Raw genomic sequence first — 57,671 nt, 5'->3', positions numbered from 1 at the left:
ACGCCGCGTCCGTCCGGGTGACGCTCGCGCGCGTGGGCGGCGAGGTCGAGGTGGCCGTCCGGGACGACGGGCGGGGACGCGGGCGGCGCCTGCCGTCCGGCGGGTTCGGGCTGACCGGGCTCGCCGAGCGGATCGGCGCGCTCGGCGGGCGGCTGCACGCCGGTCCGCGGCCCGAAGGGGGCTGGGAGGTCGTCGCCGTCCTGCCCGCCGGGGACCGGTGACCTGACAGAATCGGCGCCGTGGCCATCCGCGTACTGATCGCCGACGACCAGCAGATGGTCCGGACCGGGTTCCGGATGATCGTCGACTCGCAGCCCGACATGGAGGTGGTCGGGGAGGCCGCGGACGGCGCGGAGGCCGTCGCGCTGGCCCGCCGCCTCCGCCCCGACGTGTGCCTGTTCGACATCCGGATGCCCGCGATGGACGGCCTGGAGGCGACCCGCGTGCTGGCCGGTCCCGGCGTCGAGGACCCGCTCCGCATCGTCATCGTCACGACGTTCGACATGGACGAGTACGTCTACGGGGCGCTGCGCGGCGGCGCGGTCGGGTTCCTGCTGAAGGACAGCGGCCCCGCACTGCTGCTGGAGGCCGTCCGGGCGGCGGCGAACGGCGAGTCGCTGGTGTCGCCGTCGATCACGGTGCGGCTGCTGGAGCGGCTGGCGAAGCCGCCCACCGCGCCGCCCCCGCCGCGCGAGCCGCTCACCGACCGGGAGCTGGAGGTCGTCCGGCTCGTCGCGCGCGGCCGGACGAACGAGGAGATCGCGGCGGAGCTGTACGTGTCGCTGTCCACGGTCAAGACGCATCTCGGCAGCGTCCACCGCAAGCTCACCACCCGGAACCGGGTCGAGACGGCGGCGTGGGCGTGGGAGTCGGGCCTCATGACCTGACCCCGGGCACGGGGACCGGAGGGCTCGAAGGACACGGGGGAAGGACAGTGCGCTGGCACCGGAGTCGCTGAACGGGCTGCCCACGGCGGCCGTCGCCGTCTGGGTGCTGTGCGCCGCGGGATGGGGCGTCGTCCTCGCCCGCCTGCGCGCCGGGGTCCACGGACCGGCGCGCGGCCCCTGCCTCTTCGCGCACACGATCACGCCCGCGGGCATCGTCCTGACGTGCGCGCTGATCGGCTTCGGGTCGCTGTACGCGACGATCGCGCTGGCCGCCGAATGGTGGGCGCTGCTCCTGGTCACCGGGTTCCGTCCCGAACGGCTCCTCAGCACCGGCGGGCTCGGCCGTCTCGCCGCCTGGGCCGCGGTCACCGCCGCCGTCGTATATCTCATGACACGGCTCGTGTTCCCGGCGTGAGAATCCGCCCCCGGATGTGAAGATCCACACGTGGGCGGCCCGAACCGGCGGCGGGACGCATAAGTCAAACGTACGTAGTATCCAAAGCAGCGAATCGCAAAGGCCGTCGGAGGTGAACCCATGCCGTGTGCGCTGTGCGGCGACATCATCCCGTCCGAGGTCACCCGGTGCCCGGCATGCGGAGCATGGGCGCGCCGCCGCGACTTCCGCGCCGTCGGCGTCGCCGTGTTCATGCTGCTCGGCTTCAACGCGTTCGTCGCCCTCGGCTCCGGCATCAGCCTGCTTCGCCTTTCGCATCCGCTGCGCGGGGCCACCCACGACAACTATGACTCCGTCGCCACCGGGAAGATCCTCGCCCCCTACGTGGACGTGTTCAGCATCAGCGCGATCATGGCCGTCGTCACCGGGGTGCTGTACCTGATCTGGCTGTGGCGCGCCTACCGGCAGTCGCCGGGCCCGCACCGGCACCACCGGGCCTGGGTCCTGCTCGGCTGGCTGTGCCCCGTCGTCAACCTGTGGCTGCCGCCGCGCATGGTCTACGAGGTCTGGGTCAACAGTGGCCGGTACCGGACGGCCGAACGCCAGGCCGCGGGCCTCGTCGTCGCGGCCTGGTGGGTGTGCGCCCTCCTCGGCCTGGTCCTCGGGCGCGCGTTCACCCACGGCAGCGTCGACACGCTCGCCGACGCGCGCTTCGACGTCCACGTCGGCGTCGCCGCGGCCGCGTTCCAGGCGCTCGCCGCCTGCCTGTGCATGGCCACGGTCTTCCAGATCACGCGGCTGCAGTGCCTGACGGTGACGCCGTCGACCTCGGCCCCCGGCGGCTGAGCGGCTAAGGGCCAGAGCTGCCCCGGCTGCTGTGCCACAGGCGCGCGGCGGGCGGCCGTTTGATCGCCGGCCCCGCATGCCCGACGTCGGAGTACGGGGACATCGCGAACCCGGTCGGCTGGACGATCCGGCGGCCGACGGGCCGCGCGGGCGGGGACGGGGCGTCCATGGCGGCGCGGGCGGCGTCCGGGCCGCCGCGGCGCCACGCGTCATCGAGGGCGTTCAGATCCCAGCAGCCGTCCGCGGTGATCGAGACGGCGCGGCCGCCCCCGGCGCGGCGGACGCGCCCGCGCGCGACCAGCAGCCAGCACCCGAAGACCGTCGCGGCGCAGCGGTCCTGCACGGACTCGAAGAACGTGAGGTCGACGGGGCCGGTCGCGTCGTCCAGCGTCGCGAAGATCACCCGCTGGCCGGACCGGACCGCCGGGGTCTGCGTGGCGACCTTGACCCCGGCGACCAGCACCTCGCTCCCGGCGGGACGCCCCGGCAGGTCGGCGGCCCGGACGACGCCGAGCCCGGCGAGCAGCCCCTCGTAGAAGGTGATGACGTGGCGGCTGACGTCCATGCCGAGGATGTCCAGCTCCGCCTCGACCACCTCGGCCGGGGTCATCGGCGGCAGCTCGCCCGCGGGGATCTCCTCCAGCAGGGCGGGCGGCGTGCCGTCCTCCTGAGCCAGGGAGAGCTGGCCTTCCATGACGTGGGCCGGACGGGTGTTCACACGCTCCAGGGCGCCGACGCGGCAGAGGAGATCGCGGCGCGGGACGTCGTGCACGGTGTCGAACCCGCCCGCCAGGACCAGCCGCTCGGTCGTCGGGCGGGACACGCGGGCCCGGCGCCAGAAGTCGCCCAGCGACGCGTACGGCCGGGCCGTGACGATCTTGGTGACCTCGCCGTCGGAGATGCCCTTGACCTCGCTCAACGCCACCCGGATTCCGGCCGGGCCGCCCTCGGAGACGGGCTCGGCATGCCACGCCGCCGCCGACCGGTTGACGTCCAGGGGCAGGATCGGGACGCCGAAGTGCCGCGCGTCGTCCAGGATGACGCGCTTGGGGTACAGGCCGGGGTCGTGGGTGAGGACGCCCGCGTAGAACGCAGCCGTGTGGTGCCGTTTCAGCCAGGCCGACTGGTAGGTGGGCAGCGCGAACGACGCGGCGTGCGCCTTGCAGAACCCGAACGCGCCGAACGCGGTCAGCATCCGCCAGACCCGCTCGACGGACGCCTCGTCGTAACCGCGCGCCAGCGCCGTCTTGCGGAACCACGCGCCCACCACGGCCTGGCCGCGCTCGTGGTTGAGGTTCCGGCGCGCGGCCTCGGCCCGGGAGAGGCCGCATCCGGTCATCACGTCGAGGACGCGGAGCACCTGCTCGTGGAAGACGATCACGCCGAGGCTCTCCCGCAGCACCGGTTCGAGGTCGGGATGGGGGTAGGCGGGCTCGCGGGTCCCGGCACGGGCCTCCAGGAACGGCGTCACCATGTCGGAGTTGACCGGGCCCGGGCGGAACAGCGAGATGTCGAGGACGAGGTCGTCCAGGTCGCGCGGCTGGAGCCGGCCGATCAGCTCGCGCTGTCCCGGCGACTCGATCTGGAAGCAGCCGAGCGTCCGGGACGTGCGGACCAGCGCGTACGTGGCGGGGTCGTCGCGCGGGACGTCCTCCAGCGCGATCGTCTCACCTGTCAGCCGGGCGACCTCCGCGACCGCGTGCGCCATCGCCGACTGCATCCGCACGCCGATGACGTCGAGTTTCAGCAGGCCCATCGCCTCGACGTCGTCCTTGTCGAACTGGCTCATCGGGAACCCGACGGCGGCCTGCTCGACGGGCGTCCGGTCGCGCAGGGACGGGTTCGACAGCAGGACGCCGCACGGGTGCATCGCGATGTGGCGGGGCAGGCCGTCCAGGCGCTCCGCGATGCGGAACATGACCTCCAGGCGCCCGCTCGCCAGGTTGCTCTGCCGCAGCTCGGGCAGATCGTCCAGCGCGGCCCGGATCTGGCTCGCCCTGATCTGCGGGAACGCCTTCGCGATCGCGTCGATCTCCATCGGCGGGAGCCCGATGGCGTTGCCGACGTCGCGGAGCGCGCTGCGCGCCCGGTAGGTCTCCATCATCGACACGCAGGCCGTGCTCTCGGCGCCGAACCGGTCGAACAGCGCCTCGTAGGCCTCAAGGCGCCGGGCGGACTCGACGTCCAGGTCGATGTCGGGGAGGCCGTCGCGGCTGTCGGCGAGGAACCGCTCCATGACCAGGTCGTGCCGCAGCGGGTCGAGGTCGCCGATGCCGAGCAGGTAGTTGACCAGGCTGCCCGCGCCGGAGCCGCGGATCGCGCACCGGATGCCGCGCGACCTGATCAGCGCGGCGGCGTCGGCGACCGTGAGGAAGTAGGACGCCAGCCCCTTCCGGGCGATCACGCCGAGCTCGTCGTCGAGCCGCGCCGCGGCCCTCCGTGACCCTTCCAGGCCGCGCCGGGACAGCCCGTCCGAGCAGCGGGCGACGAGGCGGGCGTACGGGTCGCCTTCGCTGATCGGGAGGTGGACGTCGTCCATGCCGAGATCGCGCCCCGCGTCCAGGACGCAGCGTTCGGAGAGCCGCCGGGTCGCGGCGAGGAGCGCGTCCGCCTCGTCCGCGCCGCAGCTCAGCTCCGCGACGCGGCGCATCTCAGGGACGGACTTCAGGTAGGCCTGCCCGGTGCGGTCGTCCAGGTGCCGCCGGTCGAGCGGGACGAGGCGGCGCGTCACGTCCAGCACCTGCGCGACCGGATGATCGGACGGCTCCAGATAGCGGACGGCGTTGCCGAGCACGGCGGGCACCCCGGCCTCGCGGGCGAGCGCGAGCATCCGCGCCGCGCGCGGCCCGTCGCCCCGGTCATGGTGGTCGACGATCTCGATCGCGGTCTCGGCCGTGGCGCGCCATTCCGCCAGCCGCGCCGCCGCCACGTCCGGACGGCGGCCGGTGACGGCGCGTCCCACGTCCGACGCCGGGCCCAGCAGGACGACGAGGCCCTCCGCGTGCGCACCGACCATCTGCCGCGTGACCACCGGTTTCCCGCGCTCCCCCGCCGAATGCGCCGCCGTCACCAGCCGGCACAGCGACCGCCATCCGGCCCGGCCCTCGGCGAGCACCACGATCCGCTCCTCGCCCGTGGACGCGACCCTGAGGTCGGCGCCGACGACGGCCCCGATCCCCGCGTCCGCACATGACCGAACGTGACGGACCGCGCCGTACAGCCCGTCCCGGTCGGTCAGCGCGAGCGTCTCCATGCCGAGGCCCGCCGCACGCTCGGCCAGCGCCGCGGGCGGTGCGACGCCGTACCGCAGCGAATAGCACGAGGCGACGTGAACGTGCACGTCAGTCCCATACCCGGGATAGCAGCCAGCTGTCGGCGGCCACCTCATGCCGCAGCTCGTAGACGCCGATCTCGCGGTCCGGAGTCGCCTCGATCCGCCAGAACTCCCGCTCTCCGGTGGCCTCGCCGTCGGGCTGCTGCTCCCGCCACCAGTCACGGGTCGTGACCCAGTGCTCCAGCACCCGCCGCACGGTGTAGAGCCGGCCACGCCAGACGAACCGGACAGGACGTCCATCGCTCACCCAGACGTCCACCGGGTCGCCGAACACGCGTGTCATCTGCCTCCCCCTCGCGCTCACCGCACGGGGGAAGAACATGCGGGAATTCGAACAAACGTTCGCGTCCGAGTCTAGGGAAGCCGCCCGCACGGGAGCAAGGTGGAGAGAACCTCAACCGAGACCACGGGTCGTGCGGCCGGAGGCGCTCCAGCGCCGGAGGTCGCACGACCCGAGCACGGCGGGTGCGTTTCGCGAGACGCGCCAGCGGATCGGGAAGCGTGCCCGCCGTGCCAACAGGGGTTCCAGGGGGTCGCCCCCCTGGGCAAACACAGCGCCCAGCGCCCGGAGGTCGCAGGACCCGAGCACGGTGGGTGCGTTTCACGGGACGCGCCAGCGGCCCGGGAAGCGTGCCCGTCGTGCCTGACGGGGGTTCCAGGGGGTCGCCCCCCTGGGAGAATCAGCACAATCTGCTGAGGCGGTCGGCCACCGTTGCGGCCTCGGTGACGCCGGCCATGCCGCCGCCCGGCCACAGGTAGTACCAGCCGTCGCCGCACGGGGTCGCGACGACCATGATCTGGCGGCGCGTCCGCGTGCCGGACACGCTCAGCAGGGACTCCCCGGGCCCGGCGAACCTCCAGGAGAGCCCGCGGACCTCGACTTCGTGCGCTAGTGCCGCGAGATGACGCCGGCGCACCTCGGCGATCTCCCGTCCACCGACTACTGACACATCAGCCTGCCTCAGCATGGTCCGAGCCGCCGGGCGATGACCTTCGGCGACCGTCCGGCAACAGTTGGTGACCGACCCTCAGCATGACCCGAATCCGCGGCCTGTGCAGGGGATTCCCAGAGAGTGGGACGCCTGATTCCAGAGCGGGCGGGGATGGACCGCGGAGGGCGGCGCGACGCGCCGAGCGGGTGTGCGCCAATCGCACGCGGCCCGTTCCGGACGTTGGAACCCCGTCGCCCATGCGGAGGACCCGTCCGTGATAGAAGCCTTTGAGGGTGGGGCGTCCATCCCGCCCGGCCAAGCGCATAGGCATAGGTACAGGCATAGAAGGAGCGAGCCGATGAGCGCCGTCCCCGCCGGCGACCCGTCAGGCACCACCGGCCCCAGCTCCACCGACCCGAACTCCACCGACCTTGGCCCCGCGGAGCCGGAGCCCGCAGAGCCGGAGCCCGCGCCCGCCCGTGCGCTCGCGGGGCTTCGCGAGCGCAAGAAGCAGCGGACCCGGCTCGCGCTCGTCGACGCGGCCTTAGAGCTGTTCGTCTCGAAGGGGTACGAGGCGACGACGATCGACGAGATCGTCGCGGCCGTGGAGGTGTCGCAGCGGACGTTCTTCCGCTATTTCGCCACCAAGGAGGACGTCGTCACGAGCTTCCTCGGCGAGCACGACCGGCTCCTCGCGGAGGCCCTCGCCGCGCGTCCGCCCGAGGAGCGGCCGTTCGCCGCGCTGTACGAGTCGCTGCGCGTGGTGCTGCGGACGATCGCGGAGGGCGACCCGGCCGACAGCGCCCGGTTCCGCCGCGTCCGGCAGGTGATCGAGGCGACGCCGTCGCTGATGGCGGCGCAGATGGCGCGGTACGGGGCGGCGACGGAGGCGCTGGCCGCCGAGATCGCCCGGCGCGAGGACGTGGACCCCGGCGCGGACCTGCGTCCCAGGGTCGTCGTCGCGTTCTTCATGGCGGCGACCAAGATCGCGTTCGAGGACTGCGCCCGGCTGGACATCTGGGAGCCCGCGACCGTCGCGGCCCGCGTGGAGGAGTCCGTCGCGACGGTCGGCCGCACCATGCGCGACTGGGTTTGACCTTCTCCGCGGTGGAATAGCCCGCGGGAACGACCGGTTGCCGAGATCAAGTTCACCGTCCAGGCAGGCAGGAGAGCACGGCATGCGCGCGATCGTGATCACCGAGAACGGCGGCCCCGAGGTACTGACGGCCACGCAACGGCCGGACCCGGAGCCGGGCCCCGGCGAGGTGCTGATCGACGTGGCGGCGGCGGGCGTCAACTTCATCGACGTCTACTACCGGACGGGCGCCTACGCGAAGGACCTCCCCTACACGCCGGGCATCGAGGCGGCCGGGACGGTCGCGGCGGTCGGCGACGGCGTCCAGGGGTTCTCCGTCGGTGACCGCGTCGCCTCCAGCGATGTGCTGGGCGGCTACGCGGCGAAGGCGCTGGTGGCGGCGGACCGGCTCGTCCCCGTCCCGGACGGGGTGGGCCTGGAGGACGCGGCGGCCTCGATGCTGCAGGGCATGACCGCGCACTACCTGACCCGGTCGACGTATCCGATCAAGGAGGGCGACACCGTCCTCGTGCACGCGGCCGCGGGCGGGATGGGGCTGCTGCTCACCCAGGCGGCCAAGGCGCTCGGCGCCCGGGTGATCGGGACGGCGTCCACGCCGGAGAAGGAGAAGCTCGCGAAGGACGCGGGCGCGGACGTCACGATGGGGTACGACGGCTTCGCCGGCCGGGTCAGGGAGCTGACCGGCGGTGAGGGCGTCGCGGCCGTGTACGACGGCGTCGGCGCGCCGACGTTCGAGGGGAGCCTCGCGAGCCTGCGGCTGCGCGGCACGCTGGCGCTGTACGGGGCGGCGGGCGGGAAGGTGCCGCCGTTCGACCCGCAGCGGCTCAACCCGGCCGGTTCGCTGTTCCTCACCCGGCCGATGCTCGCCCACCACGTCGTCACCCGCGACGAGCTGCTGGAGCGGGCGACCGACGTGCTCCGGTGGGTGGAGACGGGAGATGTCCGGATCCGGGTCGGGCATCGCTACGATCTTGCGGAGGCCGGCGCCGCGCACGCCGATCTGGAGGCGCGGCGGACGACGGGCAAGCTCCTGCTGATCCCTTGATCGCCGGTTCCGGGCACGGCGGCTCCTTTAGGCTGAGTCCGGAATATACGATCTTCGAGGAGTCCCGTCCGCCATGACCACATACGCCGCCGAACCGCTGGAGCAGGACGAACCGCGCGTCCTCGGGCCCTACCGCCTGCTCGGACGGCTCGGCCGCGGCGGCATGGGCACCGTCTACCTGGGGGCGGAGCCGGACGGCCGCCGCGTCGCGGTGAAGGTCGTCAACCGGGAGCTGGCCGGGGAGCCGGCGTTCCTCGCCCGGTTCCGCCGCGAGGTGACGGCGGCGCGGCGCGTGCACCGGTTCTGCACCGCGCCCGTCCTGGACGCCGGGCTCGACCAGGACCCGCCCTACATCGTCACCGAGTACATCGACGGGCCGAGCCTGGAGAAGGCGGTCGGCGGCAAGGGCCCGCTGCCCGGCTCCGACCTGGAGGGCGTCGCGGTCGGCGTCGCGACGGCGCTGGCCGCGATCCACGGGGCCGGGATCGTCCACCGCGATCTGAAGCCCGCGAACGTGCTGCTGTCGTCCACCGGGCCCCGAGTGATCGACTTCGGGATCGCGCGTGCGCTGGACGCCGCCGACGGCCCAACCCGCACCGGCCAGTTCGTCGGGACGCCCGCCTACATCGCGCCGGAGGTGCTGCGCGGCGAGCCGGTCGCGCAGGCGTCGGACGTGTTCTCGTGGGGCTGCGTCGTCGCCTACGCCGGGACGGGACGTCCCCCGTTCCAGGGCAAGACGGTCGCGGAGACGTTCCACCGCATCGGCAACGACGAACCCGACCTCGACGGCCTCGACCCGCGGCTGCGCGAGGTCGTCGCCGCCGCGCTCGGCAAGGACCCGCACGGCCGTCCGACCGCGCGGCAGCTCCTCACCCGGCTCGTCGGCCAGGACAGCCCGGAGCACGCGGCGGAAACGATCTCGACCACCTGGACGGGACCGGTCCCGGCACAGGGCGCCTCGAACGGTTCCGGCGCTTCGGACGCGAGGGTGCCGCGGGCGCGGCCCGTCCCCGACCTGGAGGAGCCGGCGGCCGAACCGGCCCGAGCGGCCTCCTCCCCTTCCCCCGCTCCCCGCGAGCCCGCCGCGGACGGGACGACGGTCATCGTCGACCTGCCGTTCCCGGCGGAGTGGCAGGGCCCCAGGCGCTGGTTCACGTTACTGAGGGGCCTGCTGGTGCTCCCGCATCTGATCGTGATGATGGCCATGTTCGTCCTGCTGGTGGTCGTGCTGGCGCTGAGCTGGCTGGTCATCCCGTTCACCGGCCGCTACCCGCGCCGCCTGTACGGGCTGGTCGTGGGCTGGCAGCGCTGGTCCGCCCGGGTCGTGGCGTACGCGTTCGGCCTCACCGGCGAGAAGTTCCCCCCGTTCCGGACTCTCCCGCGCGCACGCCGAACGCGCTAGCGACTATGCGCGTCTGAATTGGCACAGCCCGCTAGGGTTCTACGCAAACGACTCCCTATTTCCAGTTCAGGATCAGAATGACCACGCACGCAGGAGAGAACGGCGAGGCCCTGCGCCCGGAGGACCCCGCGGAACTCGGCCCCTACCGGCTGGTCGGCAGGCTCGGCCGCGGCGGCATGGGGACGGTCTATCTCGGCGAGGACCACGGCGGCCGCCGCGTCGCCGTCAAGGTGATCAACCGGGAGCTGGCCGGGGAGGGCGCGTTCCGGGACCGGTTCCGGCGCGAGGTGACGGCCGCCCGGCAGGTCCGCCGGTTCTGCACCGCGCCGGTCGTCGACGCCGAGCTGGACCAGGATCCGCTGTACGTCGTCACCGAGTACATCGAGGGCCCGAGCCTGGAGCGCGCCGTCGCCGACCGGGGCCCGCTGCCCGGTTCCGACCTGGAGGGCGTCGCGGTCGGCGTCGCCACGGCGCTGGCCGCGATCCACGGGGCGGGGATCGTCCACCGCGATCTGAAGCCCGCGAACGTGCTGCTGTCGTCCACCGGGCCCCGCGTGATCGACTTCGGCATCGCCCGCGCGCTGGACGCCGCCGACGGCCCCACCCGCACCGGCCAGTTCGTCGGGACGCCGAACTACCTGCCGCCCGAGCTGCTGCGCGGCGAGCCGGTCACGCCCGCCTCGGACGTGTTCTCGTGGGGCTGCGTCGTCGCCTACGCCGGGACGGGCAGCGCCCCGTTCGCGGGCAACACCGTCCCGGAGATCTTCTACCGCGTCGCGCACGACGCGCCGAAGCTGGACGGCCTCGACGCGGACCTCCGGGACGTCGTCGCCGCCGCGCTCGACAAGGACCCGCGGAACCGCCCGGCCGTCCAGGAGCTGCTGGGCCGGCTCGTCGGCAACGGCACCACCGACCCGGCGACGCTCGCCCAGACCGTCCAGGCGGGCTGGCACGGCGCCCTGGCCGACCCGACCGTCCACGCGCGCACCGGCCCGCCCGGCGAGACGACGCACGCCCAGGTCCCCGGTCAGACACCCGCTCAGGCGCATGGTCAGGCGCACGGTCAGGCCGGGTTCCAGCAGCCGACGGCGATGCTCGGGGCCGACGCGACGCGCAGCGACGCCCGGCCGTCCGGCCGCGGCTCCGGCGGGCTCCGCCGCCGCCCGCTGATCATCGCCGGGGCGGCCGCCGCCGCGCTGGCCCTGCTCGCCGTCGTCGGGTTCACCGTCCTGAACGCGGGCGGGCCGCCCGACAACCTCGCCACGACGTTCAGCGACGACTTCTCCAACGACGACTCCGGCTGGGAGAGCTTCGGCGACGACTACCGCTACCGCGACGGCAAGTACTGGATGCAGACCAGCGAGTCGACCGGGTCCGTCGCCCGGTGGGTTCCGCAGGACGACGTGAAGACCATCCCCGACAAGGTCCTCGCGACCGTGACGGTCGAAGTCGCGCAGGGCCCGCCCGACGCCATGTTCGGGATGCTGTGCCGCGCGAACAACAACAACAGCACGCTCACCCAGTACATGTTCCTGATCCGCAACGACGGCAAGGGCGCGGTGCTCCGCAAGGTCAACGGGAGCCAGGGCAACAAGGAGCTCGCCGCCCCCGACTCGGTGCCCGGCTACTCCCCCAAGGACACGAACAAGATCCAGATCGCCTGCGAGGGACGGAACGGCGGCAAGGAGGTCCGGCTGCGGCTCTGGGTCAACGGCGACCAGGTCATCGACGAGACGGACGCCGACCAGCCGCTCGGCAACGGCTGGATCGGGCTGGAGCTCCAGCGGGGCGGGAACCCGGCCCAGCCGGTGAGCGCCCGGTTCGACGACTTCGACATGTCGAAGATCCGCGGTTAGCGCCCACGGCGGCTCGGGCCCGCCGCCCCGCCGCCCCGGTGGCCTAGGCGTCCCGGGAGGGCAGGTAGGCGTGCGTCCAGCGGGTCAGCTCGGCGAACACCTGCGTGCGGGCGGGCTCGGCCGACAGCACCAGGTCGTGCAGGCCGCCGTCGATCCGGACGAGCGTGACGTGCCGCCCGATCCTGGGCGCCCACCGCGCCATGTGCTCGACGTCCAGGACGGCGTCGGCCCCGGTCACGTCCAGCACCTTGCGGGTCGGGCGGACGCTCCGCGTCGACGCCATGACCAGCACGGGCACGTCCACGTCCAGGCCCCTGTGCAGGTGGAGCTGCCCGCGGCGGACGGCCGCCAGCCACCCGGCCCGCACCGGGAACCCGAGGATCGGCTTCCAGGCGAGGTCGAAGTCCCATTCGCCCTCGTGGTCGCGGTGGATGCTCCGCGGATACCGGTCGGACACGCCCGCCGGCAGCTTCGCCTTCGGGAACCGCGGCCGCAGCGCCCGCGCCAGGCCCGCGCCGAGCTTGCGCATCACCAGCGGCTCCGCGATGTCGAGGAAAGGGCTGTTGAGGAACACGCCGTCGACCAGGCCTTCGCCCTTGGCCTTGTCGGCCCACAGGGCGGCGATGAGGCCGCCGGTCGAGTGGCCGTTCAGCAGGAGCGTGCCGTGGCCGTCCACGTCCCGGACGATCCGGACCGCCTCGTCGATCTCCGGGAAGTAGTCCGACAGGCTCTCGATGTAGTTCGGCGTCTGGTGCGGGCGCAGCGACCGCCCGTACTTCCGCAGGTCGAGCGCATAGAAGTCGAAGCCGAGTTCCAGGTAGAAATCGGCCAGATGCTTCTGGAAGAAGTAGTCGACGAACCCGTGCAGGTACAGGACGGCTCCCCGGCCGGACGGCTCGTCCCCGCGCCGCCGGACGAGCGTCGCGACGACCTCGCCTTCGGCGTCCCGGCCCATCGGCAGCTCGATCGCCTCGTACCCCGGGCCGAGCACATCCGGCGTCACGTCCACGCTTCCTCCCAGGCCATGCGAACTCATTCCCCTTGATGGAACGTCATAGAGACTGAACAGTAAGACCGTCCGAACCACAACACAGCCCTCCGGCCCCCGGGAGTCGAGCCATGCAGGCCCCACTTCGTGACCGTGACCCGCAGCGGCTCGGCCCGTACCGTCTCACCGGCAGGCTGGGCCGCGGCGGCATGGGCACCGTCTACCTCGCCGAGGACGGCTCCGGCCGGCAGGTCGCGGTCAAGGTCATCAACACCGAACTCGCCGACGACGAGGCGTTCAACGAGCGGTTCCGCCGGGAGGTGACCGCGGCGCGGCAGGTCCGGCGGTTCTGCACGGCCGCGGTGCTGGACGCCCGGCTGGACGGCGAGCCGCTGTACATCGTCACCGAGTACGTCGCCGGCCCGTCCCTGGACGACGCCGTCAAGGAGGGCGGCCCGCTGCGCGGCGGCGACCTGGAGTCCCTCGCGGTGAACATCGCGACGGCGCTCAGCGCGATCCACGGCGCCGGGATCGTGCACCGCGATCTCAAGCCGTCCAACGTGCTGCTGTCCCCGACCGGCCCGCGCGTGATCGACTTCGGCATCGCCCGCGCGCTGGACTCCTCCGACGGCCCGACCCGCACCGGCCAGTTCGTCGGCACCCCGGCCTACATCGCGCCGGAGCTGATGCACGGCGCGGAGATCACGCCCGCGGCCGACGTGTTCTCCTGGGGCTGCGTCGTCGCCTACGCCGGCACCGGCCGCGTCCCGTTCGGCGGCGGGACGCTCCCCGAGGTCATCAACCGGGTGACGAGCGGCGAGCCCGACCTCGACGGCCTCGAACCGTCCGTCCGCGCCATCGTCGCCCGGTCGCTGGCGAAGGCCCCGGCCGAGCGCCCGACGGTCAAGCAGCTCATCAGGGCCCTGACCGGCGAGGACGAGCCACCCGCGGCCCCGCCCACGTTCGTCCTGCCGCACGCGGACGCCCCGGCTCCCCCGCCCCCGAAATCCGCCGTTTCGACCCGCCTGGAGGAATCGGGCGATTCGACGGAGCCGCCCGCGCCGGGCGGACCGGCTCCGTCGTTGCCGCAGGGCACCGCCGAGCAGCCCGTCGCGGTGACGAGTCCGGTGAACGCGCCGCCGCCCCCTCCCCGTGCGCGTCCCGCCGCGCCGCGTCCGGCTGCGCGGGGTCTGCTCCAGCATCGGCGGCCGCTTATCGCGGCGTTCGCCGTGGCGGCCATCACCGTCCCGATCCTGGCCGGCGTGCTCGCTCCGGGGCCTGACGGTGTGCGCAACGGCAGCGAGGCCGCCACGACCTCTGGCTCTGGCTCTGGCTCCGGCTCTGGCTCCGGCTCCGGTTTCGGCGAGGAGCCGCCGGAGGTCAAGGAGAAGGTCTTCGAGGACGACTTCAAGGACGACGGCTCGGGCTGGAAGAAGGCGTCGACGCCGAGCTGGGACGCGTCCTACCGCGACCGCAAGTACGAGCTGCACGTCCTCCCCACGACGACCGGGACCGTCGTGGACGCGCCCGTGAACGACGTCCCCGAGTCGCAGCTCGTGGACGTGAAGGTCGAGTCGGCCGAGGGCGACGGCGGTGAGGCGGGGGTCTACTGCCACGGCCAAAGCCGGGGTTTCGCGTTCCTGCTCCGCAAGGACGGCCGGGCCCGCATCGCCAAGATGGACGGCCTCAAGCTGACGGACCTGGCGACCGGCACCGCCACCCAGCTCCGCAACAACGAGAACCGCGTCCAGGCCGCGTGCGTGCAGGACGGTTCGCAGGTGAACCTCGGCCTCTGGGTGAACGGCAAGGCCATCACGACCACCACCGCCCCCGCACCGGACGAGGACGCCGGGCCGAGCGGCCTGATCGCGTTCCGTCCGGAAGGAACCACGGGCTGGCCCGAGGCGACGTTCGACGACTTCGCACTCTGCGAGGTCTAACACCCCGGGACGGCCGCCCTGGGACGGCCGCCCAGGACCGAGGCGCCGGAGAGCCCGGGCGGCCGGAGCCGAGGGGCGTCAGGGCCGAGGTCGCCGGAGTGCCGGACGGCCGGAGCTCGGGGCCCGGGGGGCGCTAGTCTTTGCGGCCGGTCGTCGCGACGGTGACGCCGAGGCCGATCATCATCAGCCCGCCGGCGCCGCCGATCGCGGCGAGGCGGCGGGGCGAGCGGGCGAACCAGTCGCGGGCCGTCCCGGCGGCGATGCCCCAGACGCTGTCGCTCAGCAGCGCGATCACCGCGAAGAGGAGCCCGAACACCATCATCTGCAGGGCCACGTGCCCATGCTCCCGCACGACGAACTGTGGGAGGACGGCCGCGAAGAACACGGTCGTCTTCGGGTTCGTCACGCCGACCACGAAGCCCTGCACGAGGGCCCGCAGGTCACCGCCGCCTTGCCGCTCCTCGTCCGCGCCGATCGTCTCCTGCAGCGAGCGGCGGTGCCGGATGGCCTGCACTCCGAGGTAGATGATGTAGACGGCGCCCACGATCTTCAGGGCGGTGAACACGACGGCGGAGCGTTCCACGATCGAGCCGACGCCGAACGCGACGGCGACGGTCAGCACGAGCGCGGCGAGCACGCCGCCGACGACCCCGGCGAGCGCGGTGCGGCGCCCGTGCGCGAGCGCCCGCCCGACGACGAAGAGCACGCTGGGCCCCGGAATGATGATGATCGCGAAGGCCATAGCGGAAAAGGCCAGTATCTGATCTGTCGACACCATGACCGCGACATTACGCAGCCCGTCCGACATGTCCCACCGAATATTGCGGCCGCTGCGCCGCCGTCGGAACGATCCCACCTGGATGGACGCTGTCCAGGGGTGGCCGTTTCAAGATCGTGACGGGAACGCCGACCCGGGCTAGGTTCGTCGCATGTCCGCCCCTGCCTCCGCGGCGTCCGGCCGTCCGGTCGAGATCCCGCGCCCCGCCCCGTCCGCCGCGTTCGCCTGGCGGCCGGTGCTGCTGATCGCCGGCGTGCTCGGCATCCTGCTGCTGGCGCTCAGCGCACGGTACGGCTATCACCGCGACGAGCTGTACTTCCGGGTCGCCGGACGGCACCTGGACTGGGGCTATCCGGACCAGCCGCCGCTGATGCCGCTGCTCGCCCGCGCGATCACGGCCGTGTTCGGCGACTCGCTCGTCGCGCTGCGCGTCCCGTCCGCGCTGTTCGCCGCCGCGGGCGTGCTGGTCGCGGGGCTGACGGCGCGGGAGATGGACGGCGGACGGCGCGCGCAGCTGCTGACCGCCGCCGCGTACGCGGTGTGCCCGTTCGCCGTCGCGGCCGGTCACCTGTTCTCCACGGCGACGCTCGACCTGCTGCTGTCGACGACGATCGTGTGGCTGGCGGTCAGGTGGGTCCGGACCCGCGACCAGCGGCTGCTGCTCGCCATCGGCGTCGTCGCGGCGATCGCCCTGAACGTCAAGTACCTGGCCGGGTTCCTGCTGGTCGCGATCGTCGCGGGGCTCCTGATTTCGGGACCGCGCGAGTTCCTGCGGCGCCCGATGCTCGCCGCCGGAGTCCTGATCGCAACAGCCGCAGCCATCCCCGGGCTGCTGTGGCAGGCCGACCACGGCTGGCCGCAGCTCGACATGGCCGACGCCATCGCCGGCAACGCCGACTTCGGCGGGCGGCCCGGATTCATCCCGTTCCAGATACTGCTGACCGGGATCTTCCCGTCCTGGCTGTGGATCTACGGGCTGTGGCGGACGTACCGGTCCGACGATCTGCGGCCGTTCCGGTTCGTCGGGTACGCGTACGTGCTGCTGACCGTCCTGTTCCTGATCACGGCGGGCAAGCCGTACTACGTCGCCGGGCTCTGGGCGGCGCTGTGGGCGGCCGGCGCGGTGGAGATCGAGCGGAACGGCGCACCGCGCGGCTTCGGCTGGCTCGCGTCCGTCCCGGTGTTCGCGATCACCGCGGTCACGACCATCCTGCTCACGCTGCCCGTGTACCCGGTGAAGCAGCTGGCCGCCACGCCACAGCCCGCCGTCAACGGGGACTCGGCGGAGACGGTCGGCTGGCCCCGCTTCGCCGCCCAGATCGCGCAGGTCTACCGGACGCTGCCGCCGGACGAGCGGTCGAAGGCGACGATCGTCGTGAGCAACTACGGGGAGGCGGGCGCGCTCGACAGGTACGGGCCCGACCTCGGGCTTCCCCGCGCCTACAGCGGTCACAACGGCTACTGGTACTTCGGCCGCCCGGCCGACACCGGCGGGCCGACCATCGTCGTCGGCCCGGAATCGCTCGCGGGCGCGTCCTACCTGGGGCAGTTCTGGACGGACGTGCGCCCGGTCGGCGAGATCGACAACGGCGTCGACCTGGACAACCAGGAGCAGGGCAAGCCCATCTGGATCTGCCGCGGGCAGCGTGCCCCGTGGCCGGAGCTGTGGCCGCGCCTCAAGACACTTTCGTGATCAGCCCTGGAAGGCGTCCCAGGCGGCGGAGCCGCCGGTGCCGCCGCGCCGGACCAGCAGGTCGTGGGAGAGCAGGCTCCCGGCGGGCACGTCCCACTGCGGGTCGCCGCCGGTGTCGCCGCGGTCACCGGCCCACACCTGCGCGACGGTCCAGCGGAGCTTGTCGACGCCGTCCGGATGGCCGGATCCGGACGCGACGAACACGTCCCGCGCCGGGACGGCCACGACGAGGTCTCCGTCGACGTCCTGGGCGAGCTTGTCAAGGAACCCCTCATCGAGCAGGAGGCTCGCCTCCAGGGCCCCGCGCCCGGCCGCCGCCGTCCCGCCTCCGCTGAGGGAGACCGTCACGGCGCGGACGTCCGGATACCAGTTCAGGCTCAGCTCGGGACGCCGATCACGCAGGTTCAGCACGGCCCGCCGGCGCAGCTCCTCGGGCCGCACCCCGAGCTCGGCGCAGTGCCGCCGCGCCACATGCTCGTGCCGCCGCCCGGACGGGACGGCCTCGTCGGCGATCTCCAGCGCGTAGGTGACGTACAGATCGGCGGTGAACGGGTCGCGGATCGGCTCCTCCTCCGGCGGCAGCGGGAACTCCAGCTGGACCTCGGCCGGGACCCGCGCCTTCATCAGCGGGACGATCAGACTGGACCGCGGCTCGGTCACGGGACGCTCTCCTCTGGCTGCGGCCGGTGCTTTCGAATGGATCACCCTACCGCCGCGGGAGGCGCCCCGCCCGGCGGGAGGACGGGAAGCCCGCGCGGCGCACCGCCCTCAATGATCCGCCACACGGCATCGGTGTCCAGGTGCTCTTCGACGAGGTCGCCGAGCGCGTCCAAGGTCGTCTCCCGCAACGCCTGGAACGACACATCGGGCGCGGGCGTGAAGTCGCGGCCGCTCTCCCGCGCGACGTCCTTGAGAAAGGCCCGCCTGAACCCGTCGTTCTCCATTGCGCCGTGCCAGGTCGTCCCCCAGACGGCACCCTTCCGGCACCCATCCAAAAACGGCTCGCCCTCGGCGGTCACCACACCATGGTGGATCTCATAAGCGAGAACGTCCTCCCCGTAAGCCCGCCCCTCCGGCCGCCCGAGGACCTTCTCCGCACCGAACTCAACTCTCGCGGGCAGCAGGCCGAGCCCGTCAACCCGCCCCGCACCCGACTCCACGAGATCGACGATTTCCTCGGCGAGCATCTGATAGCCACCGCAGATACCGAGCACGGGCCGTCCCTCCCGGGCCCGCCTCAGCACTTCATCGGCCATTCCCCGCTCTCGCAGCCAGGCGAGGTCGCTCACCGTGGCCCGCGTTCCCGGCAGGACGACCAGATCGGCCTCCACCAGATCCCCGACGCTCGCCGCATAGCGGACGACGACGCCCGGTTCGCATGCCAGCGCGTCCAGATCCGTGAAGTTCGAGATCCGCGGAAACCGGACCACAACGATCCGCAGCGGATCTCTCCCGACCGGGCCTCTCGCATCAGGCCGGGGGGCGTCCAAAGCCAGCGTGTCCTCAGAATCCAGGTAAAGCCCAAGCGTCCAGGGCAGCACCCCCAGGGTGGGACGCCCGGTGAGCTTGTAAAGCTGCTCAAGCCCGGGCTCCAGCAGTTCCCTGGCGCCGCGGAACTTGTTGATGACGAATCCCGCGATCAGGGCCTGGTCCTCAGCCTCCAGCAGAGCCACCGTCCCGTACAGCGACGCGAAAACACCGCCCCGGTCGATGTCCCCGACAACGACCACGGGCAATTCGGCGGCACGGGCGAGCCCCATGTTCACGATGTCGCGATCCCGCAGATTGATTTCAGCCGGACTGCCCGCACCCTCGCAGACGACAACGTCATACTCGCCCTGAAGCTCCGCGAGACTGCTCCGCACGACACCACTGAGCCACTCCGTGCGCTCCCCGTACTGAAGCGCGTCGACCTCCGCCACCGGACGTCCCAGAACCACGACCTGACTTCTCCGATCGCTGCCCGGTTTGAGCAGCACCGGATTCATCGCGGCCCGCGGCTCCACTCCCGCGGCCTGCGCCTGCATGTACTGCGCCCGCCCGATCTCGGCCCCGTCACTAGTCACCATCGAATTCAGCGACATGTTCTGGGCCTTGAACGGCGCGACCTTAACCCCGCGCCTCGCCAGCCACCGGCACAACCCCGCGGTGACAACGCTCTTGCCCGCGTCCGAGGTGGTCCCGGCGACGAGCAGCCCGCTCACCGCAGGCTCCAGATCACGGCCGCCGCCGCGAACGTCACCACGGCCGAAAGCCCCACGGCCCTCCTGATGTCCCGCGCTTCCGGAGCCCGCCCGTCCCCCATTTCAGGACGCCTCTCAACGCGCCCCCCGTACTCGTTCACGCCTCCCAGCCGCACGCCCAATGCCCCCGCGAACGCCGCCTCGCACCGTCCCGCATTCGGGCTCGGATGCTTGCTCCCGTCCCTCCGCAGAACCCGCCACGCATCACGTCCCGAACAAAGCGCGACGAGAGCCCCGGTAACCCTCGCCGGAACCCAGTTGGCAACATCGTCCAACCGCGCGGCCGCCCACCCGAACCGCTCATACCGCGGATTCCGATACCCGACCATCGCGTCCAGCGTGTTCACGGCCCGATACATGAGCAACCCCGGAACACCCGCAACGGCCCCCCACACCAAAGGAGCCACCGCCGCATCGGACGTATTCTCCGCCACGGACTCCACAACGGCCCGCGCCAGCCCATCCTCGTCCAACCCGCTCGGATCCCGCGCGCACAAATGCGGAAGCCGCTCCCGAGCACCGGCCAAATCCCCGCCCTCCAACATGCGCGCCATGACAAGCCCTTCACGCCCCAGGGTCGTCCCGCCGAGCACAGCCCAAGTACACCCCGCGGTAACCAGAACACTCCCCCGCCCAACCCGATCGAGCACAACCCCCACAACGCCCGCGCCCCCCACCAAAACACTCACATAAACAACCCCCCGCCATCGAGAATCCGCATAAACCGCCCGCTCCATCACCGAAGCGACCCGCCCGAACCCGGCAACCGGATGCCACCTCTTCGGATCGCCGAAAAGCGCGTCCAGCGCCACGCCCAGCAGGAGCCCCTCACCAGAGACACGCATCAAGCTCATCCCAGTTCCGCTCCAGCCAATCCTGCGCCCGAAGTATCCGCTGCCCCGCCCCACCGTGCCACATCCGAGCCCACCCGCCCCCGCCCTCGGCCCGGGCCCGCATGACCCGATAAGACCGCTCAAACCGAACCCGAGCCGCGGGAAGCACATCTTTCCGAGCCTCCCGCCCCAGCCCATAAGCATCACAGAAGGCCCGCAACCGCGCCCCGACCTCAACCCCATAAAACACCCCATCCCGATCGGCCGGATCAGCGATCGGCCCCCAATGCCGCAACGCCGTCACCACATCGAACAACCGCGTAGTAGGACGAGCCAGATCGAAATCAATCAACGCCACCGGCACCCCACCCCGGAAAACCACATTCTCCGGTGTGACATCACAATGCCCAATAACCTCGGGCTCCCCATCCAGATTCGACGTCTCCCCATCCCAAGGAGCCCCCTCAGGAGCCTCATACGAGGCCACCGCCTCGTGATACCGCCGCAACAACCGCCCGACACCCCTAAGCGCGTCCTCCGACCCCACATACCCGGGCAACGGCTGGGACGGCACCTCCCCCGGCACCCAACTCAGCACCTCCCGCCCCCGCTCATCGACCCCCAGCACCCGCGGCGCCCCGTCGAACCCCACCGCCTCCAGATGCCGCAGCAACCCGTGCACCGCCGGACTATGCGCCCGCAACGGCCTCCGCACCGTCTCCCCGACCCGCACCACGCCCTCCGACACGGCCCCGCCGGAGAGCGCCACTTCAAAGTCCACCGCCACAGCACCCAAAGATAAGACCCCCCATACACCACCTTCGCCCGCTCACACCGTTATAGATGTGGAGCCGAACGACCCACCCCCTTACACTGTGTCCCGGCGTCCCGCCGGGCGCCGGGCGCCCGTAGCTCAGCTGGACAGAGCATCGGACTTCTAATCCGACGGTCGCGGGTTCGAATCCTGCCGGGCGCGCCCCTATCTGACCTGCGGTTTTACCACTGCCAAGATCCAGGATTCTGTCCCAGAATGTCTCCGTGTCTGCTCGATGTCTGCTCGGCTGTCGCGGACCGGTCGCTAGGCCGTCCTCCGTCCCGCTCGATCATCGGTGTCGGGCGCCCTTGGCCGGTGTACGGGGAGCCCTTGGAAATGGCGGTTGTGCGGGGGGCTGTAGGCCTCTTGGGACCTGCCGGACGTAAAGCGGGAGCCGGGGTCCGCATCTCCACGTGCTGCTTGGGATGCGGACCCCGGCGTCGAGAGTCCGACGGTCAACCTCGGCCGCTCATCGGCTCGACGCCTGCGACATCCGGACGACGCGGCCCGTGGCTGCCGTTTCGTCCGGCTCGGGCCCGGTGCGGGCGTTGAGGATGACGGCGGCGGCGTCTTCGGCGGATTGGCGGGCCAGGTCGGGCAGGACGCTGGTGTAGGTGTCGGAGGCGATGGTGATCGACGACAGCCCCAGCGTCTCCTGGACGACTTTGAGGTCGTGTCCGGCGCGCAGCAGGATGGTGGCGGCGCCGTGCCGCAGATCATGCAGCCGGACCGGTGGGAGTCCGGCTTCCATCGCCAGCAGCAGGAACTGCTCGGACACGGTCATGGGCGCCAGCGGGGCCCCATTCTCTTGGATGAAGACGAACCCGGTGTCGTGCCAGGAGTCGCCTGCGGCCAGGCGTTCCTGGTTCTGCCGGGCCCGGTGGGCGGTCAACTGTTTGGTCGTGTGTTTGTCGAGTGTGACCTGCCGTTCTCCGGCTTCGGATTTGGGGCGGCCTTGTTCGGTGTGGCCGCCGATCTGGGTGATCTGCCACCGGACCCGGACGGTGCCTTCGTCCAGGTCGACGTCGGCCCACCGCAGCCCGCACGCTTCGCCCCGCCGCAGCCCGCGGAAGGCGATCAGGTGGTAGAGCGCGTGCAGCCGGTGCCGGGCGGCGCGGTCGAGGAAGGCGCCGGTCTGCTCAGGTGTCCACACCATGACCGGGGACGGGCGGGGCGTGCTGACGTAGGCGTCCATCGGCTTGACCCGCCCGCCGCGCGAGCGGGTCGGGTCCTTGGAGTCGATGAACGCTTCCCGGGTCTGGCGCCATTCGCGGACGCGTTCGGGTGTCCACACCAGCGCCTTGGGGCGGCGTCCCGACGGCAGTTCGATCAGGGAGGCGACGTTGAGATCGATGCGGCGTTCCCGGATCGCCTGGTTGAGCGCGGCGCGCAGGGTGGCGCGGATCCGGTGCATGGTCGCCGGGCCGACCGCCCGGGCCCCCTTCACCCGCTCCCGGTCTGCGCGGTCACCGGACGCGCGGGCGCGGGTGATCAGCTCGTTGCGTTCCTCGATGGCGTCGAACACCGCCTGCACGTCGGCGACGCGGAGCCGGTCCAGACGGACGTGGCCGATCACCGGTTCCAGGTGGGCGGTGATGTGGGTGCGGTAGCTGCGCAGCGTGCCGCTGCGCAGGCCTTTGCGTCCGGAGAACCAGGTCTGCAGCCACTGCCCGGTGGTGATCGCGGTGTCCAGGTCCTGCCCGGTGCGGACCTTGCGGCGCACCTCCTCCGGCACCGGGAGCCGCTTCTCCTTGCGCAAGGTGGTGACGATGAGGTCGGCGATCCGGGTGCGGTCCTCGGGGTCGGCGCTGATGGCCAGCAGCTCGTGCAGCCGGGTGATCTGTGCTTCGGCGGCGTCCTGACTGGTGAACCCGCCACGGCGGATCGGGTTGCGGCGGGTGCCGTCGGCGTTGGGCGGCAACTCGAACTGGTAGTACCAGCTGCCGTGGGTGGGGCTCCACGAGCCGCCCCGGCGGCGTAGCTTGGGGCATTTGCCGCCCTGCGCCCGTCCGTTCGGGGCTCGGCAGCCGCAGGCTTTGTAGGTGCTTCCGGCAGGCATCCGGTGTTCACTCGCTTTCTGGTGCGGGCGGCCCAGCGCCGTCATCAAGGCCGAGCAGGGTGAGCAGTCCGGTGGTGGGGACCAGGTAGCTGCGGCCGACGCGCAGCACCGGGCAGGGAAACCGCCCGGCGCGCGCCAGCTCGTAGCATTTGGTGCGTCCCACTCCCAGAGCCCGCCCTGCGGTGACCAGATCGACCACGGCGGGCAGCGTGCGGATCTCCGCCGGAGTCAGCCCGGCCCTCACCGCCCACCTCCGCACGCCGTGCGGGCAGGGGCCGGTGGAGCGCTGCGGGCGTCCGCCAACGGATCGGCTCCGCTCCGGTCTCCAGACGCGTGCGCTGCAGCATGCGGGCCAGCGGACTGGTCCGGGGCGGAGCACCGGTAGGCACGCTCGCCTCCGCTACGCCCGTCAAGCCCCGCCTTGCCGACTCGGGGAACCTGGACGAGCGTGACCGGCGGGGTGATCCACTGGCGGTGCTGCGGCGGACTGCTCAGGTGCCAGGCGCCACCACACCGGTAGGCCCGCAGCCGGATGCCAGGTGCGGCGATGCGGGCGGCGTGGCGTGCGGTACGGCGGGTTTCGTAGCGAGCGCGTCCGCAGCGTCCGCACAGGCCGAGTTGGAGGATGGCGAGCATCTCCAGCACCCGGTTGTGCCCTGCATGCCTGCCGTGTCGGTGCGCCGTCATCGGCTCGCCTCCGGCAGATCGGTGGCGCGGTGGAAGATCAAGAGGTCTTCGTGGGCGGTGGCGCAGGCGGGAATGCCGCGGTCGCGGGCCCGGCGGGTTTCGAGCATCTGGAAGAAGGACGCCCGGTTGACCAGCCGGCCGTCGCGCAGGCCCGCCAACAGGGCGGCGCACCGCCCGGTGAGGACGAGACCGTTGTTGTTCGCGGTGTCGACGACCTGGCCGGGTAGATCGATCAGCTCGCCTTGGACGCGGATGGGGCGGACGGTCACCGCGATCACGCCTCCGGGTCGGAGCAGGCTAGCGCTGCTGGCCAGGATCTGCCCGAAGCCGCCCAGAAGACCCGGGAGTGGGTGGTGGGCGAGGTTGCCCCGGTCGGTGGAGTACCGGTTGTTGCGCTTGATGATCTTGCCGCCGCCGTTGTCGCGTCCAGAGCGGATGTGCCCATGGGTGCGGGACCCGTACGGCGGCGAGGTCAGCACCAGCGCTGCCCGCCCGTGCAGGGTGCGGTAGATGGTGGCGATGTTGCGGGCGTCGCCGCACGCCACCTGCGCTCGGCCGGTGGCGCCGTGGGCGCGGGCATGGCGCAGGTTGCCCAGGGTGAGGTGGACGAAGTCGGGTTCGTACTCCACCCCGGCGGCATCGCGGCCGAGGTGGGCGGCTTCGACCAGGGTGGTGCCGATCCCGCACATCGGATCGATGACCAGGTCACCGGGACGAGTGAAGGTGTCGATGACGGTGGCGGCGATGGCGGGCAGCATCTTGCCGGGGTGGCGCATCGACTCGGGCGTGTAGCGGCCCTGGCGCTGCAGCCGGGACGGCCGCTGCCCGGTGGGCAGCACCGACATCAGCGCTGGCGAACGCACCGGCGAAGTGGGAACGAACTGGCTCATCGGCCGCCCCCGTCCTGCTGGTCCAGGGATTGTGTGTGCGGTTTGGTGAACAGGCACACGTCGGCGTGGACGCTGACGTTCGGCGGCAACGAGCCGGCTCGGGTGTCGCGCAACTCAGCCAGGTCGGCGGGCCCGGCCTGCACGACCAGGGCGTCCTCGTCGATCGGGACGCGCAGCGCGATGACGTGCTGGGCGTAGCGGAACCCCAGCCCCTGGGCCTGTCGGATGACGCGCGGTGCCGGGTCGATGAGGCGTCCGGACTGGTGGCGGGCGGTGGTGATGACCGCCAGGACGCCGCCGGGGCGCAGCACCTTCCACGCCGCGGCCAGGAACAGGCCGAGTTGTTCGGCGCCGAGCATCCACAGGTCGGCCCGGCACGCCGGGCAGCTGCGGTCCCCGACCCGGCGGGGCGAGCGCCCACCGGCCTCATACGGCGGCGGGGCGGCAATCACCAGCGCGACGTCGCCGAGATGGTCGGCCAATCCGCGGGCCATCTGATCCGGGCGCGTCGGGCGCATCTGCACCCGCGTCAATCGCTCCTGGGTGAGGGTGGCACGCAGCCGGGATCCGATGTGCTGGGCAAGCGGGAAATGCGGCACCAGCGCGACGCCGCGCCGGTCGAGATCTGCCGCAGCGGTCAGAGTGGCCTCGCTTGTGGTGAACCCTTCAGCGACCAGGTCACCCTCGCGAGTGCAGGTGCCGACCAGGTGCCGGGCCAGCTCTTGGCCGACCGATTGGCGGTGCGCCAGGCAGATCCGCTTGGGCGTGACGGCCGCCTGGTCAGGGTCATGCGCACCGGACGCACCGTGTTTGCGGGTGCTGGGCGGCACCGGGTTGGTGGTGTCCGAGCACAGCCAGACGGTCAGCGGCACCATCCGGCGCCGGGCGGTGCCGGTGGTGTCGGGTCCGGCGGGTGAGCGGTTCGGGTTGGACGGTGTGTGGTTCATCTGCTGGGTGACCCAAGACGGCCACCCGATCCCCGTGCACCATGAAGCACCGCCACCCGGCCCGATCTTCACCCCGGACTCGGGTCACAGTCTGGTCAAACACCTGCCGTCCCCGACAGCGCACACCCGAGACGGCACGCGGCGTTCACCTTCGTCTTCTCTCGGCCACCTTTGATAGTGGCGTGCGGCCACGTGCGATCGCCGTCAGTCAGAGAAGACCTTTGCGGCCTGGCAGTCATCTGGGCGGCGAGCCTGGTTGTCGCATTCCGGTCACTCTTGGTAGCCAGGGGTGGTGATCAACGATGTGCCTTCAGGGTCGAGTGCGCACGCGCCGCTCGAACCGGATGAGCCGTGGCGCGTTCAACCTCGCCGTCGGTCTCGCCGTCTCCGCTTCGTGACGCCCTTGCTCAGCGCGCTACTGGCATCCTCTGGGACCGCAGCCGCGCTCCACCTCGGCGACGCATCGCCTCTGGCACCAACCCGCCCTATCCAGGCGACAAGCGCCGGAACCGGAAATGGCCAGCAGCCCAACCGGTCCCGTTCCTCACCGCCTCCCATCACTGAGCGGCCCGCACCGCAAGGCCACACGCGGGGCCAACCCCGGCATAGTGCAGGACGATCGGCATCCGCAAACAGCAATCCCGCACAGACCGACGCCTCCAGAGAGCGACAGTCCTCGGCGCCGCACTCCCGGAGTCTGAAGGGGCAGCACAAGTCCCCGCGCCGTCTCCTCCCACCGACTCGGCCGCAGAAGGTACGCCGAACACCCGCGTGGATTCGCGACGAATGCCATCGCCGCTACCCCCGCGACGCCACCCGTCGAGCCGCGTGCATCTCCGCGCTACGCGCCTACCTTGCCCGGTAACAAACGTGGCACCGAACCTTGTCGATGCCCAGGTCGTCACTACGAGGCTCCCGGGCGTGTGAGGGGGGCGCACCCGCCGTCCACTCTCATCCGGCCGGTTTGTCACGACTACTGGCTGGCACCCTGGTGACCTTCTAGCAACCCAGATCACACGCCCTATATGCAACGGGCGCTCTGATGGAGCCGAACGCCTTCCGCCGTTGTTGATGGGATCGGTGGCGCGGGTCAAGCTTTGGCCATCATCGTCCGTCGGCGGGTGAATTCGGGGCCGAAGCGCGGTGCTTCACGGGTGCCTGTCGAGATCACCGGTGCCGGTGCGGCCGGGCGGACGGTAACAACCCGGTCCCCGCCGCATCCAACCGTCACCTCGTGTTCCTTAAAGGAGGACACCCGCACACCCCGGACGCGCCGTCACCGGTGGTTTCGCCTGGCAGCTCTGACTCGTCAACGCCCTGGAGACGCGCTGCCATGCACACCCGCAACCACTCACGCTCTTCTCTTCATCGCCCACCCCGACCCGCACCCGACCAGCCCATCACCAAACCGTCCGCTAACCAGAACCGCAGGCGGCCACACCCCGGCCGACACCGCCTGGTGGCGGCCTCGGTGCTGTGGACGGGCGGCTGCGCAACTGCCTCGCTGCTGGTGCCGGGGGTCGCCGAGGCCGGCACAGGGCTGGCCGCGGCGGGATCGCTGGACGAGGTGATCCGCAACCTGCGGAACGTGATCGTCGGGCTGCTGGTGGGGTTGGCGACGTTGTTCGCCACGATCGGCGGTGCCCGCCTCATGCTGGCCGGGGGCGATCCAGGTGAGGTGGAGGCGGCCAAGAGGACGCTGCGGTACGCCGCGATCGGCTACGCGGTGGCGGTCCTGGCTCCGGTGCTGGTCAAGCTGCTGCAGAGCATCGTTGGCGGGCCCTCGTGACACCTCCATCCCGTTGGCACCGCCCGCCCCGCGCGAATGGGCTTGGGTCACCCTTGACCGTTGCGACCGGAGGCGCAGCCAGAGCTGTTGTGTTGATCATGGTGTTGGCCGGCGCGTGGCTATGGATCTCAGCACAACCGATGTGGGCTGTGGCCGATCCCGCGCCGAGTCCGTCCCCTGGCACGCCCGCCCAGACACCACCAGTCTCACCTCCGGCTCCGCCTGCGCAGACACCACCGTCTCCGTCGCCATCACCGTCGACGGGTTCCTCGCCGACGCCGGCGAATCCGGACGCCCCTGGCGCAGACGAGCAAGGCACGGGCGGGCCGGGGCCGGACGGTGGCCCAGGGCAGGACGGTGCAGATAACGGGTGCGGCTTCGCCGATGTGAGTTGCATGGCCAAACGTGCGGTGAACGGCTGGTTCTCCGATCTGGTGTCCTCGGCCGCCAAACCGATCTTCGACACCCTGCATCAGTCCGTGCTGGGCACCCCGGAGATGGACTCACCGCAGATGACGCGGGCGCGTGACTTGTGGAGCGTGTCACAGACGATCGCCAACACCTGCTTGGTGCTGCTGATCACCGCGGGCGGGGTATGGCTGATGGCCGGGCACAACCTGCCCGGCGCCGAACTCACCCCCGCCCAGCTGGCCGTCCGGATCGTCGGGGCGTTCCTGGCCTCCAACCTCAGCCTGATCCTGATCGGGTACAGCATCAGTTTCGCCAACGGCCTCGCCGGAGCGTTCCTGCATGCGGGCGCGGAGTCGACTGATCCAAGTGTGGTCGCCGACATTGTCGCGGGATTCGTGGCCGCGAGCCTCATCCCGGGTTCACCGTTCGGCGCACTGATCGCGCTGGGCGTGGTGGTGCTGGCGCTGGGCGTGGTGTTCACCTACGCCATCCGGCTGGCGCTGACGATGGTGCTGATCGCGGCGGCACCGGTGGCATTGATGTTCCACGCGCTGCCGCTCACCGACGGGCTGGCGCGGCTGTGGTGGCGCGGGATGAGCGGGCTGCTGGCGATCCAGGTGTGCCAGGCACTGGCGCTGTCGACCGCGTACCGGCTGCTGTTCACCGAAACCGACGACACCAGCGACCAGCTCCTCGGGCTGCCCTCCAGTAACGACTTCACCGATCTGCTGGTGGCGGGGTGCCTGCTGTGGGTGCTGCTGCGGATCCCGTCCTGGGTGGCGCGGACCGTCTGGCGTCCCGCGCAACCGCGCATGCTCGGTGGCCTGCTGCGCAGCCTGATCGTTTACCGGGGCCTGGGAGCTCTGCTGGGCGGCCGTCGCCGCGTGGCCGCACCGATGACTGCGCAGAACTCACCGATCCCACCGCCTGCCTCACCACCGCCGGCGCCTCCGCGCCGACCTCAAATCCCCGGGCCGCGGCCTCTGCTGGCTCTTCCCGCAGGTCCGCCGTCTCCGGCGGCGCCACCACCGCCGGAGACGCCAGCCGATCCCGACACCGGTCCGGAAGGAGATCCACGACCGATGCAACTTGCTCTACCGATTACTGCCCCGCCCGCGAAACCGCAGGGGAACCGGCCGGTACAGCTGGGGTTGCCGATCCCGGTCACCCGCGTCCGCCAGCCGCCCGCGCCGCCGCCGGCCACCGCTCCGGCGCGGCCTCGGGTGCGGTCGCGGCAGCTGATGTTCCCCGGAATGCCCAGGCGGCCGGTGCCGAACCGGCAGCTGACCCTGTGGACCGATCCGCCCAAGCGCCGGAGGGGCCAGTGAGCAGCCATCACGGTGAGCGGCCAATGAGCGTGAAGATTCCGGCCGATGTCGATCAACCCGACAAGATCCTCTACGGGCTCACCGCCCGGCAACTGGCCATTCTGGGCGGGACCGCCGCGGTGGTGCTGTGGGTGTGGCTCACCTTTCAGGCGGTGGCGCCGTTCCCGGTGTTGGTCGCCGTGGTCATTCCGGTCGCGGCTGGCGGGTTCGTGTTGGCGGTCGCGCGCCGCGACGGAATGGGCCTGGACCGGTACGCAGCTGCAGCCTTGGCGTTCATGCGCAATCCGAAGGCGCGGGTGTCGGCAGGTGAGCGGGTGCAGGCGCCGCCGTCGTGGTGCCGGATGCGCGGAACGCTGCCCGCGCCGTTGCGGCTCCCGGTACGAACCGTCCGCCAGGACGGAGTCGTGGAACTCGCAGGAGGAGGAGTCGCGGTGATCGTGCGGGCCGGCACGGTGGCGTTCAGCCTGCGCACTCCGGGTGAGCAGGCGAGCCTGGTCGCCGGGTTCGGGCGGTGGCTCAATTCCCTGGACGCCCCGGTGCAACTGCTGGTGCAAGCCCGTCCGGTCGACCTGTCCCGCCTGGCCGACCACCTCATCGCCCACGCGCCGGGTCTGCAGGATCCTGCGCTGGAGCAAGCGGCGGCTGAGCATGCGGCGTTCCTGACCGAGATCGGTGCTGCGCACGATCTGCTCGTCCGGCAGGTCCTCATTGTGATCAGCGGGGTCACCGATTGCCCGGCCACGTCCGCCGCCCCGTCGTGGCCGAGGCGCAAACGGGGCTCTACCGGCCGGGACGCCGGGGCCCAGGTGGCGTTGCGGCGCGCCGCCGACGCCGTGCAATCACTGGCCACGCTTGGCGTAACGGCCGAGATCCTGGACGCGGACGCGTGCGTGACGGTGCTGACCGAGTCGCTATCCCCAGGCGAATCCCGACCTGTGGACAACGCTGCCCCGGATGAGCTGATCAGGTTCAAGCAGGAAGACAGGGCATGATGCGCGGGTTCGGTGACCGTTTCCGCAACCTGGACCTCCTCAGGCAAGGAGCCGTCCCTGCAGCTGCGATCGATGGTGATATCTCGGGCATGGTAGGGCCCGGCGCATTGCGAGTGAGGCCGCGGTCGGTGGAGTTGCCGGGCGGTGTGTGTGCCTCATTCGCGGTGGCCGGCTATCCGCGGGAGGTCGGCGCGGGATGGCTGGAGCCGCTGCTGACCTATCCGGGACGTTTGGACGTGTCCCTGCACGTTGAGCCGGTGCCACCGCTGATCGCGGCGCAGCGGCTCCGCAAGCAACTCGCCCGACTTGAATCGTCCTCCCGTACCAATGCCCAGCATGGGCGGCTGGCCGACTTCGCCGCCGAGGCAGCCGCCGACGACGCAGCCGAACTCGCCGCCTCACTGGCGCGCGGGCACGGCCGGCTATTCCGCGTCGGGCTGTATCTGACCGTCCACGCCACGGACCAGGAGGAGTTGGAGGGACAGGCGCAGCAGGTGCGGGCACTGGCGGCCTCGTTGCTGCTGGACGCCCAACCCACCACCTTCCGCGCCTTGCAAGGCTGGACCACCACTCTGCCCCTCGCGCACGACAGCGTGAAAGCGCGGCGGGTGTTCGACACCACGGCGCTGGCGGCGGCGTTCCCGTTCACCTCCCCCGACCTGCAACCCCGGCTCGGCGATACCCCGGTGCTGTACGGGCTGAACGCCTATTCCTCCGGCGTGGTGGTGTGGGACCGGTTCGCCCAGGACAACTACAACTCGGTCACCATCGCCCGCTCGGGCGCCGGCAAGTCCTACTTCACCAAACTCGAGATCCTGCGGCTGCTCTACCAGGGCGTCCACGTCGCCGTCATCGATCCCGAGGACGAGTACCGGCGCCTGGCCGGCGCGGTCGGCGGCACCCACATTCCGCTCGGCGCGCCCGGTGTGTGTTTCAACCCCTTCGACCTTCCGCCTGGGCAGGGCGAGGACACGCTCATCCGGCGGGCGCTGTTCGTGCAGACGCTGATCGGCGCGATGCTCGGCGAACCGCTCACCCCGGCGGCGCGGGCGGTGCTGGACCGGGCGATCATCGCCGCCTACCAGGTGTGCGGTATCACCGCCGACTCGCGCAGCTGGAAGCGCCGCGCACCGGTCCTGGCCGATCTGGCCTTCGCGTTGGAGCGCATGGGCGAGGACGGTGCGGCGGAGGCGACGGATCTGGCCGCGCGGCTGGCACCGTATGTGACCGGGTCCTATCGAGGCCTGTTCGCCGGGCCGACCACCACCGGCCCCGAGGGGCACCTGATCGTGTTCTCGCTGCGAGACCTGCCCGAGGAGACCCGCACGGTCGGGATGCTCCTCGCCTTGGACGCGATTTGGCGGCAGGTCACCGACCCTTCCGATCGGCGCCGGCGACTGGTGGTGGTCGATGAGGCTTGGACGCTGATGCGCGAGGACGAGGGCGCCCGGTTCCTGTACCGGCTGGCCAAGTCCGCCCGCAAGCACTGGGCCGGGCTCGCGGTGGTCACCCAGGATGCCGCCGACCTGCTCGGCTCCGATCTGGGGCAGGCGGTGATCGCCAACTCCGCCACCCAGATCCTGCTCCGCCAAGCACCCCAGGCCATCGACCGCATCGGAGCAGCGTTCGACCTCACCGACGGAGAGAAGGCGTTCCTGCTCACCGCCGACCGCGGGCAGGGGCTGCTGTGCGGGACCGCGACCGGAGCCGATCGGGCCGCCTTCAGCGGCATCGCCAGCCCGCACGAGCACCGGCTGACCACGACGGATCCCGCCGAACTCGCCGCCCTGGACGATCACGCGACCGCTATCGCGACGAAGGACGACCCGCGATGAAGGACTGGCCGGCGACACTCGATGACGCCGACGGCCTGTACGACCTCCTATCGGAAATATCGCACCATCCGCACCGCCTTGCTGAGGTGCTCACCGACCACGGGCCCGGTGTCGCGGCGGGCGTCTTGGGTGGTGCGGCGGCGTGGGCAGCAGCCCGGCGTGTGGTGTGGCGGTGGCGCAACGCCCGGTTGGTGCCCGGCGCCCGGTTGATCGAGGTCGCCGTCCCGCCGAAGGTCGAGGACGGCAGCGCCGCCGCCTGGTGGGCCCACCTGATCGGTCTCACCCTGCCCGCGTGGAAGCGCCTGCTGTTCGGGCAGCCGCATCTGGCTTTCGAGTACTTGGCCGACCACACCGGTGTCCGTTTCCAGGTCTGGGTCCCCGGCACGGTCCCACCGGGGCTGGTGGAGAAGACGATCCGGTCGGCCTGGCCCGGCGCCACCCTCACCACCCGCGCCGCCACCGGACCGCTCCCCATTGACGCCCAGGCCGCTGGGGGACGGCTGGTCCTCGGCCGTGCCGAGCACTTCCCGCTCACCCACACCCACGACTCCGATCCACTCCGGGGGCTGTTGGGCGCGGCGTCCGGACTCGCTGACGGCGAGCACCTGGCCGTGCAGATACTGGCCCGGCCAGCGACCGGGCGGCGGCTGCGGCGCGCGCACCGGGCCGCCGCCGCACTGCGCGGAGCCCACTCCACCGCACTCCAAGCCGCCCTGTTCGACCTGCTCACCCCCGGCATGACCAGCCCACGGAAACCGGCCGACCTGGCGCGGCAGTTCCCCGAGCGGGCCGAGCAGGTCCGCGCGATCCTCGGCAAGGCCGCCCAGCCGCGGTTCGAAGCCGCGATCCGCTACGGCGTCGCCACCCGCCACCCCGATCAAGCCGAGGCCGGGTGGCTGCGCGCGCACGCGCACGAAGTGGCGTCCACGTTCGCGCTGTTCACCTCCGGCCACCAACACCTCCGCCGCAAACGCCTCCGTCGTCCTGCCGTCCGGCTCGCCGACCGCCGCCTGCACCGCGGCTTCCTGCTGTGGGTGCGCGAGTTGGCGGCGCTGGCACACTTGCCCTACGACCTGGCCGCGCCAGGTGTCACCCGTGCCGGAGCCCGCCCCGTCGCGCCATCTCCCGCCGTCCCGATCTCCGGGCCCGGTGTTCGTGTGCTCGGGGACTCCGAGGCCGGGGCGCCGCGACCGGTCGGGCTGACCGTCGCCGGCGCCCGCCAGCACCTGCACGTCCTCGGCCAGACCGGCGTCGGCAAATCCACCTTCCTGGCCAACCTCATCCTGTCCGACGCCGCTGCCGGACGCGGCGCACTGGTCATCGACCCCAAAGGCGACCTGATCACCGACGTCCTGGACCGGCTCCCCGACCGCGCCATCGACCGGACCGTGCTGTTCGACCCGGCCGACCGCGGCCGCCCACCCTGCCTCAACGTGCTGGCCGGAGCGGACCCGACGTTCGCGGCCGAGTCGATCGTCACCACCTTCCGCCGCTGCTTCTCCTCCTCCTGGGGGCCACGCCTAGACGACCTGCTCCGTTCCGCCTGTCTCACCCTCACCCGCGTCAACGGCACCCGCGCCACCCTGGCCGACATCCCCCGCCTACTGGTCGACACCCCCTACCGCGCTCGGGTCACCAGCAGGCTCACCGACGAACTCCTCCGAGGGTTCTGGGCGTCCTACGACGAACTCACCCCCGCCGGACGCGCCTCGGTGACCGGCCCGGTGATGAACAAACTCCGCGCCGTCCTGCTGCGGCCCTTCGTCCGCGACACCCTCTCCGGCGGCGCCTCCACCATCGACCTAGGCGGCATGCTCGGCACCGGCGGCCTCATCCTGGCCCGCCTCCCCAAAGGCGTGCTCGGCGAAGACGCCGTCCGGCTGCTCGGTTCGCTGCTCCTCGCTCACACCTGGCAGGCCATCACCCCACGCGCCACCCAAGCCGAAGATGACCGCCGCGACGCGGCCGCCTACATCGACGAAGCCCACAACTTCCTCAACCTGCCCGGCTCCATCTCCGACATCCTCGCCGAAGCCCGCGCCTACCGCTTCAGCCTCACCCTGGCCCACCAGCACCTGTCCCAACTCCCCAAAGATCTCCGCGACGCGGTCTCCGCCGACGCCCGCAACAAGATCTACTTCGCCGCCTCACCCGAAGACGCCACCGACCTCGCCCGCCACACCGCACCCCTCCTCGGCCCGCACGACCTGTCCCACCTGGGCGCCTACCAAGCCGCCGCCCGCCTCATGGACGGCAACACCCCCACTCCGCCCTTCACCTTCCGCACCCGGCCCCTGCCCGAGAAGATCACCGGCCGCGCCACCGCCGTCCGCCGAGCCTCCCGCGAACAGTTCGTCACCGGGCGCGGCAAACGTTCCATCCCCGCCGTCGGGCTCCGAGACCTGGACGGCGAACCGCCACCCGCCGCCCGGGCCGCCGCCTCCGCCGACCTCGACGGACCTGCCGCCCCGAGTTTGGGGCCGGCTCCAGACGACCCTGCGGACTCCGCCGAACACTCGCCGCCGAGGAAGGACTCGCCGTGACAGCACCGACAAAGACCACCAACCGGCTGCGCGGAACACTGGTCCGCCCGCCGCGAATGACACCCGAGCACATCGCCGAGCTGGCCTACCGCCTCACCGCCCGGGACCGGGACCTGCTCGCCTTGGTCTGGGAACACCGCGTGCTCACCACCGCGCAACTCGCAGCGCTGCTGTTTCCCAGCCCCGAACGCGCCCGCCAACGCCTCAACCACCTGCACCGCCTACACGCCCTGCTACGGTTCCGGCCCTGGACACCGGTCGGCTCCAAACCCTGGCATTGGGTACTAGGCCCCACCGGCGCGCACGTCCTGGCCATCGAACACGGCCAAACCCCCAGCGCCTTCGGATACCGGGCCGACACCGCCACCGCGATCTCGGTATCCCCGCGGCTGGGCCACCAGGTCGGCGTCAACGACTTCTTCGTCCAACTCCACGCCCACGCCCGTCGCCAGAACGACGGGACCGTCCTGGAGCGATGGTGGCCGGAACGCCGTTGCACCGCCCTGTGGGGCGACCTGGCCCGCCCGGACGCATTCGGACGCTGGACCCAACCCGGCCCCGACGGCAGATCGCGCACCCTGGACTTCTTCCTCGAACACGACACCGGCACCGAAACCCTCGCCCGCGTCGCCCGCAAACTCGGCGGCTACGCCGACCTCGCCGAAGCCACCGGCACCACCACACCCGTCCTCTTCTGGCTGCCCAGCGCCAAGCGCGAGACCAACCTGCGGGATCTGCTCGGCGCCCCGGAAGTCCCGGTCGCCACAGCCGTCCATATCCACGCCACCACACCGGACAGCCCTGCCGGACGAGTCTGGCAACCCGCCGGGGCCACCGGCCCACGGCACCGGCTTGCCGACCTCGCCGCACTCTGGCACACCACTCAGCGGCACGAATCAGAGCGCGCCTGATGCCGCTGATGATCGGAGCCGCAGTGGGAATGCTCGGCTTGGTCGCGGTCATCGCCGCCACACTCGGCGCGATCCTCCCCGGCTCCGGCACAGAAGCCGCATGCCAGCCCACCCCAGGGCGGTCTTCCGCCAAGATCCCGGCCTCTTACCTAGCCCTCTACCATCGGGCCGGTCGAGAGAACGGAATCGGCTGGCACCTGCTAGCCGCCGTCGGAAAGGTCGAATCCGACCACGGCCGCGGCCCTGGTCCAGGGATCTCCGCGGGACGGAACCTCGCCGGAGCAGCCGGGCCAATGCAGTTCATGCCCGGCACCTGGGCCGCGTTCGGCGTCGACGGCAACCACGACGGCCGCACCGATATCTACGACCCGGCCGACGCCATCCCCGCCGCCGCCCGCTACCTCAAACACAACGGCGCACCCGAACGCACCCGCACCGCGCTGTACCAGTACAACCACTCACGGAGCTATGTGGAGAAGGTCCTGCGGCAGGCCCGCACCTACGCCCACCACGGACCGGCCAAGCTCGGCGCCCAGAGCGCGGGATGCGCCGACGCATTCTCGTCAATGACGCCTCCAGGCAAGGCCGCCCCAACGGTGATCGCGTTCGCCCGCGCCCAGCTCGGCAAACCCTACAAATGGGGCGCCGCAGGCCCGCAGGCCTTCGACTGCTCCGGGCTCACTTACGCTGCCTACCGCGCCGCCGCGATCAGTATCCCGCGCGTGTCCGGCGACCAGTGGCGACACGGTCCACGTCTTCCCAACGGCCACGAACAACCAGGCGACCTGGTCTTCTTCAACAACGGGCCCGGCACCTCCACCCGCAATCCCGGACACGTCGGCCTGGTCATCGGCAACGGGAAAATGATCGCCGCGCCGCATTCGGGAACCGTCGTGCAAGTCCAGTCCTACCGCCGCCGCGCCCTGCTCGGCTTCACCCGCCCCACCGCGCACCAGCGCGCGGAAAGAATCCCTCAAGGGGCTGCGCGATGACCGATCGTCTCATCAAGGCGACCACCGCGCTGGCGGTGGTCACAGTCGCCGCCGTCGCCGCGCTCATCTCCTACTCGCACGCGCTCGCCCTGGTCCGCACCCACGGCGAAACCGGCGCGACGGCGCGGCTGGTCCCCTTCACCGTGGACGGCCTGATCTGGGCCGCGTCCATGGTCATCCTGCACGCCCACCGCCACCACCGCCCCTTACCGGCGCTGGCCCGGTGGAGCTTGGCGGCGGGCATCTGCGCCACCATCGGCGCCAACCTGGCGCACGGCGCCGCTCACGGCCCCATCGGCTCTCTAGTCAGTGCCTGGCCCGCCCTGGCCCTGGTCGGCTCGTTCGAGCTGCTGATGGCCCTGACCCGCAACGCGCCCTTGTCGTCACCGTCCGTGATGGGCGGGCGCACCGCAGCGCGCCGGTCAGAGCCAACGTGCACCGAAGTGGCGCAGACACCGGAGCAGGCCGTGCTGAACGAGTATCGCGCCAGTCTCAACGGGCCGGGCCGCCCCCTCTCCCAGCGCTATCTCGCCGACAAGCACGGCACGCACAGCCGGGTGGGGCGATAGTCCAACTCCGTTTGAGCGTCGGAGTCGAGCACGACCAAAGGGTGCGAGATGCGGTTAAGAAGTGCCCCGTCGAAGCTCCTGCGGGCCTCAGGAGGGTCGCGGGCCTCGTCAACGATACGAACCACCGGGACGTCAGGCGCCCTGTGCCGGGCCGGTCGAGGCTGCGTGCCGGGTGTCGGCCGGGAGCGTCGCAGGGTGAGCCGGGGCGGGGTCCAGCGCGGTGTAGCTGGGGCCGCAGAGCGCGCGGCCGAGGTCGTGGTAGGTCTCGGCGAAGGTGGTGCTCGTGGCGTGTCGTCCGCAGCAGCCGCCGTCCAGCTTCTGGCAGTCGGGGCAGGAACGGGGAATGTTCGGGCGTGCGGCGGCGGCATCGCGCAGTGCGGTGATGAGCGCGGCCTCGCGGTCCAGGATCGGTTCGGCAGCGGCGGCGACACGGTAGGCGACCGTAATCAGTTGTTGTGTGGCCTGGTGGGGATTGCGGGGTTTCTCATCGAGTCGAGCGGTGGCGGTGATGAGGTCGCAGAGCTCAAAGATCAGGCAGGAGTCGATCGCCTCCGGCTGGGCGGCAGTTGGTCGATGGTGATTCACGAACTTGTCCCTTTCATTGCAGGTAGTGAGTGCGCCCGGAGCGGGCGGTGTCGTGGTCGCAGGCGTTAGCTTCCCCGACAATGAGCTGGGCTCAGCCTTTGGGCGATTGGTCGGCGTGGCTCAGGACGGCGGCTACCTCGTTCCTCGGGCGGTGGAGTGGCCCGGTCATGGTTCGCCGCCCCGGACGCGGCAGGCACGTTCGTCATCTGCGTCAAGGTGGATGACCGGGAGTTGGTGGATTCCGGTGGTCAGGGCGCGGTGGACGCGGTGCCACCCGTCGATCACCAGGGGCGTGCAGGTGCCCGGGATCGTGACGGTCAGCAGCGGGCGGGCCAGGTCGACCGTGGCGGCGTGGTCCGGGTCGATGCCGATCACGGCGCGGGCCCAGGCCAGCGGCCGGATGTCGGCGCGGCGGGCGCGGTGCCGGGTGGCTAGGCGGGTGGCGGTGTCGATGTTCCATGCCCAGCCGAGCAGGACGAACATCTCGTCGGCCACAGTGTCTCCGTTCGGGTGGTGGGTTCGTAGATGCGCGGGCTGGTGGGTGCAGGGTTGGGCCGCCCCGGTGCGTCCGTTCCAGCGACGCACGGGGCGGCGGGGTTGTCAGGCGGTGCGCAGGGCGCGGACGGCGGCGGTGCCGATCGTGTCGGCGGCGGTGGCGGGATTGGTGAGGGTGACCAGGTGCGCGCCGTTCATGGGCCTGGTACGGGCGGACAGCGACAGCCACAGCACGGCGCATCCGGTGGCGGTCAGCCGGTCGATGCGCTGCTGCCCTTCGGTGGGCTGGTCGTCTTTGAAGAGGCCGTCGGACACGATGACCAGCAGCCGGGCGGCGCCGGGGCGGGTCAGATCCAGAGCCGATGTGAGGGCGTCGACGGCCTGGACGAAGTCTTCGCGGGAATCGCGGGCGGCGAACTCGGTCACAGCGGCCGGGGTGCGCCCGGGGTGGGTGACCGGACGGACGCGGGAGCCGAAGATGACGGTGGCCGAGACGGCGTCGGGCAGGTGCCCGGCGGCGCGGGCCATGATCCACGCGGCGGACGCGACCGGCTCGGCCATGGCGTTCATGGACCCGGACACATCGCAGGCGATGCCGAGCCGCAGCGGCGGCGCGGGCACGTGGCGGCGGATGGTCTGGGTGAAGGGCTCGGCGGTCGGAATGGTCCCGGCGGCGCGCTGGGCGTCGGCGGCCAGCGCGCCGCGCATGCTGAGCCGTCCGGGCGGGGTGGGTGAGGTGTGGGCGGTGGTGACGCGATCGCGGTGCGATGCTGCGCGCAACTGCCGGGCCAGGCGGCGCGCGGCGGCCTGCTCACCGGGCCGGGGCTGGCGGGTCCCGGTGATCTCGGTCTGGCCCCGGCGCCCGGTGCCTGTAGTGCTGGCGCTGAACACGCGGCGGGCGGCGCGGTCGGCGGCGTCCCGGGCGTCCTTCTCCTGGCGGCGCTTCTGCGACGCGCTCGGCTCCGGCCCGGCAGCGGGCGGCGCGGGCTGGGAGGCATCAACGGCGGTCATGGTCGCACCGACCGCCTCGGCCAGCGCCGACGGGTCACCCGACGCGCCGGGCGTCCCGGGCTCGGGCGGTGGAGCGGGGAGGTCGGGGTTGACGTCCAGGATGCGGCACCACCGGCGCCCCAGGTCCATCATGGTGTCGGCGTCGTCGTCGCGGGTGGCGTGCGCGAGATGCCACAGGGCGGCCAGGGCACTCAACCGGGTCGGTCCGAGCACGCCGAGGACCGTGGCGGCCAGCTTCTTGGTTTCGGTTGGTTCGAGGATTCCTGCATCGGTGCGGGCCAGCAGCAGCGCGGCGGCGTACCCGGCGTTCCATGGCGTCATCGCCGTGTTCGGTGTCGTGACCGGCGGAGTGCCGGACGAGGCGGCGGGCGGCATGACCGGAGGTGCGGTGGTGGGTGAGATGAACTCGGCGAACACCAGGCGCGTCACGCAGGCCCGAATCCAACGGCGGTCGGCCGGGCGGCGGCGAATCTGGGCCACCTCGATCCGTGACTCTTCCAGCGCGAGTGCAGCCTGAGCTGCGGCGGCAGACGGATCGCCCGGGATGCTCCAGCGGGTGTGGGTAGCGTGCGCGGCCTCATGCGTCAGCACGCCCCACAGGGCCGGATAGCGTTCCCGGTCGGCCGGGCGGGTCGGGTCACAGGTGCCGGGTTGCTGGCCGAGGTGGGTGCCGTCGAGTTCGATGGTGGCCAGCGACGGGACGTAGCAACCGGGCGCACCGCGCCCCAGCCCGGGCGCACACCGCACGGTGAGGTCTTCCCGGTCGGTCAGATCGGTCACCGCGTCAGTGAACGCGGCTGACAGCGGCAACCACGCCCCGCCCAGCCCGGTCACGGGCGCGGGCCCGTGGGCGGGTGCCGAGGTAGCGGGCGCTGTGCCCGTTCCGGTGCCGGTCGGTGCGGTGGGTGCGGGGATGACGTGGGTGGCCATGGTTCCTCCGTGCGTTTGGGCGCGTGCTGAGACGCGGGGATGTGCGGGCGGGCGGGTGCGGGTCAGATCTGCTGGCCGAGGGCGAGCGGGGTGACGGCGCGTCCGTAGACGCCGGACACGACCTCGGCGACCACGTCACGGTCTTCTTCGGGCGCGACACCGAGAAGATTGGCCACCGCCGCCTCGGGGCCGAGAACACCGGCGATCTTCTGGAAGTTGATCAGCTCCCGCAGTTGCGGGGACCAGCCGATCTCGCCGGAGGATTGACGGCGGGCCAGGTTCCGCGCGACGCGCACCGCGCGCGGGTGGATGTCGAGCTTGCTGGCCAGTTCGTAGTCGGTCGACACCTGGATCTGCGCGGCGAACCGGGAGGCCAAGGCCTCGGTGAGCACGGCACCGTGCACGCCGGGGTTGTGCCCGGCCACCACGTAGAAGCCATCTTTGGCGGTGATCGTCTCGCCCTTGTGGGCCTTGACGGTGATCTGCCTGCGCCCGTCCATCGCCGGGTACACCACCGCCAGCACCTTGGGCGAGATGAGGGTGGCGTCATCGATGAGCAGCGCGCGGCCCTCGGTCATCGCCGTCACCAGCGGCCCGTAGACGAACTCGTATCCGCCGCCCGGGGCCTGGGTGTACTCGCCGACGAAATCGGCCACGGCGGTGTCGCCGTCCCCGGCCACCGTGATCAGGTCGGGGAACGCGGCCTCGACCAGGGACGTCTTCCCGGTCCCGGGCGGCCCGTACAACATCGCCGGGATGGACGCCTCCCGCAGCCGCCGCAGCGCCGCCACGTCCGGCAGGTCCGCCAACCGGCGCGGGTGATAGGTCTGCCCGTTCGGACGTACCACCGGGCCATCGGCGGCGTTCCCGTCCTTCCCTGACGTGCTCGGGGTGGGCGCGGGCTCGGCCTTCGGGGCGGGTTGGGTCTTCGGGGCGGGTGCGGCGGCACGGCGCGCCGTCCGGCTGCTGGACCCGCCCTTGACGGCGTCGGCGGTGGTGAAGGTGGCGCGGTAGCGGCGCGGCCCGGTCGACACCAGCTTGGCCTGCTTACGGTCTGCCAGCGTCGTCAGCGCGTTCCCGACCGCCCCGGCGGACCGGTCCAGCATCCGGGCGATCTCCCCTGGGCTGAACGAGGCCCCGGGGTGGTCGGCGAGGATGGCGGCGACCTTGCGGCGCAGTTCGCCTTGCCCGAGGCGACCGGCACCAGCAGACGCGGGTGCGGCGGGTGGCGCAGTGGCACTCGTCGAGGCGCTCGTCGAGGCGCTCGTCGGGGCGGTGGTCGAGGCGGTCGGCACGGTGGTCATGACACGGCTCCTTGAGATGTCGTGGTTTTCGGGACGGCAGGGGCGGGCGGGTGGCGCGCCCGCCCCGTGGGCGTGAGGTCAGTTCGCGGCGGGGGCGGTGAAGCGGCGCGGCCGGTCGCACACCAGCTCGGCCTCACCGGCCTCGGTGAGGCGGTCCAGGGCGTTGGACACCGCGCCCGCCGAGTGCCCGATCACCTTGGCGATCTCGTGCGGGGTGAACTCCGCCCCGGGGTGGGCGGTCAGGTGCCCGGCGACCTTCGCGCGCATCTCACCCGGCCCGGAACGCGGCGCACCCGACGCCGTACGCGGACGGCCATTCGCAGCGGCGCGCACCAGCCGCCGCGCCTTGCCCGACCCGCCGTAGGCGGCCTCCACCGCCGTCAGCGCCGCCGCGCCATCACCGGCGTCCAGACCGGACAGCGCCGCCCCGACCGCCTCGCGCAGCGCCGTCAGCGCGTCACGTGCCTCGGCCACCGCCGTCGCATCCATCCCCGCGCCCGCTTCTGCCTCCCCGGCGTCGGCATCACCGGCGTTGGCGTCCTGGGTCGTGGTGGCGGTGTCCGCACCGGTCGGCGTGCCGGTAGCGGGAACGTCAGCCGTTGGCGCGTCTTCGCCGGACGCCTCCGGTGCGGTGTCGGTGGTCGTGGTGTCAGCGGTTCCGGTGGTGGCCGTGACCGGTTGCCAGGTGTCGGGCTGGCGCTTGCCGCCGTCGTGTCCGCCGCGTGTGCGGGTGGCGTGCCCGTCCTGTTCCAGGGCGGTCAGGGTCCGCGCCACCGTCGCGCGGCTGACGCCCGACGCCTCGGCGATCGCGGTCACACTGGCGCCGGGATTGGCCGTCAGCGCGTCCCACACGTCCCCAGCCGCCCCGGACGGACGCGCCCCGCCCGTGATTGCGTCGGTGCCGTTTCCGGTGTTCTCGGTGCCCGTGACGCCGTTCCCGGTGTCGCCATTGGTGGTGATGTTCTTCGCGGCCATTTCGACTCCCATTCGATGCGCCCGGCGACCGGGATTTCCGGTGCCGTTCCCCTTCATCGGGAGCTCGACCATTTCTCGATGCCGCGCCACTAGGCAAGCATCTTCGGCCGCGTTTTTTATTCACCTCAACGGCTGAACCACCTAACCAACTACACCCCGCGCCACTAAACCCACCCAGCGGCAAAGCAGAATTGCACTGATTAATAACCGCACCCTCGTTCGGCCGTACGTCTTTTCAGAGGCCCGCTGCGGAGAAGGCGCGGTTTCCGGGCCCGGCAACGCTATTCAGAAGGTCGTATCGTGCCTCGCTGCAGGTGATAAGCGGTGGCGGCAAGGCGACTCAGCGGCATGCGACCTCGCTCGGGGCACGCGGGGGCCGGCGATCAGCCTGTCCAAGGAATTAGCCAATGCGGGGCGATATAGGGAGCGGTCAGCGGAGAACGGCGGGGACAGAACAGTTCCACTCCCAGCACGCGAGCTATTACCAGGGGTCGCCCTGGTGACGAGTCGGGGCCACGAACAGAATATGCACCACCCGCAGCGACCTGCCCAGACGCCGCCGACCGGGCCTTCTTCTCATAGACAGAATCCCGAAAAGAACCCCGAAAAGAAGGGGCAACCAAACCCCGGAAAGACGAGACGGCCGCCGAGGCGCGCCAGCGAGTAAATGCATACAGATCGCCATAACGGCGACGGCCCCGTCCGCAGCCCAGTGAGACTGGGTCTACGGGCGGGGCCCTGACCTGCCGATGTTGCCTCTACTCTGTCCCCAGAGGGGCCAGCCTGATAAGCCCAGGCTGGCCTCTCCTCATGAGACCAGCGAGGCCGCCTGCCCGGTGCCGGACTGGGCGGGGAGGCGAAGGTCCATGTTCGCCCAGACGGTGAACCCGTTGGCCGAACTGCCGTGGACACCGGTCGTCAGCGCCAGCTTGGACACCGTGAGCAGGCCGTAGCCGCCCACCCGCGGTTCACACCCCGGCATCTCGGACCGGATCGTGGGCACGCAGCCCCCACCCAGGTCAGTCACCGCGACGCGTGCGAATTCGCCCAGCGTCACCTCCAGACCGAACCAGCCCTGCTCGCCTCCCGAACGCGAGTGCCGGACCGCGTTGGTGGCCAGCTCGGCCGCCACCACCGCCGCATCCTCCTCACGCCCGGTGCCCTCGAACAGCATCGCGACGAACATCCGCGCCGTGCGCACCTGGTCTTCCCGGCCCTGGTACACCCGACGCCAGCGCATGGGCTCCGCCCCCCACAGCCACTGGCCTGCGGTCGACAGGCCCCAATTTCCCGTTCCCATTTCCCCGTTCTCCTTCTTTCGGGCATGCGTCATCCACACCAGCGAATGACGCCGGACAGCATCAATGAAGGAACGACTCTCACGGTGGGTCAAGTGCTGGACACGATCAACAAACAGAGGACCGCATCCTGCGGGACAAGCCGGCCAACCTGTTCGCACATGTTGGAAATATCTCAACTTCGAGCCACTAAGCGAACTATTTCAAACTGGTAGTCCCTCAGAGCAACACGTTGAGCGCGGCTGAAAGACAAGCGCCGCTGGCGTCGGACTGCCCAATATCAGAGGCATCGCTTGCGCGTGCCGAGCGTGCGGTCCGGGACATGAGCGTGAGCAGTGACCGCCGACGGCTGCGACACAACTTCAATCCATCGGCTAAGACCTGTGCCTGCTGTGATCGCCCTGGGTGTCGTCAGGCAAGGTGTCCGGTGACCGATCGGAGATCCTTTACCAAGAAACCCTGTAGTCGATGAAGGCCCAGGCAGTTGCCGTTTTGAGCACTTGCCCGGCTTTACCTCCCCGGGCGGGAGTACGACTGACACACAGTGTTCTCGCAGGTCACTGCGCTTCTAAGCAGATCATGAACACACCGTGGACACCGTCCCCGCCCACGAGGTGCTCATCATCTGCACACACCGTCACCGATACCTGACGCCGTCGATCCGTCACGACCTTCGGGGGCGTCATGACCAACCACCAGATCAACGACCAGCGTCCGGCCAGTGCAACCACCGGTCAGCGGTCGAGCAACGCGCTGACCGTGGCCGAGCGCTCATTCGTTCTGCTGACCACCGGTCCGAACCCGCTTGCAATCGAGGGATCCGTCATCGGGCACGGCCTGCCCGCCAGGCCGGTCGACCTGCGCGAGCTACGGGCCCTGCTGCTGGACCGGGACTCGTCCGACGAGTTCAAGGACGCAGTGTGGCGGCAGCTCATCCACCGGGCTCGGACTGGGGGCCCCGCCTGGGTGGTGGGTTGCGCCGGAGTGGCGATGCCAGGTCTGAAGAGCATCGCAGCCCGGGTCATCCGCTTCAGCCCAAGCCGACTCACCGACGACATCGTCTCGGAACTGCTAACCGAGTTCGTCGCGCAGCTGGCGCGCATCGACATCGAACGTCCGCACATCGCCGCCCGGCTGATGCTGTGGGCACGCAAGGGAGCACTACGCGCTCGCGGTCGGGAAATGCGCGACGTGCCCTACGACCCCGATGAGCTGCCTGCCCCGGCATCCATCTCCGAGACCGACCCGGTCGCGCTACTCCTGAACGCTGCACGTCAAGAGATCATCACTCCGGCTGCCGCCGAACTGATCATCGCGACACGGTTGGACGGCCTGTCCGTCCAAAAGCTGGCCAGCGAGCAAGGCGTTCCGGCAAGCCGCCTCTACAAGCAGCGCCAAGCCGCCGAGCTCCGTATCGTGTCCGCAATCCAGGAAGGACGAATCTCCGCCACATCCGCCATTCAGCATACAAACGCATAACGCCTGAGCGACTGCGCGGCCCCGGCCATCCGGAGCATTAGGCCGCCCGGCAGACACCTCTTCGCGGAGGAACATGCTCGCCGCAGCGTGATTGGCAATTGATCTCGCGCGCGCTTGCGATCGCCTGGTGTCGCCCGCCCTGCGTTTGCGGGCGGCACCAGGTCTCGCCACGTGGATTTCCTCCTGGATGTACCGCTCCGCAAATATCCCAAGGGATCGCCGAGATCGTTTAAGTGCGGGTGTTGGGAGGTCAGGAAAATGCCGGTTGCGGACGATAGCGGCGCAACGCGGAGAATGTCTTGAGGTGTCAACTCCGGTTACGCAAGTGCAGCGTCTGCGAGAGACGCCGGTGCCATACTGTTGACCAGGGTCTTCGGCTCGGGAGAGGAGGTGCTTTGTGATCGACGATGACACCGCGTCGGGGATGGCGGACGATGACGTCGAGGTACCGCCTCTGGCCCGCAAGGTCGATTACCTGTTCCGCCGGATGCATCCGGACGACCGCGGGCCCTACTCGCTTCAGGAGGCTGCGGCCGCGATCGAGGAGCTGACTGGGGAGAAGATCTCACACAACACCCTGTGGAAGCTGCGGACCGGCAGGCACGACAATCCCACCAAGCGGGTGCTGGAGGCCCTGGCGACCTTCTTCGGCGTACCTCCCTCCTACTTCTTCGACGATGAGGTGTTCCGGGCCGTCGAGGAGCAGATCGAGCTGCTGACCGTCCTGCGCGACACCGGGGCACGCGGCGCGCACCTACGTAATTTCCTGCGGTTGTCGCCCGAGGCGCAGCAGATGGTCGGTGAACTGATCGAGTCGACCGCCCGCTTGGAGCAGCGCACCAGACCTGACGATCCCGATTCCTCTCCAGATAGTTGAGCCATCTGTGGCACAATCACAGTCGGTGACGAGAGAGTTGCATTAAGTCGGTCACCGAGAGGGAGCGCCTGGCGTTGACATCGGGGAGGTGACCAGTGCGAGGTGCGCTGCGACGGCGGTGCCGTGCTCGTGTGGAAGCGCTGGAGGTCCCCGAGCCGTGGGATTTCGAGCAGTTCCGTGCCTGTGTCGCCGCTCTCACGGGCCGCCCGCTGCGGGTGATGGAGATCCCCGCCATGCCAGCGGGACTGTGCGGTGTGTATGTCTCCACTACGGGCGCCGACTACGTGTACACCACGACGGGAACCACGCAATTCCATCGCGAGCACATCGCGTTGCATGAGATCGGCCATCTGCTCGCCGGTCACCGGGGCGAGGTGGGCGTGGAAGATCTCGCCAAAGTGTTGCTACCGGATCTGAGCCCCGAAGTGGTGCGCACGGTGCTGGGGCGTACTAGTTACACCAGCGAGCAAGAGCGGGAAGCCGAGTACTTCGCCACTTTGGTCTTGGAGCGGTCGCGGCCCGGCCGAGCCGAGCCTCGGGTCGCTGTCGCCGATCCCGCCGTCGCCGCCCTGCTTGCCCGGTTGGAGGACAGCTGGGGACGCCGCTCGGTGAACCGGCGTTCCGGGCCGATCGACCAGACCGCCGCCGTCGAGTCACCAGCACGCGATGCGAAGGGTGAGCCGAGCCGCTAGCCGATGCCGGCGAGCGGACGACTCCCACATCATCCGGGGGCTGTCGATGATCAACCTGGTGTTCTGGACGGTCGCCGCGGTGACGTTCGCTGCGGCAGCAGGCAAGGCGCGTGGCCTGCGCGATCCTGATCCTCCACCTGGGCTGAGGGCGGCGTGCCTGATGCTCGTGACGTTCGGCTTGGCCTTGCTGTTGATCTCGGACGGGGCGCAGCAAGTGGAGAGCGCGCTGTTCCCCAATCTGGGTCGTTTGCTGTCCAACCTGTGCACGACGGTGGCCGCCTTCGCGGCCTTGGCGCATCTGCTGAGCGTCACGCGCCCACCGGCGGAGGCCCGAGTACGCATCCGCCGCTGGCTGGTAGCGCTGCTGGCTGCCGTAAGCGCCATGAGCGGGCTGTTCTTCTCCAGCCCCTTGCCACCGGTCATCGGCGGCTTCGGTGCCCTTTACCGTGACCGCCCCGCGCTGGTCGCTTACACCCTGATCTACGCACTGTTCCTGGGGTGTGCTCTAACGGGCCTGGCGTTGATCACCGTACGGTACGCGGGCCTCGCCGCCCGGCCCGCACTCCGGAGCGGGATGCGGATCGTGGCCTTTGGATGCGTCCTGGGGATCGTCTATCTGGCCGAGAAGACGGTCGTTGTGCTCACGCAGTGGTTGCATCTGGCCTCGCCCGTGCCGGGCCATGACAGGCCGTGCCCTAGCCCACTTCATCCTCTCGGATGCGTGTTCTCGGTCGGCTTGCCGGTTCTAGCGGCGCTGGCGATCACAATCGGCATGACCCTGCCCGCATGGGGGCCGGTCGCGATGGCCCCGGTCCGGTGGCTGCGGTACTGGCGGACGTATCGGCGGTTGGACCCGCTATGGACGGCATTCGCGGCTGCGATGCCGCAGATCGTCCTGCCCAGAAGCGGGGCGGACCGTTTCAGCTACCGCTACGGGGTGCACCGCCGGGTTATCGAGATCCGTGACGGGCTGCTGCTCCTTGGGCCCTACCGCGACCCCGTCGAAGGCTACGGGACCGAGACCACCGCGTGCGGTGCCGGTCTTCCGGTTCGGCAATCTGCGGCACTGCGGGAGGCGATCTCGATCCGTCTGGCATTGGCCGCTTACCAGTCTGGACGACCTGCAGCAGGACGGACTCGCAGTGCCATTCCCGCCGAAACCGGCCCCCGAGCCGACCACCAGGAGAAGGACACGATGAACAGCGAGGGCGGTGGCGATCTGGACAGCGAGGCCGGCTGGCTGATGGAGGTGTCCTTAGCGTTCTCCGCCACTGCCGACGTACCCGTGGAGGCCCTCGCTGAGGGCACGCCTCGCCCACGTTCATGACGCCGTAGCGTCCCGCGATCCCTATCGAGGAGTCCCTCGTGTTCGACGCCGACTTCCACCGCGACCCGTACCAGGTCTTTGACCGCCTCCGCAGCCAGAGCCCGGTGCAGCGGGTGCAAGTCTCCTCCCGCGGCCACCACGCCTGGTTGATCACCGGATTTGCGCAGGCCCGCGCCGCCTTGGCCGACCCCAGGCTGAGCAGGGACACTCGCCGCTTCGGGTACCTGTTCGGCAACCGTCGCGACATCGCCCCGGCGATACAGGCCACGATGCTGGCTACCGATCCTCCCGACCACACGCGGTTGCGCCGCCTGGCCGCCCAGGCGTTCACCTCCACCGCCGTGGACCGGCTTCGCCCCCGCATCCAGCAGATCACTGACCAACTGCTGGAGACGATCGCGCCTCAGGGCGCCGCCGACCTGATCGCCGAGTTCGCCGTACCGCTGCCGGTCACCGTTATCTGCGAGCTACTGGGGGTCCCTGAAAACGACCGCCCCCAGCTCCGCTACTGGTCCGACACCCTGTTCACCACTGCCGACGCCACCGTCCGCGACGAGGCCTCCCACTACATCGCCGACTACATGACGGCCTTGGTCGCCAGCAGGTACCACCGCGCCAACCGGAGCCCAGCCCCTCCAGGCGAGGACGGGGATCTGCTCGACACCCTGATCGCGGCCCGACATAGCGGTGACCGCCTCAGCCAGGAGGAAGTGGTGTCGCTTGCGGCGCTACTGGTGATCGCAGGACATGAGACGACCACAAACCTGATCGGCAACGCCGTGCTGGCCCTGCTGCTCAATCCCGATCAGCAGGCCGCAGTGGCCACCGATCCCGACCTCCTCGCCCCAGCCATCGAGGAATTTCTGCGCTACGACTCGCCCCTCGGGATCGCCACCGTCCGGTTCACTAGCGAGCCGGTCGCCTACGGCCCTACCGTGATCCCCGCCGAGCAGATCGTCATGATCTGTATCGGTGCGGCCAATCGCGACCCTGCCTATTACCCAGCCCCCGCGGCCCTCGACCTCGCCCGCGCCGGGGGGCGGCACGGCCACCTGGCGTTCGGTCACGGGCCCCACTACTGCTTGGGATCCGTACTGGCCCGCGCTGAAGCCCGCATAGCCCTGGAGACCCTGCTACGCCGTCTCCCCGAGCTGCGCCTGGACGCCACGCCCGAACAGCTTGTCTGGCGTCCCAGCCGGATGATGCGCGGCCTTCGGACCCTTCCGGTTCGCTGGCATCCCCGCCCCTTCTGAATCCCCAGACGAACGAGCTGCCTCTCACCACGGCACGTGTTGAGACACACGCCGTCCATCACTTTTACTCCGAGACACGGCGACGATCAGCACCCAATCCGTTGACAGAGCGAGTTGGTACGACTACTCTCCGTGGATGTCTTCACTTATAAGTGAAGACGGATCGTTCAGGTGACGACTCCACGGGGGATACATCATGGGCAAGGACGCCCTCACAGCAGGATGGTCAGACGGGAAAGCCGTTGGCGCCCGTGCGGTCTTCGTCCCGGCCGCGCAGGCCCTGACACGGATCATCCACACTTACGCGCCCGCGCAGGCGGCGCTGTTCCAGCCCGCTCATTGGAGAGGCCTGCAGCCCGACCCCTACGCCCTGCGCCGTGAGAGCGATGCGTTGGCCGACCGTAAGGTCCTTGACCTCGAACTGACGGCGATCGGCATCGCGAACGAGGCCATCGCCATCAGCCCCGAACTGAACAACACCACCACGACCGCCTGCGGCAGGCTCCGCCACGGCATCAGTTGGGTCAAGGGGGTGAGTTGGATCATGAACGCTGCCCGACCCGTTACCGACGCTGCCGCGGACACCAATGCATGCCGGCTTCTCGCCCAGGCGGCCGCCATCGAGCCGCATTTGCGCGACCGGGGCGTGCGCAGCCCAATGGACACGCTCGGGCCGTCCTGACACTGGCAACCTCACCCGGCCAGGGGCGCAAGGCGTGTGAAAGTCCCGACACGACAAGGGCTAATAGCACGTGACCCTCTGTTGGTGTCCGAGCTCAATTCCTAGCAAAGCAATCAGTTCTTGAGCGCAGTGGCGCTCACGCCTCGCCATGCGCGCTGGACACGATAAAGCGCGAGAAACGATACCCAAGACGACGTCGAGTGTTTCGCATCGTGCCCGCACCCTCACCAAAGAGAATTCGGACACGATGCATAACTCCGGAAACACTTACCTCTGCACTGTCGCCTCACCGACATCAACGGGTCTGAGAACCCACGCGAGGTGAACAACTAACCCGTCAACGCAACGTCGCTTACAACGGTCAGCGGCACCACCCCCGAGGATGTGTGAGCACCATGACCACAAGACCGACCAGACAGGCCAGAACTCGCCACTACCCCGCTCAGCGCGGGAGCGTCTGCATGGCCCGCAACCAGACCATCACGGCGCTTTGCAAATGGCGCCTTCCGGTCTCGGTGGACGACGCCGCTCTGGTCGTCAGCGAGTTGGTCACCAATGCCATCCGGACGTCGGAGCCCACCGACCAGATCACCCTCCACCTGCGGTGGTTCGGAATCGGGTTGGTGATCGGCGTCTGGGACGCCTCCACGGAAATGCCGATCGTCGGGATGGTCCGGACCCTGGCACCGGACGACATCACCCCCGACCCTCGGGCCCTTGGGGACGACGATGACCGACCGGGTGGATGGGGGCTCCCTCTGGTCCAGGCGGTGGCCACCGCATTCCACGTGGAGCGCACCCACTCGCCGATCGGCAAATGGGTGACCGCGCTGCTCCCCACCACAGCCAATGCGATTAGGGAGGAACGTGATGGTGTCGCCTGAGGCCCTCACCGTACTGGCGTTGTGGGCGATGGCGATGATTTGCATCGTGATCGTGCAGGCGATGCGGCCGGCCAAGCTCACGCCTCGACGGTGGATGATGGCCGTAGTCGCCCTGCTGCTCCTGACAGGGTGCACTGCCGAGGAATCGTCCGTTCCGCTGCCAACCGCAGCTAAGTCACCCTCGGAATCGCCGCCGCCGCAGTCCGAGGCTGAGGCGATCAAGCGTTCTTACATCGCATTCATCGAGATCCTCGACCGCGCCGACTCGTTGCCGACCGGTACTCGCCAGCAGGAGCTCGCGCGCCACATGACCGACCCTCAACTAACCAGGGTGATCAACAGAACCCAAGAAATGAACGAAGAGAACATCGCATCGTACGGAAAAGTGGTCGCACATGTGCGGGAGATCCAGGTCAATGGTACGGATGCCACGCTGCGCGACTGCCAAGACTCGCGCGATGCGGGGGTAATGAACACGCTCACAGGCAAGAAGATCAATCGCGGTATCGAGAAGGAGAGCATCAAGGCCTATCTGTCCAAGGAACCCGACGGTCGATGGCGTGTCACAAAAACGGTCTCCTACGGAAAGGGCTGCTGAGCGATGCCCATCTCTCTCATAGTCCTCACTGCGGCGACCCCACTCAGTCTCGTCGTCACGATTTCGTCCCCTCAAGAGCCGACCCCACCGGTTGTCGACGGGAATATCCGCAGCTACTGGTTCGGCGCCGAGCAGGATGGAAGGCCAGGTGGCTCCACAGGCGAGCCCGAAGGGCCATCGGAGAACACCGCTCCTTCAAAGGGTGATGAGGAACAGTCCATCGGCCCTCATGAATGCAAGACCGTAAAGGACAACGTTCAGGTCTGCACTCCCGTTCGCCGGAAGGAAGGCGGCCCTAAGGTGTCGCCTGCGCAGTTGGCGATGGAGGAATGGAGACGGTTGCCGATTCCCGCTCCACGCGTGCGAACGGCTCCGCCACGTCGGGCCGCTGGGCTGGTCGGGTTGCCGGAGTGGTTCTGGGTGACGAACTGGCGGTCGTTGGGAGGACGGGCGTCGGCCGGTGAAGCGTGGGTCGAGGTGTCCGCCATCCCGCAGCGGATGTCGATCGAGCCGGGCGACGGGCGCCATGCGGTCCGCTGTCCAGGGCCTGGGGCGCCGTACGTTGCGACCGAGTCGGCAACCTCGCAGCACACGAACTGTTCGCACACCTATGTGCGGTCATCGGCGGCTCAGCCGGACGGTGCTTATCGAGTGCGGGTGGCAGTGATTTGGGGCGGGACATGGCGGAGCTCGGAAGGCGCCAGCGGGGTGTTGCCGCCGTTGAGCCGGTCGACGAGTTTCCGGTTGCGGATCGCCGAGGCCCAGGGCCTGTACGGATGAGGGGCGTCATGACGTCGATCAGCAAGAAGACCTCACAACCTGGCTCGTCATCGTCGTCCCCGCCATCGGGCGGAAACGCGAGCAGCGCGACGGCGAGACGATTGGCGCGCCAACGACGGCCAGGGTGGATCGCGGCCGGGATCATGCTCGTCGCACTGGCCGTCTTGGCCAATGTGTACATGTTGCGTTCGTCGAGCGACCGGGTCTCGGTGGTGCGGGTGGCCCGTGAGGTCCCGGTCGGTCAGCAGATCATGCGTCCCGATGTCGACGTCGCTTGGGTAGCGGTGGACTCGGCCGTGGCGACGGTTCCGGGACGCCAGCTGACGCAGGTCGTGGGGAAGCGGGCGGCGGTTGGGCTGCGTAAGGGGACGTTGCTGGCAGCGTCGCAGTTGACGGCGCAGGTGGCCCCGGAACGCGGTCAGGCGCTGGTCACCGTGCCACTCAAGACCAGCTCGGTACCGCCGGGGCTCGCGTCCGGCTGGCGTGTGCGCGTGGTGTTCACCGCAGGTCCCCAAAGCCAAGCCACCGGAACAGCCCCTTCCCAAGCAGCCGCACCGGGGGACGTCCCGGCGATCGTTGACCAGGTGGGCGAGCCGAGTGCAGACGAGTTGGTGACGGTGTCGTTGCTGGTCCCCGAGGCAGACAGCAGTGCGACGGCGCGGCACGCAGCGGCCGAACAGGTCGTGCTCGTAGTGACGGACAGGCGAGGCTGAAATGACGCTGTACTGTCTGGCCTCTCCCGGCGGGTCGCCGGGGGTGACGACGACCGCGCTCGGGGTGGCTCTGGCCTGGCCTGGGAAGGTGCTGCTGGCCGAGTGCGATCCGATGGGGCGCCGGGTGCTGCCCGGTTACATGGCCGATCGGTTGCGGCAGCCCGCCGGCCCAGGGCTGCTCGGACTCACGACCTCGGCGAGTGCCGAGTCGGACGTGTCCGCTCTTCTCGAGCAGTGCGTCGTCCCGCTGGATGAGGACGGCCGCGCCGAGCTCCTGCATGGGATCCGCGATCCTCGGCACGCCGCGCACCTCGCCGCTCTATGGCCCCTCGTAGCCCGAGCATTGGCGACCCGTGAGGGGGATGTGATCGCTGACGTGGGACGCCTCGGTGGTTCGGAGATGCCGGTGGCGTTGCTGGAGGCCGCCGACCTCGTGGTCGTCGCGCTCAAGCCAACGCTCGCGCAAATCGATGCGGCCAGGCCGCGCCTGGACGTCCTGCGGACTCTCGTAGGTGATCACGGACAGATCGCCGTGTGCCTGGTCTCAGACGGTCCCTATAGCGCGGCCGAGATCCGGCGCGTGTTGAAGGCTCCCGTGCTGGCCGAGCTGCCCTGCTCGCCGGCTGATGCGCAGGTGCTGTCAGACGGCGCGCGCCCACGCAGGACGTTCCGAGCGTCCCTGCTCGTGCGCTCGTTCGACCGTCTGGGCAAGCGGATGCGTGAGCAGACAGAGGCGCGCTACGAGCCGACCGCCACTTCCGACGACCCTCGCGTCACCGCGCAGACGGTGGTGGAGGCAGCCGCACGCACGATGCCAGCGGGGGGACGCTCATGAGTGGGCCACCGTGGAGCCCTTCCACACCGCCCACCTCTGCCACGTTCACCGGTATCGCAGCCCCATCTGGTCAATCTCACGGAGTCGACCTGTGGGTGGCGGCGCGTGAGGTGTCCGCGCGGCTGGTGGACGTCCTGACCGACGGCGTGGATCGAGTGCGGGCGTGGCACGTGATCGAGTCGCAGGCCCAGGTGTGGGCGCACGAGCAGATGTCGGCGGGACGTGCGGTCCCGGTCGAGGCACAGCGCCAGGTGGCGCGGCTGGTGTTCGACCGCCGGTTCGGGCTGGGCCCGTTGCAGCCGTACGTGGACAGCCGCGATGTGGAGAACATCGTCGTCAACGGCTGCCGAGAAACGTGGGTGACCTACACCAGTGGGGTGAAGGAGCCGGGTCCGGCAGTAGCCGAGACCGACGAGGACCTGATCGAGTGGGTGCAGCTACTGGCGCGGCGCGGCAATTCCGGCCGGGAGTTCTCGCATGCCTCTCCGCTGCTGGACGTCGCCCTGCCAGGCGGAGTGCGGTTGGCCGTCGTCGGTTGGGTCTCTCGGCGCCCGCATTTGGCGTTCCGGGTGCATCACCTGGTCGACACCACCCTGGAGGAGCTCGCCGCCAACGGGACGCTATCGCCGACGTTGCAGGAGTTCTTGTCGGCGGCGGTGAGGGCGCGGCGGAACATCATCGTGTGCGGGGAGGTCAACACCGGCAAGACCACGCTGGTGCGCGCTCTCACGGGTGAAATCCCCGCAGCCGAGCGAGTCATCACGCTGGAGAGCGACTTCGAATTGTTCCTGGACGATCCGGCCCTTGCGCATCGGCGCTCGGACGTCGTCGCGCTGGAGGCGCGCCAGGCCAACGCCGAAGGCGCCGGGCAGGTGCGGTTGCAGGATCTGGTGCCAGCGTGCCTGCGGCTGAACCCGGACCGGGTGATCGTGGGTGAAGCACGGCATGGAGAGCTCGCGCCGATGCTGGAGGTCATGTACTCGGGGGCGCGCGGTTCGATGTGCACCCTTCACGTCCACCGTCCCGAGCACGTCTTCAACCGGGTAGTGCAGCTCGGCCGCCGCGCCGACCTCGGCCTGTCGGTCGAAGACCTGCATCTGATGTTCGGCCTGGCCGAGCCACTGGTGGTGTACCTGCGACGAGACCCGGTCAGCAACGACCGATTCGTCTCCCAGGTGATGGAGGTCGGCCCACCCTCGGATTCACCGGAGCCGACTCGCAACCACATCTTCGTTTCCGGTGAGGACGGCCGCGCCGTCCCAGCGGGTGGACACATCAGCGCCGCCCTGCTGAACGACCTTTCAGAGCACGGTTTCGATCCGGACCTGCTGGCCGCTGAACCCGTCCAAGCGGGCGGTGGCTGGTCATGACAAGCCTTTTGGCCGCATTCACCGGCTGGTGCGGTGCCGTCGGCATCGTCGTTGTCGCCGCCGGTGTCCGAGGGACCGATCCGGCGGGCGAGGAGGGGCGTCCGCCGGATCGGTTGCGGTTGTTGGTGCGGTCTGCGACCTCGTCACAGCGGCGTAACCGGCTGCTGGCCGGGATCGGTTCCGGGCTGATGGTGTTGCTGCTGACCGGGTGGCCGGTGGCCGCCGTGGCGGTCGCCGCCGGAGCGTACGCGTTGCCGCCGATGTTGTCGGGACGCGCGCCACAGCGCCGGATCGCGCGCCTGGAGGCACTGGCCCAATGGTCGCGGCGGCTGGCGGAGATGATCGGCGCCAGCCGCGGGCTGGAGCAAGCCCTCGCCGACAGCTTCCGCGTCGCCCCCGCCCCCATCCGCCCGCAAGTCCAAGTGCTCGCGGGGCGATTGAACAACCACGCGGACACAGAGCAGGCGCTACGAGCGTTCGCCGACGAGCTCGACGATCCGATCGGCGACCTGATCGCCTGCGCGCTGCTGCTGGCCGCCCGCCGACGCGGTCCCGGCACCCGGGAGGCGTTGAGTCTGCTGGCCGACGCAGTGGAGCAGGAGGTGATCGTCCGACGCGACGTCGAAGCCGAACGCGCTGGCCTCCGGACCACGCTGATCGTGATCGTGGCATCCGTCGCCGTGCTAAGCGCGCTGTTCGCCTCCTCCCACACTCTGGCCGCCCCATACGGCACGCCGCTCGGGCAAGGAGTGCTCGCCGCCGTGGCCGCGATTTACACGGCGGGACTGGTGTGGATGCAACGGCTGGCCGTCCTGTCAACCGGCACGCGATTCCTGCACATGAGCGATGGACTCGCAGAGTTTGTTCGGCCCCGGCTCGCTCGCGCTGAACGGCGGCCGAGCCAGTGACCGCAGGGGCCGTCCTCGCGGGATGTCTAGCGGCCACCGGCCTCATCCTGCTCGTGCGCGAGTTGTGGCCAGCGCCTCCACGCCTGAACGCCGCGCTTGCCCGTGTGCAGGCCACACCCCTTCACGCCGCATCAGCCGCCAGCCACGCGCCAAGCGGGCTTGAGCGTCTAGGCCGATGGCTGGCGGACCGGGTGGCGCGCCCGACCGGGCTGCTCGCCGTTCCCCGCTCGGACCTGGCGCTGCTGGGCCGACCGGTCGAGCGGTTCATGCTGGGCAAGCTCGCCCTGTTCCTGACGGGGCTGACCGCACCCTCGGTGCTCGGCGGCCTAGTGGCGCTCGCCGGGGGTTCGCTGCCCTGGGCCCTGCCCGTTCTCGCCAGCCTGGTGCTGGCGGCGGTGCTGTCCCTGGTCCCGGACTGGAACGTGCGTTCCCAGGCCCGGCAACGGCGCCGCGACTTCCGCCACGCCTTCACCTCCTACCTGCAACTGGTCGTGCTGGAACGCCAAGCTGGCGCCGCCCTAAACTCCGCGCTCGAGAACCCCGCGCAGATCACCAACGGGTGGCCGTTCCAGCGCATCAACCAAGCGCTGACGCGGGCGCGCCACGCCCAGCAGCAGCCCTGGCACGCGCTTGCCCAACTCGGAGCCCACATCGACGTCGGCGACCTGATCGATCTCGCGCACACCGCCGAGATCGCCGGTGGGGAAGGCGCCAAGATGCACGACGTGCTGATCGCCAAGATCGGCTCGATGCGGCACGAAGCGTCCGCCGCCGCACGAGCCGAGGCCAACGCCCGCACCACTGCGATGTGGGTGCCCACCTCCCTGCTCATGCTCGGGTTCGTCGTCCTGATCGGCTTCCCGTTCTTCTCCAAACTCCTCAGCTCCGGCTGACACATCCGCATCACGAATTCGGGGGACCATGAACACAATCACCACCGTGGCGGTACGCATCTTGGCCGCCGCCCTCAACCGCATCGCCGACCTTGACGCCCGTAGCGACCGAGGATCAGGCGTAGTCGAGACGATCATCATCGTCGCCGGATTCGCCGGTCTGGCCTTCACCGTCTACCTCGCGGTCTCCGGGAAGGTGAACGGCTGGATCAGCAACATCCCCGGCGCCAGCGGCCCATGACCCGCCCCATCCCATCCCGAAGACGACTGCGTGACGCAGGTTCCGCCACCGTCACCGCCGCCATCATGTTCCCGGCCGTGGGGCTGCTGTTCCTAGTGCTGGCCCAGGCGGTGCTGGTGTCGGTCGCCGGCAACGTAGCGCTGTCGGCCGCCGAAGAGGGCCTCCGCGTCGCCCGCGCCCGACACGGCACAGCCGCCCAGGGCCAAGCGGCAGCCGTGCATTTCGCCCTCGCCGAGCCTGTCCTACAGGCGCCCGTCGTTACCGTGTCCGGCTCCACGACCATCACCGTCCAAGTGACCGGGAGCGCGCCGTCGATCCTGCCTGGCGTCAGCATCGGCATCACTCGCGCGGTCCGCGGCGCCCACGAACGCTTCACCGTCGATCCCCGTGGGTTCACGAATTCTGAAGGGTCATCTGGCGCGAACCCAAGGGGGGTGACCCCTGGTGGGTGAGCTTAAGCCCTCAGGTTCGGGAACCGAAGGCGCCGGCAGGGTCGGCGTAGGCAGA

52 protein-coding genes and 1 tRNA gene (1 of these 53 running past the window's edge) are annotated in these 57,671 nt (G+C 70.4%); 34 read left to right on the top strand and 19 right to left on the bottom strand.

What is annotated here, in order from left to right; translation table 11 throughout:
* The 4 genes from ACH34S_RS35490 to ACH34S_RS35475 form a co-directional block, all read left to right on the top strand.
* Nucleotides 1-221, top strand: the 3' end of a protein-coding gene (locus tag ACH34S_RS35490; RefSeq protein ID WP_395957274.1) for a sensor histidine kinase. Its footprint begins 970 nt before the window's first position; the window shows 221 of its 1,191 coding nt (coding positions 971-1,191); its start codon lies beyond the left edge, outside the window; it ends in the stop codon at nucleotides 219-221.
* Nucleotides 222-239: 18 nt separating this feature from the next.
* Nucleotides 240-887 carry a response regulator gene (locus ACH34S_RS35485; protein WP_395957273.1) on the top strand — a complete coding sequence of 216 codons (648 nt, stop codon included), beginning with the start codon at nucleotides 240-242 and terminating at the stop codon, nucleotides 885-887.
* Between the two features lie 103 nt (nucleotides 888-990).
* Complete coding sequence (locus ACH34S_RS35480) at nucleotides 991-1,302, top strand: hypothetical protein (protein ID WP_395957272.1); 312 nt, start codon at nucleotides 991-993, stop codon at nucleotides 1,300-1,302.
* Between the two features lie 120 nt (nucleotides 1,303-1,422).
* A complete protein-coding gene (locus tag ACH34S_RS35475) occupies nucleotides 1,423-2,127 on the top strand; it encodes a DUF4328 domain-containing protein (RefSeq protein WP_395957271.1) in 705 nt (234 codons plus the stop codon).
* Nucleotides 2,128-2,131: 4 nt separating this feature from the next.
* On the opposite strand, the gene ACH34S_RS35470 is transcribed toward ACH34S_RS35475, so the two are convergent.
* The 3 genes from ACH34S_RS35470 to ACH34S_RS35460 all read right to left on the bottom strand — a co-directional run bounded on the left by ACH34S_RS35470 (nucleotide 2,132) and on the right by ACH34S_RS35460 (nucleotide 6,411).
* A complete protein-coding gene (locus tag ACH34S_RS35470) occupies nucleotides 2,132-5,467 on the bottom strand; it encodes a DNA polymerase III subunit alpha (RefSeq protein WP_395957270.1) in 3,336 nt (1,111 codons plus the stop codon).
* A 1-nt stretch (nucleotide 5,468) separates the two neighbouring features.
* Entirely contained in the window at nucleotides 5,469-5,744 is a 276-nt protein-coding gene (locus ACH34S_RS35465) for a DUF6504 family protein (RefSeq protein ID WP_395957269.1), read from the bottom strand.
* A gap of 397 nt (nucleotides 5,745-6,141) precedes the next feature.
* Entirely contained in the window at nucleotides 6,142-6,411 is a 270-nt protein-coding gene (locus tag ACH34S_RS35460; protein ID WP_395957268.1) for a hypothetical protein, read from the bottom strand.
* 340 nt (nucleotides 6,412-6,751) lie between these two features.
* Here ACH34S_RS35460 and ACH34S_RS35455 point away from each other — a divergent pair, with 340 nt between their 5' ends.
* From ACH34S_RS35455 to ACH34S_RS35440, 4 genes are all read left to right on the top strand, one after another.
* Complete coding sequence (locus ACH34S_RS35455; protein WP_395957267.1) at nucleotides 6,752-7,489, top strand: TetR family transcriptional regulator; 738 nt, start codon at nucleotides 6,752-6,754, stop codon at nucleotides 7,487-7,489.
* 82 nt (nucleotides 7,490-7,571) lie between these two features.
* Nucleotides 7,572-8,534, top strand: coding sequence for a quinone oxidoreductase family protein (locus tag ACH34S_RS35450; RefSeq protein WP_395957266.1), 963 nt, complete (start codon nucleotides 7,572-7,574; stop codon nucleotides 8,532-8,534).
* 73 nt (nucleotides 8,535-8,607) lie between these two features.
* Nucleotides 8,608-9,936 (top strand): DUF4389 domain-containing protein, encoded by a 1,329-nt coding sequence (locus tag ACH34S_RS35445; RefSeq protein WP_395957265.1) that lies wholly within the window; start codon nucleotides 8,608-8,610, stop codon nucleotides 9,934-9,936.
* 77 nt (nucleotides 9,937-10,013) lie between these two features.
* Entirely contained in the window at nucleotides 10,014-11,792 is a 1,779-nt protein-coding gene (locus ACH34S_RS35440) for a serine/threonine-protein kinase (RefSeq protein WP_395957264.1), read from the top strand.
* Between the two features lie 43 nt (nucleotides 11,793-11,835).
* Here the strand turns inward: ACH34S_RS35440 and ACH34S_RS35435 are convergent, their stop codons facing one another.
* On the bottom strand, nucleotides 11,836-12,801 hold the full coding sequence (locus ACH34S_RS35435) for an alpha/beta hydrolase (protein WP_395957263.1): 966 nt from the start codon (nucleotides 12,799-12,801) through the stop codon (nucleotides 11,836-11,838).
* Between the two features lie 110 nt (nucleotides 12,802-12,911).
* Between ACH34S_RS35435 and ACH34S_RS35430 the strand changes: the two genes are divergently transcribed.
* On the top strand, nucleotides 12,912-14,720 hold the full coding sequence (locus ACH34S_RS35430; RefSeq protein WP_395957262.1) for a serine/threonine-protein kinase: 1,809 nt from the start codon (nucleotides 12,912-12,914) through the stop codon (nucleotides 14,718-14,720).
* A 133-nt stretch (nucleotides 14,721-14,853) separates the two neighbouring features.
* Here the strand turns inward: ACH34S_RS35430 and ACH34S_RS35425 are convergent, their stop codons facing one another.
* Nucleotides 14,854-15,498 (bottom strand): LysE family translocator, encoded by a 645-nt coding sequence (locus ACH34S_RS35425; protein WP_395957261.1) that lies wholly within the window; start codon nucleotides 15,496-15,498, stop codon nucleotides 14,854-14,856.
* Nucleotides 15,499-15,649: 151 nt separating this feature from the next.
* Here ACH34S_RS35425 and ACH34S_RS35420 point away from each other — a divergent pair, with 151 nt between their 5' ends.
* Complete coding sequence (locus ACH34S_RS35420) at nucleotides 15,650-17,191, top strand: ArnT family glycosyltransferase (RefSeq protein ID WP_395957260.1); 1,542 nt, start codon at nucleotides 15,650-15,652, stop codon at nucleotides 17,189-17,191.
* Here ACH34S_RS35420 and ACH34S_RS35415 read toward each other — a convergent pair whose 3' ends face one another.
* The 4 genes from ACH34S_RS35415 to ACH34S_RS35400 are packed head-to-tail and all read right to left on the bottom strand — an operon-like array spanning nucleotide 17,192 to nucleotide 20,754.
* Nucleotides 17,192-17,851 carry a DUF1444 domain-containing protein gene (locus ACH34S_RS35415; RefSeq protein ID WP_395957259.1) on the bottom strand — a complete coding sequence of 220 codons (660 nt, stop codon included), beginning with the start codon at nucleotides 17,849-17,851 and terminating at the stop codon, nucleotides 17,192-17,194.
* A gap of 41 nt (nucleotides 17,852-17,892) precedes the next feature.
* Nucleotides 17,893-19,395, bottom strand: a complete 1,503-nt coding sequence (locus ACH34S_RS35410; RefSeq protein WP_395957258.1) for a cobyric acid synthase — start codon at nucleotides 19,393-19,395, stop codon at nucleotides 17,893-17,895.
* Entirely contained in the window at nucleotides 19,392-20,288 is an 897-nt protein-coding gene (locus tag ACH34S_RS35405; protein WP_395957257.1) for a cobalamin biosynthesis protein, read from the bottom strand. The genes ACH34S_RS35410 and ACH34S_RS35405 overlap by 4 nt, the downstream gene beginning before the upstream one ends.
* Nucleotides 20,263-20,754 carry a phosphotransferase gene (locus ACH34S_RS35400; RefSeq protein ID WP_395957428.1) on the bottom strand — a complete coding sequence of 164 codons (492 nt, stop codon included), beginning with the start codon at nucleotides 20,752-20,754 and terminating at the stop codon, nucleotides 20,263-20,265. The genes ACH34S_RS35405 and ACH34S_RS35400 overlap by 26 nt, the downstream gene beginning before the upstream one ends.
* A 415-nt stretch (nucleotides 20,755-21,169) precedes the next feature.
* On the opposite strand from ACH34S_RS35400, the gene ACH34S_RS35395 reads away from it, so the two are divergent.
* Nucleotides 21,170-21,243: transfer RNA gene (locus ACH34S_RS35395), tRNA-Arg, on the top strand.
* Between the two features lie 307 nt (nucleotides 21,244-21,550).
* Here the strand turns inward: ACH34S_RS35395 and ACH34S_RS35390 are convergent.
* The 4 genes from ACH34S_RS35390 to ACH34S_RS35375 all read right to left on the bottom strand — a co-directional run bounded on the left by ACH34S_RS35390 (nucleotide 21,551) and on the right by ACH34S_RS35375 (nucleotide 25,664).
* Nucleotides 21,551-23,140, bottom strand: coding sequence for a tyrosine-type recombinase/integrase (locus ACH34S_RS35390; protein ID WP_395957256.1), 1,590 nt, complete (start codon nucleotides 23,138-23,140; stop codon nucleotides 21,551-21,553).
* 7 nt (nucleotides 23,141-23,147) lie between these two features.
* Nucleotides 23,148-23,384, bottom strand: coding sequence for a DNA-binding protein (locus tag ACH34S_RS35385; protein ID WP_395957255.1), 237 nt, complete (start codon nucleotides 23,382-23,384; stop codon nucleotides 23,148-23,150).
* Nucleotides 23,385-23,823: 439 nt separating this feature from the next.
* Complete coding sequence (locus ACH34S_RS35380) at nucleotides 23,824-24,690, bottom strand: TRM11 family SAM-dependent methyltransferase (RefSeq protein ID WP_395957254.1); 867 nt, start codon at nucleotides 24,688-24,690, stop codon at nucleotides 23,824-23,826.
* Nucleotides 24,691-24,713: 23 nt separating this feature from the next.
* A complete protein-coding gene (locus tag ACH34S_RS35375; RefSeq protein WP_395957253.1) occupies nucleotides 24,714-25,664 on the bottom strand; it encodes a hypothetical protein in 951 nt (316 codons plus the stop codon).
* 1,459 nt (nucleotides 25,665-27,123) lie between these two features.
* Between ACH34S_RS35375 and ACH34S_RS35370 the strand changes: the two genes are divergently transcribed.
* From ACH34S_RS35370 to ACH34S_RS35335, 8 genes are all read left to right on the top strand, one after another.
* Complete coding sequence (locus ACH34S_RS35370) at nucleotides 27,124-27,453, top strand: pilin (protein ID WP_395957252.1); 330 nt, start codon at nucleotides 27,124-27,126, stop codon at nucleotides 27,451-27,453.
* 395 nt (nucleotides 27,454-27,848) lie between these two features.
* Complete coding sequence (locus ACH34S_RS35365; protein ID WP_395957251.1) at nucleotides 27,849-29,192, top strand: hypothetical protein; 1,344 nt, start codon at nucleotides 27,849-27,851, stop codon at nucleotides 29,190-29,192.
* A gap of 23 nt (nucleotides 29,193-29,215) precedes the next feature.
* The gene (locus tag ACH34S_RS35360) at nucleotides 29,216-30,184 is read left to right on the top strand and encodes a PrgI family protein (RefSeq protein ID WP_395957250.1); all 969 of its coding nucleotides are present in this window, start codon (nucleotides 29,216-29,218) and stop codon (nucleotides 30,182-30,184) included.
* A gap of 164 nt (nucleotides 30,185-30,348) precedes the next feature.
* Nucleotides 30,349-32,019: a VirB4 family type IV secretion system protein gene (locus ACH34S_RS35355; protein ID WP_395957249.1), complete on the top strand. Its 1,671-nt coding sequence runs from the start codon at nucleotides 30,349-30,351 to the stop codon at nucleotides 32,017-32,019.
* On the top strand, nucleotides 32,016-34,562 hold the full coding sequence (locus ACH34S_RS35350; RefSeq protein ID WP_395957248.1) for a type IV secretion system DNA-binding domain-containing protein: 2,547 nt from the start codon (nucleotides 32,016-32,018) through the stop codon (nucleotides 34,560-34,562). The genes ACH34S_RS35355 and ACH34S_RS35350 overlap by 4 nt, the downstream gene beginning before the upstream one ends.
* Nucleotides 34,559-35,473 carry a replication-relaxation family protein gene (locus ACH34S_RS35345; RefSeq protein ID WP_395957247.1) on the top strand — a complete coding sequence of 305 codons (915 nt, stop codon included), beginning with the start codon at nucleotides 34,559-34,561 and terminating at the stop codon, nucleotides 35,471-35,473. Before ACH34S_RS35350 ends, ACH34S_RS35345 begins: the two co-directional genes overlap by 4 nt.
* Complete coding sequence (locus ACH34S_RS35340) at nucleotides 35,473-36,465, top strand: NlpC/P60 family protein (RefSeq protein WP_395957246.1); 993 nt, start codon at nucleotides 35,473-35,475, stop codon at nucleotides 36,463-36,465. The genes ACH34S_RS35345 and ACH34S_RS35340 overlap by 1 nt, the downstream gene beginning before the upstream one ends.
* Nucleotides 36,462-37,034, top strand: coding sequence for a DUF2637 domain-containing protein (locus ACH34S_RS35335; RefSeq protein WP_395957245.1), 573 nt, complete (start codon nucleotides 36,462-36,464; stop codon nucleotides 37,032-37,034). The genes ACH34S_RS35340 and ACH34S_RS35335 overlap by 4 nt, the downstream gene beginning before the upstream one ends.
* A gap of 132 nt (nucleotides 37,035-37,166) precedes the next feature.
* On the opposite strand, the gene ACH34S_RS35330 is transcribed toward ACH34S_RS35335, so the two are convergent.
* From ACH34S_RS35330 to ACH34S_RS35305, 6 genes are all read right to left on the bottom strand, one after another.
* A complete protein-coding gene (locus ACH34S_RS35330) occupies nucleotides 37,167-37,619 on the bottom strand; it encodes a hypothetical protein (RefSeq protein ID WP_395957244.1) in 453 nt (150 codons plus the stop codon).
* Nucleotides 37,620-37,784: 165 nt separating this feature from the next.
* Nucleotides 37,785-38,114, bottom strand: a complete 330-nt coding sequence (locus tag ACH34S_RS35325; protein ID WP_395957243.1) for a hypothetical protein — start codon at nucleotides 38,112-38,114, stop codon at nucleotides 37,785-37,787.
* Nucleotides 38,115-38,219: 105 nt separating this feature from the next.
* Nucleotides 38,220-40,055, bottom strand: a complete 1,836-nt coding sequence (locus ACH34S_RS35320) for a hypothetical protein (RefSeq protein WP_395957242.1) — start codon at nucleotides 40,053-40,055, stop codon at nucleotides 38,220-38,222.
* Between the two features lie 62 nt (nucleotides 40,056-40,117).
* Nucleotides 40,118-41,359 (bottom strand): AAA family ATPase, encoded by a 1,242-nt coding sequence (locus tag ACH34S_RS35315; protein WP_395957241.1) that lies wholly within the window; start codon nucleotides 41,357-41,359, stop codon nucleotides 40,118-40,120.
* Nucleotides 41,360-41,437: 78 nt separating this feature from the next.
* The gene (locus tag ACH34S_RS35310) at nucleotides 41,438-42,334 is read right to left on the bottom strand and encodes a MarR family transcriptional regulator (protein WP_395957240.1); all 897 of its coding nucleotides are present in this window, start codon (nucleotides 42,332-42,334) and stop codon (nucleotides 41,438-41,440) included.
* Between the two features lie 808 nt (nucleotides 42,335-43,142).
* A complete protein-coding gene (locus ACH34S_RS35305) occupies nucleotides 43,143-43,634 on the bottom strand; it encodes an ATP-binding protein (protein ID WP_395957239.1) in 492 nt (163 codons plus the stop codon).
* A gap of 682 nt (nucleotides 43,635-44,316) precedes the next feature.
* Between ACH34S_RS35305 and ACH34S_RS35300 the strand changes: the two genes are divergently transcribed.
* The 15 genes from ACH34S_RS35300 (at nucleotide 44,317) to ACH34S_RS35230 (ending at nucleotide 57,616) form a co-directional block, all read left to right on the top strand.
* A complete protein-coding gene (locus ACH34S_RS35300; protein WP_395957238.1) occupies nucleotides 44,317-45,111 on the top strand; it encodes a hypothetical protein in 795 nt (264 codons plus the stop codon).
* A 397-nt stretch (nucleotides 45,112-45,508) separates the two neighbouring features.
* Nucleotides 45,509-45,988 (top strand): helix-turn-helix domain-containing protein, encoded by a 480-nt coding sequence (locus tag ACH34S_RS35295; RefSeq protein ID WP_395957237.1) that lies wholly within the window; start codon nucleotides 45,509-45,511, stop codon nucleotides 45,986-45,988.
* 131 nt (nucleotides 45,989-46,119) lie between these two features.
* The gene (locus tag ACH34S_RS35290) at nucleotides 46,120-46,680 is read left to right on the top strand and encodes a hypothetical protein (RefSeq protein ID WP_395957236.1); all 561 of its coding nucleotides are present in this window, start codon (nucleotides 46,120-46,122) and stop codon (nucleotides 46,678-46,680) included.
* A gap of 46 nt (nucleotides 46,681-46,726) precedes the next feature.
* Nucleotides 46,727-48,007 (top strand): MAB_1171c family putative transporter, encoded by a 1,281-nt coding sequence (locus ACH34S_RS35285; RefSeq protein ID WP_395957235.1) that lies wholly within the window; start codon nucleotides 46,727-46,729, stop codon nucleotides 48,005-48,007.
* Nucleotides 48,008-48,045: 38 nt separating this feature from the next.
* Nucleotides 48,046-49,260, top strand: coding sequence for a cytochrome P450 (locus tag ACH34S_RS35280; RefSeq protein WP_395957234.1), 1,215 nt, complete (start codon nucleotides 48,046-48,048; stop codon nucleotides 49,258-49,260).
* Between the two features lie 196 nt (nucleotides 49,261-49,456).
* Entirely contained in the window at nucleotides 49,457-49,942 is a 486-nt protein-coding gene (locus ACH34S_RS35275; protein ID WP_395957233.1) for a hypothetical protein, read from the top strand.
* Nucleotides 49,943-50,403: 461 nt separating this feature from the next.
* Nucleotides 50,404-50,826, top strand: coding sequence for an ATP-binding protein (locus ACH34S_RS35270; protein WP_395957232.1), 423 nt, complete (start codon nucleotides 50,404-50,406; stop codon nucleotides 50,824-50,826).
* Nucleotides 50,813-51,424, top strand: coding sequence for a hypothetical protein (locus tag ACH34S_RS35265; protein ID WP_395957231.1), 612 nt, complete (start codon nucleotides 50,813-50,815; stop codon nucleotides 51,422-51,424). The genes ACH34S_RS35270 and ACH34S_RS35265 overlap by 14 nt, the downstream gene beginning before the upstream one ends.
* Before the next feature lie 788 nt (nucleotides 51,425-52,212).
* Nucleotides 52,213-52,917, top strand: coding sequence for a hypothetical protein (locus ACH34S_RS35260; RefSeq protein ID WP_395957230.1), 705 nt, complete (start codon nucleotides 52,213-52,215; stop codon nucleotides 52,915-52,917).
* A gap of 43 nt (nucleotides 52,918-52,960) precedes the next feature.
* Nucleotides 52,961-53,752 (top strand): hypothetical protein, encoded by a 792-nt coding sequence (locus tag ACH34S_RS35255; RefSeq protein ID WP_395957229.1) that lies wholly within the window; start codon nucleotides 52,961-52,963, stop codon nucleotides 53,750-53,752.
* A gap of 191 nt (nucleotides 53,753-53,943) precedes the next feature.
* A complete protein-coding gene (locus ACH34S_RS35250) occupies nucleotides 53,944-55,122 on the top strand; it encodes a CpaF family protein (RefSeq protein WP_395957228.1) in 1,179 nt (392 codons plus the stop codon).
* Entirely contained in the window at nucleotides 55,119-56,030 is a 912-nt protein-coding gene (locus ACH34S_RS35245) for a type II secretion system F family protein (protein ID WP_395957227.1), read from the top strand. The genes ACH34S_RS35250 and ACH34S_RS35245 overlap by 4 nt, the downstream gene beginning before the upstream one ends.
* Before the next feature lie 191 nt (nucleotides 56,031-56,221).
* Entirely contained in the window at nucleotides 56,222-56,923 is a 702-nt protein-coding gene (locus ACH34S_RS35240; RefSeq protein WP_395957226.1) for a hypothetical protein, read from the top strand.
* Nucleotides 56,924-56,969: 46 nt separating this feature from the next.
* Entirely contained in the window at nucleotides 56,970-57,164 is a 195-nt protein-coding gene (locus ACH34S_RS35235; RefSeq protein ID WP_395957225.1) for a hypothetical protein, read from the top strand.
* A gap of 77 nt (nucleotides 57,165-57,241) precedes the next feature.
* Entirely contained in the window at nucleotides 57,242-57,616 is a 375-nt protein-coding gene (locus ACH34S_RS35230; RefSeq protein WP_395957224.1) for a hypothetical protein, read from the top strand.
* The last annotated feature ends 55 nt before the right edge of the window (nucleotides 57,617-57,671 follow it).

It is taken from the genome of Actinomadura sp. 3N508, assembly GCF_044326375.1.
In the GTDB taxonomy this organism is placed as follows: domain Bacteria; phylum Actinomycetota; class Actinomycetes; order Streptosporangiales; family Streptosporangiaceae; genus Spirillospora.
Note: the sequence above shows the minus strand (reverse complement) of the source record. Positions and strands in the feature narration are given on the sequence as shown.

What these genes read in the sequence shown, in the direction of transcription:
- ACH34S_RS35475 (WP_395957271.1), top strand. Translation starts at nt 1,423, where the DNA reads ATGCCGTGTGCGCTGTGCGGCGACATCATCCCGTCCGAGGTCACCCGG.
- ACH34S_RS35465 (WP_395957269.1), bottom strand. Translation starts at nt 5,744, where the DNA reads ATGACACGCGTGTTCGGCGACCCGGTGGACGTCTGGGTGAGCGATGGA.
- ACH34S_RS35455 (WP_395957267.1), top strand. Translation starts at nt 6,752, where the DNA reads ATGAGCGCCGTCCCCGCCGGCGACCCGTCAGGCACCACCGGCCCCAGC.
- ACH34S_RS35450 (WP_395957266.1), top strand. Translation starts at nt 7,572, where the DNA reads ATGCGCGCGATCGTGATCACCGAGAACGGCGGCCCCGAGGTACTGACG.
- ACH34S_RS35445 (WP_395957265.1), top strand. Translation starts at nt 8,608, where the DNA reads ATGACCACATACGCCGCCGAACCGCTGGAGCAGGACGAACCGCGCGTC.
- ACH34S_RS35440 (WP_395957264.1), top strand. Translation starts at nt 10,014, where the DNA reads ATGACCACGCACGCAGGAGAGAACGGCGAGGCCCTGCGCCCGGAGGAC.
- ACH34S_RS35430 (WP_395957262.1), top strand. Translation starts at nt 12,912, where the DNA reads ATGCAGGCCCCACTTCGTGACCGTGACCCGCAGCGGCTCGGCCCGTAC.
- ACH34S_RS35425 (WP_395957261.1), bottom strand. Translation starts at nt 15,498, where the DNA reads ATGGTGTCGACAGATCAGATACTGGCCTTTTCCGCTATGGCCTTCGCG.
- ACH34S_RS35420 (WP_395957260.1), top strand. Translation starts at nt 15,650, where the DNA reads ATGTCCGCCCCTGCCTCCGCGGCGTCCGGCCGTCCGGTCGAGATCCCG.
- ACH34S_RS35405 (WP_395957257.1), bottom strand. Translation starts at nt 20,288, where the DNA reads ATGAGCTTGATGCGTGTCTCTGGTGAGGGGCTCCTGCTGGGCGTGGCG.
- ACH34S_RS35390 (WP_395957256.1), bottom strand. Translation starts at nt 23,140, where the DNA reads ATGCCTGCCGGAAGCACCTACAAAGCCTGCGGCTGCCGAGCCCCGAAC.
- ACH34S_RS35375 (WP_395957253.1), bottom strand. Translation starts at nt 25,664, where the DNA reads ATGAACCACACACCGTCCAACCCGAACCGCTCACCCGCCGGACCCGAC.
- ACH34S_RS35365 (WP_395957251.1), top strand. Translation starts at nt 27,849, where the DNA reads ATGGCCAAACGTGCGGTGAACGGCTGGTTCTCCGATCTGGTGTCCTCG.
- ACH34S_RS35360 (WP_395957250.1), top strand. Translation starts at nt 29,216, where the DNA reads ATGAGCGTGAAGATTCCGGCCGATGTCGATCAACCCGACAAGATCCTC.
- ACH34S_RS35350 (WP_395957248.1), top strand. Translation starts at nt 32,016, where the DNA reads ATGAAGGACTGGCCGGCGACACTCGATGACGCCGACGGCCTGTACGAC.
- ACH34S_RS35340 (WP_395957246.1), top strand. Translation starts at nt 35,473, where the DNA reads ATGCCGCTGATGATCGGAGCCGCAGTGGGAATGCTCGGCTTGGTCGCG.
- ACH34S_RS35335 (WP_395957245.1), top strand. Translation starts at nt 36,462, where the DNA reads ATGACCGATCGTCTCATCAAGGCGACCACCGCGCTGGCGGTGGTCACA.
- ACH34S_RS35320 (WP_395957242.1), bottom strand. Translation starts at nt 40,055, where the DNA reads ATGGCCACCCACGTCATCCCCGCACCCACCGCACCGACCGGCACCGGA.
- ACH34S_RS35315 (WP_395957241.1), bottom strand. Translation starts at nt 41,359, where the DNA reads ATGACCACCGTGCCGACCGCCTCGACCACCGCCCCGACGAGCGCCTCG.
- ACH34S_RS35310 (WP_395957240.1), bottom strand. Translation starts at nt 42,334, where the DNA reads ATGGCCGCGAAGAACATCACCACCAATGGCGACACCGGGAACGGCGTC.
- ACH34S_RS35305 (WP_395957239.1), bottom strand. Translation starts at nt 43,634, where the DNA reads ATGGGAACGGGAAATTGGGGCCTGTCGACCGCAGGCCAGTGGCTGTGG.
- ACH34S_RS35300 (WP_395957238.1), top strand. Translation starts at nt 44,317, where the DNA reads ATGACCAACCACCAGATCAACGACCAGCGTCCGGCCAGTGCAACCACC.
- ACH34S_RS35285 (WP_395957235.1), top strand. Translation starts at nt 46,727, where the DNA reads ATGATCAACCTGGTGTTCTGGACGGTCGCCGCGGTGACGTTCGCTGCG.
- ACH34S_RS35275 (WP_395957233.1), top strand. Translation starts at nt 49,457, where the DNA reads ATGGGCAAGGACGCCCTCACAGCAGGATGGTCAGACGGGAAAGCCGTT.
- ACH34S_RS35270 (WP_395957232.1), top strand. Translation starts at nt 50,404, where the DNA reads ATGGCCCGCAACCAGACCATCACGGCGCTTTGCAAATGGCGCCTTCCG.
- ACH34S_RS35265 (WP_395957231.1), top strand. Translation starts at nt 50,813, where the DNA reads ATGGTGTCGCCTGAGGCCCTCACCGTACTGGCGTTGTGGGCGATGGCG.
- ACH34S_RS35260 (WP_395957230.1), top strand. Translation starts at nt 52,213, where the DNA reads ATGACGTCGATCAGCAAGAAGACCTCACAACCTGGCTCGTCATCGTCG.
- ACH34S_RS35245 (WP_395957227.1), top strand. Translation starts at nt 55,119, where the DNA reads ATGACAAGCCTTTTGGCCGCATTCACCGGCTGGTGCGGTGCCGTCGGC.